This window comes from Duganella sp. HH101, from assembly GCF_001758795.1.
In the GTDB taxonomy this organism is placed as follows: Bacteria; Pseudomonadota; Gammaproteobacteria; order Burkholderiales; family Burkholderiaceae_D; genus Rugamonas; species Rugamonas rivuli.
Genome location: NZ_LRON01000017.1, coordinates 57068 through 114056 on the forward strand (window position 1 = coordinate 57068; position 56989 = coordinate 114056).

A 56989-nucleotide genomic window follows, 5' to 3' on the forward strand; every position below is an offset into this window, starting at 1 on the left:
TCGACCTGGGCCTGCACGTGCATCTGCAGTTCGCCGGCGGCCAGCGCGGCGGCCAGGTCGCGCTCCAGCGTCAGGCGCCGTTCGACTTCGGCCTGCATCGCCGTCTCGAAGAAGGCGATGCCGTTGCGGCCCTCGGCCTTGGCGCGGTACATCGCGGTGTCGGCTTCGCGCAGCAGGTCCTGCGCGCTCTGGCCCTCGGCGGCGTCGCCGCTCTTGGGCAGCATGGTGACGCCGATGCTGGCGGTGGAGTTGTAGCTCTGGCCCTCGATCTCGACGTCGCGGCCGATGGCGACGCGGATCTTCTCGGCCACCGTCAGCGCCGCGTGGGTGGCGGCGTGCAGGTCGTGCGCCAGGTGGCCGAGCAGCACCACGAATTCGTCGCCGCCGATGCGCGCTACGGTGTCGGCCTTGCGCATCAGCTGCGACAGGCGGGCGGCGGCGTTGCACAGCAGGGCGTCGCCGGTGGCGTGGCCGCGCGCGTCGTTGATGGTCTTGAAGCGGTCCAGGTCGATGAACATCACCGCGCTGTAGGTGGCGCCGCGCTCGGAGCTGGCCAGCAGCTTGTCGATGCGGTCCATCAGCAGGCGGCGGTTGGGCAGGCCGGTCAGCACGTCGAAGAAGGCCAGGCGGTGGATATCGTCCTGCGATTTCTTGCGCTCGGTGATGTCGCGCTCGACCGCCACCCAGTGCGTGTTGACGCCGCCCTCGCCGGCGAACGGCACCAGCTCGGTCTCCACCCAGTAGGGCTCGCCGGACTTGGTGTAGTTCAGCAGCTCGGCGCGTACCGCCTCGCTGCGCGCCATGGCGCGCTCGATGTGGGCCAGCACCGCCGTTTCCGTGTCCGGCCCCTGCAGCAGGCGCAGGCTGCGGCCCAGCACTTCGCCGCGCCGGTAGCCGGTGCGGCGCTCGAACGCTTCGTTGACGAAGATGATGCGCTGCGCCGCCTCGCCGCCGCCTTCCTGGTCGACCTCGGCGATCAGCACCATGTCGTTCAGGCGCGACACGGCGGCCGAGGTCAGGCGCAGCTCGGCGTTCAGCGCCGACAGTTCGGCCTGGTGGCTCTGCAGCTCGCTGAAGGAGCGCGCCAGGTGCTGCAGCAGCACGGCGCAGGACAGCGTCAGCACCGCCGTCATGAACATGAAGTTGATGGTGACGATGGCGGCCTTGAGGAAGCCGTAGTCCGGCATGCCTTCGATGTACAGCTTGGAGTTCTGTTCGAAGCCGACCACCATCACCGCCAGTCCGGCCAGGCCCAGCGTCCACAGCGCCGGCCGCAGTCCCAGCAGCAGCGCCGCCAGCACCGGGACGGCCATCAGGTAGATCTGGCTGACCGGCCCGACCTTGAGCAGCAGGCCGATGCCGACGATGAAGGCGACCGCCAGGAAGTTGAGCACGCGGATGGTGTAGGGCAGGCGCCGCAGGCGCCAGATGCCCGCCAGCCACAGCAGCGCGACGATGTCGATGACGACGATGGACCACAGGCCTTCGCTGGCGGCCAGCAGCACGCTGGGCACGGCGGTTGCCGATCCGAGCAGGAACACGACCAGCAGCAGCTTCGCAAAGATTTGCGCGCGCCAGTGCGCGATGTCGTTCGGCACAGCCACTGTTCCTGCCTCCGGAATGCGTTGCGGGTTGTGGTGCTTATTCGGTCCTTTGATAGTACCCGCAATCTCTCATCGTGTCAGCAAGGCAAGTTAGTCCCTGGCGTTGACGCTGCCGATGCCGGCCACGGACTTGTTGACGGTCTTGGGATGGCCGTAGTAGTCCAGCTCGCCCATGCCCTTGGCGACGGCGTTGAGCAGGTCGGTGGCGTGCACGCTGACATGGCCGACGCCTTCGAAGTTGACGTCGACGCGCTCGGCCACTAGCGACTTGGTATCGACTTCGCCGACGCCCTTGGCGTTGACGCGCAGGTACTTGACTTTGCCGTTGGCGACCAGGTGGCCGGCGCCCAGGTAGCCGATGTCGAGGCGGTCGGTGTTGACCTTGTTGAGGATGGTTTCGCCGGCGCCTTCGACCTTGACGCGGCTCAGCGACGGCACCGTAATGGTGATGCGCGGGTCGCTCTTGGAAGATTTGAAGGTCTTGTCCGGCATGGTGATGCGCAGTTCGTTGTCGACCACCTCGGTCTTGAGCGCGGCGACGAAGCTGTCCTCGCCGCTGACCACCACCGATTGCGTCTTGCCCACCTCCACCGTCATGGCGAACGCGCCCTTGGCGCTGATGGCGACGAAGGAGGGCAGGGGGCGGGTCGACTCGGCGGCCTGGGCGGCGGCGCTCAGGGCGAACAGGGCGGGGATCAGGACGGCGGCAGCGGTACGGCGCATGGTAAGACCTCGGTAAGGGATGAAATTTAACGTTGTTAATTTTAACAATGTTAATCTTACTGAAGCTGGCCGCCGCTGCCGACAAGTTTGCGACAAACTGCAAAAAAACGGCATTGTGTTGCGCTAAGGCTACGATCAACGGTAGCCCGTTGAAGGGAAAATGAAAGCAAAGCTGCGTATCATCGGCGGACGCCCCCTCCTTGCGGGCGTGATTCGAACGACAACAAAGTATCAACCGCGAGACATGTCATGACTTCCTCTACCACCCACCAACCCCGGCAGTCGCGCTTCAGCACGGTGTTCCGCGTCGTCAGCGGCAACTTCATGGAGATGTTCGACTTCTTCCTGTTCGGCTTTTACGCCAACGCCATCGCCCGGGCCTTCTTCCCCAGCGGCGATGAAGTCGCCTCGCTGATGATGACCTTCATGACCTTCGGCGCCGGCTTCCTGATGCGCCCGCTCGGCGCCATCATCCTGGGCGCCTATGTCGACCGCGTCGGCCGCCGCCAGGGCCTGATCGTCACGCTGGCGCTGATGGCGCTGGGCACCTTGCTGATCGCCTGCGTGCCGGGCTACGCCAGCATCGGCTACCTGGCGCCGGCGCTGGTGCTGACCGGCCGCCTGCTGCAAGGCTTCTCGGCCGGCGTCGAGCTGGGCGGGGTGTCGGTCTACCTGTCGGAGATGGCGCCGCCGGGCCGCAAGGGTTTCTATGTCAGCTGGCAGTCGGCCAGCCAGCAGGTGGCGGTGGTGGCTGCCGCCGCGCTGGGCTTCGCGCTCAACCAGTGGCTGACGCCGGCCGAGGTGGGCGCGTGGGGCTGGCGCATCCCGTTCTTCGTCGGCTGCCTGATCGTGCCGGTGCTGTTCGTGATCCGCCGCTCGCTGCAGGAGACCGAGGAATTCAAGGCGCGCAAGCACCGCCCTGAGCTGAAGGAAATCTTCCGCTCCATGCTCAACAACTGGGCGCTGGTGATCGCCGGCATGATGCTGGTGGCGATGACCACCGTATCGTTCTACCTGATCACCGTCTATACGCCGACCTTCGGCAAGAACGTGCTGCACCTGTCCACCGCCGACGCGCTGATGGTGACGCTGTGCGTGGGCGTGTCGAACTTCCTGTGGCTGCCGGCGATGGGGGCGCTGTCGGACCGCGTCGGCCGCCGTCCGCTGCTGATCTGCTTTACCGTGCTGGCCATCTTCACCGCCTACCCGGCGCTGCACTGGCTGGTGCAGTCGCCCAGCTTCGGCCGCATGCTGGGCGTGGAGCTGTGGCTGTCCTTCCTGTACGCCAGCTACAACGGCGCGATGGTGGTGGCGCTGACCGAGGTGATGCCGGTGGAGGTGCGCACGGTGGGCTTCTCGCTGGCCTACAGCCTGGCGACGGCGGTGTTCGGCGGCTTCACGCCGGCCATCGCCACCGGCCTGATCGAATACACCGGCGACAAGAGCGCGCCCGGCTGGTGGATGACGTTTGCCGCCGTGTGCGGGCTGTGTGCGACGCTGATCCTGTATGGCCGTCAGCAGCGCCAGCAGCAGCGTTCGGCCGGGGCCGGCGCCGCGGCGTAGCGCAAATGAGAACGCCATGTGGCGTTGCGACGGTCTTGAACGTCGCAAGCGCACATGGCGTTTTTTTCGGGGGGGACTTGCGGCCGGCTTACTTGTTGCTCAGGCATTCCTTCATGAAGGTCTTGCGCTCGTCGCCTTTTTTGCCGGTGGCGTCGGCATTACATTTCTTCATCTTGTCCTGCTGCGTCACTTTCGGCGCCGGCGCCGCGGCATCCGCGCTCAGGCACTGTTTCATGAAGGCCTTGCGTTCATCGCCTTTTTTGCCGGTGGCGTCGGCGTTACAGGTTTTCATCTTGCTTTGCTGGGCCGTCGGCTCGGCGGCGTTGGCGGCAACGGCCATCGCACCGCTCAGGGACAGGATCAGACTGGCAACGAACAGTTTTTTCATTTTCAATTCCTCGAAGGTCGAATGACGGTAGGCGCGGCGGATGCTCTTGCCGCAAGGGCACTATAACCGAGTTGGCATCCGCCGGTCCATCCTATTGCGCCTCCTCCACGAACACCACGGTGCTGCGCGCGGCGATGCTGAACTTGCCGCCGGCGCTGACGTAGCCGCCCAGGCGCGCGCCCTTGCCGCCGTCGGCGTTCAACAGCACCTTGTGCAGCGCCAGCTTGCGGCCGGCCAGCTCCGGCACCGCGATGGTGCGTGCCACCTTGTCGACATTGAACAGCACCACCACCGCCTTGTAGCGCGCGCCGTCGTAGCGGCTGGGGTGCTGGCCGTCGATGCTCATGACGATCAGTCCCGGCACCTGCTGCGGCCCGGTGTTATGGAAGCGCAGCCGTTCCGACACGTCCTGCGCCGTGCGCAGGCGGAACAGGCTGCTGTCCCGGCGGATCGCCAGCAAGTCGTTGACGGCGTTGCGCGCGCCGACGATGGCGGCGCTGTCCGGCTTGAGCAGCGGGTTGGCCAGCAGCGGCGCCATCAGCGGCCAGTTGTCCTGGTTGACGCCCGCCATCGGCAGGCCGACGCCGAAGTTGTTTGACTGGTAGCTGTAGTCGAGCTTGTTGAACCAGTCGCCGGCGTCGTAGCTGTCGCGGTCCATCGACTTCGAACGCAGGATTTCCTGGCCGGCGTGCAGGAAGGGCACGCCCTGCGACAGGATGTTGATCGCCGCGCCCAGGTTCTGCACCTTCACGCGGTCGGCCATGCTGGTGGCCAGCGGCAGCTTGTAGGCGTTGAGGTCGTACAGCGTCTGGTTGTCGTGCGCTTCGACGTAGTTGATGGTCTCGGCCGGGCTGGCGGCAAAGCCCGCCTGCTGGCCGAAGTAGTCGATCTGCGCGTTGCTGCGCAGGGCGCCGGTGCGGTCGACAAAGCTGTAGTCGCGCAGCGTGCCGGACAGGCCCACCTTGACCAGGTCGCCCAGGCGCAGCAAGTCGTCCTTGCTCTGCGTCGATTGCGCGTTCGGATCGGTGTAGGCGCCGTTGATGAAACCCTGCTGGCTGATCAGGCTGGAACCGCTGTCGCAGCAGCCGCCGCCGCGCACACTGTCGCGGATGCGGTCGTTGAACGAGCCGATGCCGCTGCCGTACATATTGGCCTGGCGCGCCTGCACGAAGCGGACATCGTTGCCGACGGCGCCGAAGTTCCAGGCTTCGCCGTACAGGTAGATGTCGCGTCCGGCCGCGCTGTTGACGGCGCTCTGCAATTGTTTCATCACCGCCAGCGGCGTGAAGCCCATGATGTCGAAGCGGAAGCTGTCGACCTTGTAGTCGCGCGCCCAGGTGCTGACGGAATCGATCATCAGCTTGGCCATCATGGCGTTCTCGGACGCGGTGTCGGCGCAGCAGCTGTCGTTGGTGATGCCGCCGCCGGCGTTGAGGCGGTAGTAGTAGGCGGGCACGATCTTGTCGAGCACCGACAGCGGGCCCTGCTGCGAAGCGCTGGTGTGGTTGTAGACCACGTCCATCGTCACCCGCAGGCCTTGCTTGTGCAAGCCCTGCACCATGGCGCGGAACTCGCGCACGCGCACCGCGCCGTCGTTGGCGTCGGTCGCATAGCTGCCTTCCGGCGCCGTGTAGTGCACCGGATCGTAGCCCCAGTTGAAGCAGTCGCCGCCGCGCGTCGCCTCCACCGCCGCCTGCTGGGCGCTGGAATCGGCGGCGGCGTTGGGAATGGCAGGCGTGCTGCAGCCGGCCTCGTTGACGCTGGCGTAGTCGAACGATGGCAGCAGGTGGATGTGGGTCAGGCCGGATTGCTGCATCAGGCGCAGGTGGCGCATGCCGTTGCTGTCCTGGTCGGTGAACGCCAGGTATTTGCCGCGGTGCGCGGCCGGCACGGTGGCGTCGCCGGCGCTGAAGTCGCGGATGTGCAGCTCGTACAGCGCGATGTCGGTCGGGCTGTCCAGGCGCGGCAGCGGATGGTGGTCCCAGCCGTCCGGCTTGAGGGCGGCGCTGTCGAGGTTGGCGACGAAGCTGCGCTGGCTGTTGGCGTTCAGGCTGAACGAGTAGGGGTCGGTCACGCTGTTGTCGACCAGCGTGTTGCCGGCCCAGCGCGACAGCACCTGCACCTTGTAGGTGTAGTAGTAGCGGTTGACCCAGCTGGCGTCGGGCGCGGTGTAGCTCCACACGCCGCTGGCGGCGTCGCGGTTCATGGCGCGCGTCAGCGTGCTGGCGCTATTGGCGTCCGGATAGAGCTGGAGGCTGACCGACTTGGCGGTCGGCGCCCACACGCGGAAGGTCGGCACGCCGTTGCGGTCGTAGCTCAGGCCCAGCGTGGCGCTGGCGGCGGCCGGGGCGAACACGCTGTCGAGCATGCCGCTCATTTGCAGCGACGTCACTTGCAGCAGCTTGCCGTTGGCGTCGAAGCGGGCGACGGCGAACTGGCCGCTGGCCTTGGCGGCGATGCCGGCCGCGTCGGCGTCGGCCATGGTCAGCGCGGTGGCGCCGGCCAGGTGCGGATATTTTTGCTGCAGCGGCGCCGGCAGCGCACCGGTGTTCAGCGCGATGCTGCCGTCGGCGCCGGTGACGCCGGCCGCGCTGGAGCCCAGGCCGCCGTTGGCCGCGTAGTACAGGCGGTAGCTGCCGTCGGCGGCGGCGCCCGGCCAGGCCAGCGTGGCGGCCGACAGCCAGTGCGCGCTGGCGTTGTTGAGGTTGCCGTAGCTGATGGTGGGCGGCGCGCTGTAGACGGTGCAGTCGCCTTCCAGCATCCAGACTTCCTGGCCGTTGGCGGCGATGTCGGGCGCGAAGTTGGCGGACTGGTCGTTGCCGCAGTTCTTGTTGCCGCTGCCGTCAGTCACCAGGAACCAGATCGCCGATTTGGCGGTGTTGACGGGGATGTCGACGTAGCCGCCGAACTCGTCGCTCTGGGTCATCATGAAGCGGCCGCTGATCCAGCCCGGGCTGGGGTTGACCGGGCCGTCCCACGAGTACACGCCCCACTGGCCGGCGTCGCCGGCGGCGCGGTGGAAGTGCATGCGGATATTGGCCGGGGCGGGCGGCGCCGCCACCAGTCCCGATACCATCTTGCCGCCCAGTAGCTTGTTGCCCGGGGCGGCGCCGCCGTCGCTGCCGCCGCAGGCGGCCAGCAGGGCGAGCATGCCCATGGCCGTAGCGGTTTTCAAATGCGAAACTAAACTACAGTGAAATTTCATGCTGTCTCCGTGTTTTATGACTCCAGTCATCTGGGAACTGGATGGTTCTGTAATATTACTACTTAAAAAATATGGAAATGATAAATATTTCAATCGAGTGTTGCTGCTGATGGACAGGCGAAAAAAAACGCCACCCGAAGGTGGCGTCGCGCGTGACGTGGCGGGCTGGCGCTACACGCTGTACGGGATGTCGCCGAAGCCGTTGCCGATGACCTGGACCAGCGCCGCCTGGTTTTCCGGGCTTACGCTGAAGTTGGCCAGCACATTGGCGCGCGCCACGCCGATCTGCACGTCGTGCAGCCAGTAGGCATGGCCTGCGGCGTCGGGGGCGCGGCGCAGCACGTTGTTGTACAGCTGGGTGACGAAGTCAGCATCGCTGAGGTTGGCGCCGTAGCGTCGGACGAACTCTTCGCTGCCTATGATGAAGCCGGCGGTCGCTTGCAGGCCCAGTCCCTTGTCCATATTGGAAATCCAGTAGCCCAGGCCGGACTCGTCCGGTGCGCGGTTAAAGGCGGGCCTGGTACAGCCGGATGGCCTTGTAGCTGAAGCTGTTGTCGTAGCTCGCGACATACTTGCCCTTGGCGTCGTACAGCTCGAATACATAGGTGTACTGCGGATTGAGTCCGCCGATGTCGCCGGCTTGCAGGTCGAACTGATAGGTCGTGCCTTGCTTGAGCGCGACCTTGAGCATGTCGACATCGCCGGCGTAGCTGAGCGCGCCCTTGGCCAGGCTGCCGATGGCCACGCTGCCGGCGGATTTCTGGTCGTTGCCGTAATCGTCCGCGCCCAGCGAGACGGCCGACAGCGTGTAGCCGACCAGCTGATAGTTGCCGTCTTCGCTGACGTTCAGGTAGATGTCGCCGGTGGCGGTGGCCGTGTACAGCTTGTAGCCATCGACCGATCCCGGCGCGAGCATGCCCAGCGGCCAGGACTGCGCATCGGTGATGGCCAGATTCGGCCATTGCGACGGCAGGCCATCGTGCTTCAGGCTGCTTTTGCTGATCGGAGGAAGCAGGCAGCATGCCATGGATGATTTATAATAAACATTATTAAAAAATTACAATTTGAGAGAATTAAGCTATCTTTTTTCGGCTCACCTAACACTGGCGGGGCTCCGGACAACGGTCCGGGATGTCGTATGCATAGCTCGCCGGCGCCATCGAGCACACCCAATGGCGTCAACTTGCAAAAGTTAAGGGATTTGGTCGTGAATATTTCGCAATCGATGGGCGGACAGACCTACTTTGATAAACAGGAGCAAGGAGTCTTTATTGTCAGAGAGGCGAACGGTGATCTTCGAGTGGGAAATATTGCGGTGGGCACCGCGTTCGGGGTCAACGCTGAGATATCAACCAACGCGGGTGAAAAGATCGTTGCCATGATTCATACCCACCCGCCGTCCGCCGGTAGCGATACGAGACTACCTTCGAATATCTTCAATCATGCTGACGGCGGTCCTGGAGATGTCGCAGATGCTGCCCGGATGATGGCAGGCGGTGCGGTCGACCCTGGTGTGCTCTATTATATTGTGGACCGTTCCGGTACCTATGAATATACCTGGTCTGGCCCTGAAATTCGGCTGATTGGCTCGGATATCGCCCATGACTCTGTGCGATGTGGTTAACTGACGCTGACAATATTGAAGCATGTAAGGCTGGCCTAAGGTCGTTTATGAATATACTTTCCACATTGATGTTATCAGCGGCAGTCTTCGGCTCTGCACACGCGGCGGAGCAAAAGAGCCAAACCACTATTTCGAATAGCAGCGATCCTGCGCGGCCGGTACGCGCGGATGTTCAATACGAGGTCAAATGTCCGCAGCGCTTCTATCGGCTTACCGTCAATTACGGGCTGCAAGAAGTCGCTTTCAGTGTGGATAATGTCAGTGTCAGCGAGGAACTGGCGACAAGCACGCTTGGTGCCTTGCTGCGATCAAAAGAGTTGCTGGGACATCTAGGCTTTTCGTGTGGAGGCAGGGGGGTGAATATCACTTTCTTGGGATTTAACATTAACGGCCTGAGCGCTCCGCAACCGGTTGAATATCAGGGCGTCATAGGTTCTGACGGGCAGGTGCTGATGAATACCGGGTTGCAACCCACAACGGTTCGGTATATCCAGCAAATGTGGGCGGACGACCTAAGCAAACGGTGATGCTGCAACCCATAGTACAGTCCACTGCTTATCGCCCGGTCGACTGGAGTGTGCAAAGCCCATCTTCAAAAAAACTGTGGATGGCATGTCAAGCCGCGCTGGAGAAGGCGCTAAAACGCCCGATGCCCAGTTATGCCAGGCTGGCGACCTTCACATTTCCATCTGCATGCGCGCCAACAGCCCGTCCAGAGATCGCAGCGTTCGTTAAAGCTCGCGCACGATCCAGCTATTCTGCGTTCCAAGAACGCGCTGCGCTCGACACTTGGAGCGCAGCCGCGCCACGGCGCGCGGCGTCGGGAAATGTTCATCAACTCGCCCAGCAAATCTTCCAGTTGCTAATGGGGAGGTCCGAGGCCCCGAGGACTGTCCCGCTGTCGATCGTGTATCTGCCCTGGTTAAGGCTGGCGCCACTTCAAAGCGGTGACGCGCTGCTGTGGTACACGCCCAATGAGGACGAGCCATGGTTGTTCCGCGCGCTGCAGGCCTTCCTTGTTTTGATCACGGCGCATCCCTTTTCCGATGGAAACGGGAGGGTGGCGCGTATCGTATTCAACGCCTACGCACGCGACGCGTGCGGAGGAAGCTATCTGCCGCTTGCCGACGTGCTGCGTGGGTCTGAAGGGATCTATGAGGAGATGCTGGCTTTGGCGGCGGTGGACGGCCGATATGATGAGTTGCTTCGGTACGTATTGAAACTCTTCGCTGCCTATGCCGAGTACATCTGTGAAGAGGAATTCGCGGTCGAAGAAGTCGACGAATTCCATGCAGCTGTAGAACTTGCTTCAGCCGAGGGTGGGGGGAATACGCCATTTTTTGTATCCAACGCTCGCCCCTATATCATTTCTTACCGCTGGTTGTTCCAGAGTCTGCGCGAACCGCGCAACCGGCGACTTGCCAGCGCGCTGGCCGAAATAGTCAGCGATCTCCGCCCTGTAGCGGAAATCCGCTACGCGATAGTATCCCTTGCGCATCTCCAGCACCAGCCGGTAGGCGTTGACTTACCGTTGCTACTAGTGGTGAAGACCGCTGACGTTGATGGCCTGCTGATCAAGTCAAGGGCGGTGAAAACGCGCCACATGGACACAGTCACATTGCGAATTGCATTGGAAACCGACGATGCGATTGCCAATACTGGGCTGGTTCTCGGCTTTTGTCTGGCTTCCTTTAATTCCGTTAACCGTGACGTGACGATTATTCGCGACATCGGCGATGAAAATCAAGTCGATCACGCGGCCTTGGCCGATTCCGCGCGGCCACAGTAGCGCTCCACATAGGCCTGGTGGCTCGGCAGCTGCACCACGATGCGGTCGACCCGCGACTTGATGCCGCCGAGGAAGTGCCTGAGCTCCTCGTCGCCCATCAGGTCGGCGCTCTGGTGGTGCGAGCGCGGCATGATGCCCTGGCCCAGCATCACCTGTATCCACGAGTTCTCGGCGAACAGCTCGTTCGGCACGCGGAACACGCGGCCCGTTTCGCGGAACAGGGCTATGCGGTGCTGCAGCGAGGCGGGGATGCTCATCTCGCGCGCCTCGACCCAGAACGGCGAGTCGGTGCGATTGTTGACGTGGTAGTGCAGGATGACGAAATCGCGGATGTGCTCGATCTCGCTGTTGCACTGGTTGTTGTACTCGTCGATGTCGGCCTGGCTGATGCCGTCGGTCGGGAAGGTCTGCATCAGCCGCACCACCGAGCGCTGGATCAGGTGGATGCTGGTCGATTCGATCGGCTCCAGGAAGCCGCTGGACAAGCCGATCGCCACCACATTGCCCTTCCACGTGTGCTTGCGCTGGCAAGGCTTGAACTTGATGACGCGCGGCGCGATCAGCGCCTTGCCTTCCACATTGCCCATCAGCTGCCTCATCGCCGCGTCCTCGTCGAGGTGGCGGCTCGAAAACACGATGCCGTTGCCGACCCGGTGCTGCAGCGGGATGCGCCACTGCCAGCCGGCCTGGTGGGCCATCGAGCGCGTCAGCGGCACGGCGTCGCCCACCGACTCGGTCTGCACGGCGATGGCGCGGTCGCAGAACAGCCATTGCGACCAATCCTCCATCGGCTCCTGCATGGCGTCGCCGATCAGCAGGCCGCGGAAGCCGGTGCAATCGATGAACAGGTCGCCCTCGATTTCCTGGCCCGATTCCAGCACCACCGAACGGACGTCGCCGTTGTCCTCGTGCGTGGTGTAGCGCACGATCTTGCCTTCGATGCGCTGCACGCCGCGCGGCTCGCTCAGGCGGCGCAGGTATTTGGCGTAGCGGCTGGCGTCCAGGTGGTAGGCGTAGTTCATGCCGTTGTCCGGCAGGTGGGCGAAGCGGTTTTCCAGCGAGGCCTTCAGCTCCAGGCAGTAGTCGCCGTAGTCGCCGGCCAGGCCGCGCTCGACGCCCTTGTGCCAGAAATGCTGGAAGCCGGCGGTCCAGTGGTCGGTGCCGGTGACGCCGAAGGAGTGAATGTAGTCTTGCCTGACGTTGCGCCAGCTTTCGAAGCTGATGCCCAGCTTGAAGGTGGCCTGCGTCTCGGCCATGAATTCCTGCTCGTTGATTTCCAGCAGATGGTGGAAATTCATCAGCGTCGGTATCGTCGCTTCGCCGACGCCGACCGTGCCGATCTCGTCGGATTCGATCAGCTTGATGTCGAGCCGTTTGCCGAGCACCTTGGCGATGCCGGCCGCCGCCATCCAGCCGGCGGTGCCGCCGCCGGCGATGACGACGCGGCGTACCGGCCGGCGGTTGTTGGGATCTCGGGTGCCTGGGTTCATCGTCGTCTCCTTAGCGGTTTATTTTTTTCAGCAGGTGGGCGCGCAGTGCGCGCGCGGCATCGTCGTTGAGCGGCGCCAGCACATGGCGGGCGTGCTCGGGGATATGCGCCGACGTGGTTTCGTCGGCTTCGAAGATGTAGTGGCGGAAGATCTCCTGCCACGCCTTGCGCTGCGCCGCCGGCAGCTCGCGCATGGTCAGGAAGGCCAGCATCAGCGTGCTGGTCGGCGTGTCCATGTAGTCGGGCGACTGCCGCCACCAGTAGTTGACCAGCACGTTGAACGGATCCAGCGCTTCGATGTGATGCCACCACATGCTGGGGATGAAGATGGCGTCGCCCGGGCCCAGCTCGGCGCTTTGCGCGTGCGCCAGCGCCTCGGCGAATTTCGGATATTTGTCGAAGTCCGGATGGAGCAAGTCCACCAGGCTGATGGCCTGGCCGGCCGGCGTGAAGTCCAGCGGGCCGACGTACAGGTTCTTCAGCTGCTCCGGCGGGAACAGCGTGAAGCGGCGTCGGCCGGCCGCCACCACGGCCAGGTTGTCCGGCACGTCGTAGTGGGCGGCGATGCGGGTGCGGTTGCCGATCCAGATGCTGGCCAGCGCGTCGCGGCCGCCCAGCTTGATGTCGTTGTGTTCGCGGAAGCCGGGCAAACAGGTTTCCACCGTGGTCGAACCGACGTAGACGGTGGCTGGCTTGCTTTGATGGCGCTTGGCTTCAATCTCGTCCAGCACGGCGGTCAGCCTGGCGTGCACCGGATAGAAATTGAAGCCGTCCATGTCGGCGTTGTAGAAGAAGCGGCCGCCCGCTTCGGGCGGGCCCAGCATGGCGCCGACCGTGGCGTCGCGGTAGTGGCGGCGCAGGTAGGCGTCGCCGCCGCGCTCGTCGGCCAGCGCGGCGCGCACCATCGGCCAGCTGGCGGCCAGGCCGCGCAACACCAGCGGCTCGGTGGCGGTCAGTATGTCATCGCCCAGGTCGTTCACGCCCAGGCCGCCGATCTCGCGTATGGCTTCAGGCATGGGCGGCGTTCTTGCGGTCGATCAGCAGGCGGAAGTTCGACAGCGAGGCCAGCACCATGTAGATGCTTTGCAGGTGGCCGGCCCGGTGCAGCGCTGCCACGGCGTCCGCGTCCAGCGCCGCCAGCTTGTCCTCGTTGATGGTGTGGAAGCCGGCCAGGCGGTTCTGCGAGCCGTCGTTCAGTTCGACATCGAGCACGAAGCTTTCCAGCAGCGCGTGCTGCAGCAGCGCCGCCAGCAGGGCCGGCGTTTCTTGCAGGCCGCGATGGATGGCCAGCAGCATGGAACTGCTGCGCTCCAGGAAGTCGCTGTTGCCGCCATGCGGCAGGAACACGGCCTCGCCGTCGCTGCGGCTGATGCGCGGGCTGTCGAGGTCGATGTGCACCATCAGCTCGCTGCCGCTGCCGCCGATCAGGAAGGGCAGGCGCTCGACCATCATCGGCAGGTAGGCCGCGTCCCAGCGCTCGCCGTCCAGGAACAGGTTTTCCTCTTCATGGAAGCCGAACAGCGCGACCGGCTCGAAGCCCAGGCCGTCCGTGGTCTGGCGGAAGACGATGGGGTAGCACGCTTGCACGTCGCGGAATTCGGCGGGGAAGGTGACGGCCGCCATCTGGCGGTCGCCGTACCGGGCGCCGCGCCGGGTGATGACGCGCAAGTCCTTGTGTTCTACATTGTTCAGCAGGGCGATGTTAGGCATGGTGTCTTTGTGTGATGTGGTTGATCAGTGCGCGGTTGTCCGGCAGCGCGCCCAGCATCTTGCGGGTCAGCGCGGCCGCTTCGCGGAAGTAGTGGTCGGCCTGCGCGGCTTGCTGCGGCTGGGGATGCGTGTATTCACTGCGGAAGCCCATGCCGTACAGCACGTACTGGTAGCTGGCCGAAGGGAATACCTCTTCGATGCGGTTGAAGTCGTTGCGCGAGGGCGCGCGGTGGCGCCACAGCGTCAGCAAGTCGTTCAGGCGTTCGGGCACGGCGGCCGTGTTGTCGCGCCAGTAGTCGCTGTCGCGGCGGCGGCTCAGCACGTAGTGCAGCTTGAGGAAGTCGATCACCCGTTCCCAGCGGTAGGTGAAGGCGTCGTTGAAGCGGCGGGCGACGATGTCCATCGCTGCGCGCGTGGCCGGCAGTTCGTCGCTGACCATGGCGGCCGACATTTCCACCAGCGCCAGGGCCGACGCTTCCAGCGGTTCGATGAAGCCGGCGGACAGGCCGATGGCCACGCAGTTGCGGTGCCAGAAGCGCGCGCGGTAGCCTGGGTTGAAGCTGAGCTTGCGCGGCGAGGGGATGTCCTGCGGGCCGCCGGTGGCGCTGATGTAGCGGCGCAGCTCGGCCTCGGCCTGGTCGTCGCCGATGTGCGCGCCCGAGTACACATGGCCGACGCCGCGCCGGGTCGGCAGGCCGATGTCCCAGATCCAGCCGGCGCTTTGCGCGGTGGATGAGGTCTGCGAGGCGATCGGATGGTCGGCGGCGGGGTAGGGTATCTGCACCGCCAGCGCCGAGTCGTTGTACAGCACATGCTTTTGCGAGATGAAGGGCACCTCGTAGTGTTTGCCCAGCAGCAGGGATTGCATGCCGGTGCAGTCGATGAACAGCTCGGCTTCGAGCGCGCCGTGGGCCTGCGTTCGCAGCGCGGCGATGTCGCCGTTGTCGTGGCTGGTGATGCCGACGACGTTGTCCGGAACGTGGTGCACGCCCAGCTTTTCCAGGCAGTGCTTGCGCAGGAAGACGCCGAACTTTCCGGCATCGAGGTGGTAGCCGTAGTTGGCCACCGACGCAAACTCCGGCGTGCTCGCTTGCTTGGGGGCGCGGCCGTTGACGCACAGGTGGGGCTGAAAGCTGACCAGGTCGGCGAACGGGGTGTCGGGATGTTGCGCCTGCCATTGCTGCGGCAGGTTCACTTCGCCATAGCCTTGCGGCAGCACGAAGGGATGGAAGTAGTAGTCGCGGTCGCTGCCGAGGGGATGATCGCCTCGCCAATGGTTGAAGCGCGAGCCCTGCTTGAAGGCGGCGTCGCACTCGCGGAAGAAGTCGGCTTCGGACACGCCGATGCGGCGCAGCGTGTCGCGCATGCTGGGCCAGGTGCCTTCGCCGACGCCGATGGGGGCGATGTCGGGCGACTCGATCAGGGTGATGTGCAGCGGCGTGCCCTGGTGGTCGGCCGCGATCAGGCCGGCCGTCAGCCAGCCGGCCGAACCGCCACCCACAATCACGATGCGTCGGATCATGTTACTCGCCTTGAGGTGTTGAGATTGCTGGAAGTCTAACCGAAAAGGGGCCGCTGCCAGGCAGCGGCCCCGGGTGCGTCAACTACCGGTTAGAACTTGTAGCGGGCGCCGATCATGTAGCGCGGACCCTGCTGCGTCACCGACTCCAGCTGCTGCTTGGTGCGGCTGTGCGTACGGGTGATCGAGTTGCCCACGTTGATGCCCTCGAACTGGAAGCTCAGCTTGTCGTTGTAGTTGTAGCCTACGCTGACATCGACCTGGCCGTACGCTTCCACGTACTGCGGGTTCGGGCCGGAGCCGTCGAAGGTCGACGACAGGAACTCGCCGCGCCAGTTGTAGGCCACGCGGGCGGTGAACTTCTTGTCCTCGTAGATGCCGACCACGTTCGACGAGTTCGACAGGCCGACCAGCGCGAACTGCTCGCCGAGCTTGGCGTTGTCGTACTTCAGGCCCGAGTGCACATAGGTGTAGTTGGTCGAGACGCCGAAGCCGCTGTTGCCGAACATATGCTGCAAGTTCACCTCCAGACCGTTCAGGCTGGCAGCCTTCTGGTTGGAATAGGAGTTGATCTTGAAGTTGGCGATCGGATCGCTCGGCTGGCCGACGATGACGCCGGTGGCATGGCCGTTGGCGTCCGGTCCGCGCGTCACGCCCGGTGCGCCGTCGTGGTTCTTGAAGATGTAGTCGCGGATGCAGGTGGTGTCGCTGGTGGCGCAGCCGCTGGCCAGCGCTTCGTTCCAGAACTTGCCGCCGGCGGGCGTGTGCAGGTTGAACGGCGTGGCGTCGATCTGCGACTGGCCGGCATAGTTTTCCAGGTTCTTGCGGAAGTAGCCCAGCGAGAAGAAGTTCTGCTTGCCGTAGTACCACTCGTAGGCCAGGTCCAGATTCTTGGACTTGACCGGCTTCAGCGCAGGATTGCCCTGGTTGCCGGTGCCGCCGAAGGTGCGGGTCAGGCGGTCGAGCGTGGTGCCGCCCTGGATCTGGTCGTAGCGCGGACGGCCGATGGTTTCGCCCAGGCTGAAGCGGATCTTCTGGTCCGGCGTGATTTCGATGTCGGAGTCAAAGCTCGGCAGCAGGTTGTGGTACTTGCCGGTCAGCGTGGTGAAGGTCGGATCGCCGAAGGTGATCGGCAACTCGTTCTGCGATACCCAGCTGATGTTGACGGCGGCCGGCACCAGCGCGGTCGAGACGACGTCGGTGGTTTCATAGCGCAGGCCCAGCGCGGTGCGGATCGGCAGCTTGGTGTCCCAGTCGGTGTTGAACTGGATGAAGGCCGACTTCGATTTCTCTTCGGTGCGGGCGTCGTTGTCGAAGGTGGTCTTCGGCAGGTACAGCGCCGGCAGGCCGGACGCGGTGGCCGCCAGCTGGCGCACCTGGGCGAAGTTGAAGGTGTAGAACTGGTTGAACAGGTTGGAGTTGCCGCTGCCGCCGACATGGTCGAAGTACTGGCGCACCGATTCCTGATGGAACACGCTGGCTGGATAGTCGGACGGCTTGGTGGCGCCGCCCCAGGTGTCGCGCTGCTGGTTGGAGAAGGCCGAACGGTTCTTCACTTCCGACGCGGCGGCGCCGAATTTCAGCTCGGACGCTTCCAGCACTTTCCATGCGCCCTTGATCTGGGTCTGGTCGACCTCGCCCTTCATGTAGCCGTTGGTGAACACCGAACCGGTCACTTGCTGCGGCGCCTTGGCGAAGTCGGCGCCGGAAATGCTCAGCACCGGGAAGTCATGGCTGAAGTCCACCGTGGTGTTGCCGCGGCTGAAGCTGGCCGTGCCCAGCGTGTTGCTCGAACCGAAGGGGCTGTCCGCCTTCGATTCGGCCGTCGAGTGGTGGGTGTCGAGCTCGAAGCGCAGATCCTTGGTCGGCTTCCACACCGCGTTGAAGCCCAGCGATTTGTTCTGCGTCTTCGTGGCGAAGTCGGCCGCGCCCATGGCGATGTCGGAGGTGCCGCCCGGCAGGAGTTCCTGATAGACCAGCGGGCTGGAGACGGGGCCGCCGGTCCAGGTGCTGTTCGACGGGCCGAGGTTGAACCAGGCCGACAGGTCGTTGCGCTTGGTCTGGATCTTGTTCTCGGAGTAGGTGTAGTCCAGCGTCGTCACCAGCGTGTCGACCGGCTTGTACTGCAAGGTCAGCTGGGCGTTGGTGCGCTGGCGTTTGACGCCGTTGAAGTTGTAGTTCAGGTTTTGCGGCACCGAGAACAGGTCTTTCGGGCCCGGGGCGTTGGCGGTGGCGCCTTTCAGCGCCTCGGCGCCGCCGCCCGGATCGCTGCCCAGGAAGGGACCGCGCCAGCCGTTGGAGACGGCGGCGGTGTTGTAGCCCAGATTGCGTTCCTGGTAGCTGCCGGTCAGCGCCACGCCGAACTTGTTGTTGTCGAAGGTGTTCGAGTACAGGCCGGAGATTTCCGGCGTGGTCGATTTGCTGGCCTTGACGTCGCCCGGCAGGTTGCCGTTGGTGCTGTCGTACACGCCCTTGGCGCCGATGCTGGCATGCATGCCCGGCCGGTCGAACGGCCGCGCGGTCATCACATTGACGGTGGCGCCGATGCCGCCGGTGGCCGTTTCGGCGCGGCTGGTCTTGTACACCTGCAGCTGGGAGATCGCTTCCGACGCCAGGTTGGCGAAGTCGAAGGCGCGGCCGTTGAGGTCGCCCAGGTTGGAGGTCGGCATCTGGCGGCCGTTCAGCAGCACCAGGTTGAAGTCGGGGCCGACGCCGCGCACGGTGATCTTCGAGCCTTCGCCGATCGAGCGGTCGATCGAGACGCCGGAGATGCGCTGCAGCGATTCGGCCAGGTTGGTGTCGGGGAACTTGCCGATGTCTTCGGCAACGATGCCGTCGACGATGCCGTCGGAATTGCGTTTCAGGTTCATCGAGGAAAGCAGACTCTGGCGAAGACCGGTGACGACCACGCTCTGGACTGCGGGCGCTTCGGCTGCCTTGACGGGGGCTTCCTGCGCCAGTGCCTGCCCGGCCGCCGCCGCGCAAGCGCTGGCCACCGCCAGGCTGATGAGTTTCTGTCGTGCCTTTGGATAATGCATGTTATCTCCTGTGTTTTTATGAACAGCTCGCTGCCACTTCCACGGATGGACATGGAAACGTTTCCATAGCAATCCGTCGAATAGTATGATTGACGAAATAGTTTGTCAATCGAAGTCCGCCGGCAGGGCCGCCTGCGCCCGTGCCAGCCATTAAAACTGCGCCATCGGTGTTGCAAAAAAATCGCCGGGGCCGCTGCTGTGGTGGTGGGCGTCCCGTCTGCCGTTTCCGCCTCCCCGGTTTGGAAAGGTTTCCATTTCGTGTGGCAAATATAGCACCGAACGAAATTCAAAGTCAATTTGCAATGCCGCATAAGCCACACCCGGTTTTCGTTGACAGAGGAAAGCAAGCCGCGCATCATGGATGGTAACGTTTCCAAAAAGAGACACTTTGCATGCTTGCTCGACCTTTGATTCGATCCTTGACGACGCTGGGCGCGGTCTGGCTGGGCTGCTTCCAGCCGGCGGCCGCCGCCCCCGCGTCCGGCTGGCCGCACGGGGCGAGGGCGGCCGTCAGCCTGGCCTACGACGACGCCCTCGATTCCCAGCTCGACCACGCCATCCCGGTGCTGGACAAGTACGGCCTGAAGGGCAGTTTCTATTTGCAGTTGTCGAGCCCGGTGGTCGGGCGGCGGCTGGCGGCCTGGCGCCGCGCGGCCAGGCGCGGCCACGAGCTGGGCAACCACAGCCTGTTCCACCAATGCTCGCTGGCGGCGCCCGGCCATGACTGGGTGCAGCCGCACCGCAACCTCGACACCACCAGCGCCGCGCAGATGCAGGACCAGGTGCTGGCCGCCAACGCCATGCTGTACGCCATCGACGGCCGGCGCGAGCGCACCTACACCGTGCCCTGCGGCGACCGGCTGGCCGGCGGCGCGGGCGGCGCGGGCGGCGTCGACTATCTGCCGCTGATCGCGCCGGCCTTCGTGGCGATCAAGGCCGGCGGCGGCGACGGCGTGACGGCGCCGATGGCCGCGCTCGATCCGTACGCGGTGGCGGTGCTGGCGCCGCAAGGCCTCAGCGGGCAGCAACTGATCGCCATCGTCGAACGGGCGGCGCAGCAGGGCGGCATGGTCAACCTCACCTTCCACGGCGTCGGCGGCGATTACCTGGGCACATCGCCGGCCGCGCACGAGGAGCTGGTCCGCTACCTGGCCGCGCACCGCCGGATCTACTGGACCGACACTTTCATCAACATCATGACCTACGTGAAAAAGCACAAGCCGTGGCCACCATCAAAGACGTAGCCCGCCTCGCGGGCGTAGGACTGGGAACCGCTTCGCGCGTCGTCAGCGGCAAGGGTTCGGTATCGCCGGCCACGCTGGCGCGGGTCAAGGCGGCCATCGACGAGCTGGGCTTCCGCCCCTCGCACGCGGCGCGCACGCTGCTGTCGGGATCGAGCCAGATGATAGGCGTGTACATCCCGGTGCTGAGCGGCACCTTCTATACGCCCATCCTGCAAATCATCGACAACGAATTGCGCACCGCCGGCCTGCACATGGTGGTGGCTTTCGGCGCCGGCCTGGGCGGCGCGCGCCAGCAGGCGATCGAGGGCATCGAGTTCCTGATCGAGCGCGGCTGCGACGGCCTGATCCTGATGACCAATGTGCTGCAGGAAGAAGACATCGCCGCGCTGCGGCCGCAGTACAACCACATGGTGGTGCTGAACCACAGCTTCGACAGCATCGCCGGCCAGTGCTTCACGGTCGACCACACGCTGGGCGGGCGGATGGCGGCGCGCACCTTGCTCGACCACGGCCACCGGCAGATCGCCGTGGTGGCCGGCCCGGCCAGCCTGCCGGACAACGTGGTGCGGGTCAACGCCTTCCTCGACGAGCTGCACGCCAACGGCGTCGACATCGCCAAGCTGTGGGTGACGGAGCGCGACTTTTCGCCGGCCGGCGGCTGGTCGGCGGCCAAGGAGCTGATGGATTCGAAGCAGCCGTGCAGCGCGCTGTTCTGCGCCAACGACGAGATGGCGGTGGGCGCGCTGTCCTACTTCCAGGAGGCCGGCATCCGCGTGCCGCACGAGCTGTCGGTGATCGGCTACGACGATACGCCCAGCGCGGAATTCTCGGCGCCGCGCCTGACCACGGTGCACATGCCGTGGCGCGAGATGACGCAGAACGGCATCAACGCGCTGCTCAACAGCTGCTACGGCCTGCAGCGCCCCGTCACGCGCGGCTATCCGGTGACGATGACCTTGCGCGCTTCGCTGGCCTCCCATCCCGCCGCCAAGCCGGCCCGCCGCAGCGGCAAAAACTGAGCTTTGCCCCGCCGTGGTGCGGGGCACTTTCGTGGTGCAACTTCCCCTGTTTTGGTGCGGATTGGCGTCCTTATGCCGGCACGGTCGCGGGAAATCGTTTTTCATAGTTGTTAATTTGCCGCATGAACCTGGTTTAAGGCCCAAGTTTGCCGGAAACAATGGACGCTCAACAATGATGTCTATACATTCATCCATAGCAACAATCATTACCGAGTACCCGCAGCATCGACAACAGATACCTAATAACATCACGAAATTAAAAGAGATCGCACATGAAGAAGAATTTTCCATTCGCAGCGTTGTTGTTGTCCGCCAGCCCCTACGTTCTGGCCCAGGCCCAGGCGACCGCCGTCGCTCAAACCGCCGCCGTGCAGCCTGCCGCGGCGGCCGATGCGACACCGGACGATATCCAGAAAGTGGTGATTGTTTCCACCGGCAGCCGTGGCGCCCAGCGCACCATGGTCGACACCCCGGTGCCTATCGACATCATCGGTGCGCGCGACCTGGGCAAGACCGGCCAGGCCACGCTCGATAAATCCCTGCAGTTCCGCGTGCCGTCCTTCAACACCGTGCAGACCCCGGTGAACGACGCCACCTCGCTGCTCGATCCCTACGAGATCCGCAACATGGGCCCGAGCCGCGTGCTGATCCTGGTGAACGGCAAGCGCAAGAATTCCAGCGCGCTGATCTACACCCAGACCTCGCCGGGCCGTGGTGAAAGCGGCGCCGACATTTCGGCGATTCCGGTCGACGCCATCAAGCGCATCGAAGTGCTGCGCGACGGCGCCTCGGCGCAGTACGGTTCCGACGCGATCGCCGGCGTCGTCAACATCATCCTGAAGGACAATGCGGAAGGCGGCTCGGCCACCTTGCGCACCGGCATGACCCACCAGAGCGACGGCAAGATGGGCGGCGTGTCGCTCAACCAGGGCCTGCCGCTGGGCGGCGACCGCGGTTTCTTCAACTACACGGTCGACGTCTCCAAGGTCAACCTGTCCAACCGTCCCGGCGTGGTCGACGGCCGCGGCGACGCCAGCGACTTCGAAGCCGATCTGAAAACCCAGGTGCTGCCATTCCTGGCCAAGTTCCCCGACGCCGGCAACATCAACGGTTCGCCGGCCACCCGCGCCGCCAAGGCCGAGTTCAACACCCGCTACGATCTCAGCGACACCACCAGCCTGTACGCCAACGGTGCCTACGTCAACAAGAAGGTCAGCTCCTTCGCCAACTACCGCACGCCATACTGGCGCCCGACCGACTATGGCCTGCTGCATGCGCCGCAGTACACCTATGTCGGCTATGTGCCGACCTTCGGCGGCACGCTGGACGACTACAACGCCACCGGCGGCACCAAGTTCGTCGTCGGCGACTGGAACGCCGACGTCAGCCTGACATACGGCGGCAACAAGCAGGGCTATGCGGTCGGCAACTCGGTCAACCGCGGCATGCAGGAAGACTACCTGGCCCACGTCATCAGCACGCCGTCGCCGACCAGCTTTGACGCCGGCGGCGTCAAGTTCAGCCACTGGGTGCTGAACGGCGATATTTCCAAGCAACTGAGCAAGGACGTCAATTTCTACGCCGGCACCGAGCTGCGCCACGAGAACTATGAAACCCTGGCCGGCGATGCGGCGTCCTACTATGGCAGCGGCGCCGACTCGTATGCCGGCAATGCCCCGGCCAACTCGTTCGGCTCGTCGCGCTCGAACTACGGCGCCTACGCCGGCGCCACCTGGGATATCAGCCCGGCGTTCCTGATCGACGCCACCGGCCGCTACGAGAAGTACACCGACTTCGGCAGCGCCTTCGTGTGGAAGACGTCGACCCGCTACAAGATCAACGAGCAGTTCACCTTGCGCGCATCGGCCTCGACCGGTTTCCGCGCGCCTTCGCTGGCGCAGATCTATACGCAGAAGGCGCAGTACTCCTTCGTGCCGGGCAAGGGCATTCTGGTGTCGGGCCTGGTCAACAACGTATCGGGTGCGGCCGCCGCGCTGCAGGTGCCCAAGCTGAAGGCCGAGAAGTCGAACAACATCACGCTGGGCCTGGGCTTCAAGCCGGACAACAACACCAGCATCACGCTCGACTACTACAACATCAAGGTCAAGGACCGCATCGTCCTGAGCACCGAGATCAAGCCGACCGGCGTCGCCACCAACCCGCTGGACGTGCAGCTGAGCGCCGCCAACATCGTTTCGGCCAGCTTCTTCGTCAACGCCCTGACCAGCCGCACCGAAGGTCTCGACTATGTCGCTTCGCGCAAGAACATTCCTTTCGCGGACGGCAAGGTGACGCTCAACCTGTCGGGCAATCTGTCGCTGAAGAACGAACGTGAAGGCGCCGTCAACAACCCGGCGCTGATCGCCAACGCCAACCAGTCGGTGCTGAACGCCACCACCGAGGCGCTGATGTTCACCTCGCGTCCGAAGTACAAGACCATCATCGGCGCCGACTGGGACTACAAGCAGCTGAACCTGTCGCTGAACAACACCGTGTTCGGTCCTACCCACTTCCGCAACGCCGGCATGGATGAAAACCTGGAAGTGGCGTTCAAGACCAAGATGGTGACGGACTTCGCGATCACCTACGCGCTGACGCCGAGCACCACGCTGTCGTTCAACATCAACAATATGTTCAACACCACGCCGAGCTGGCACTTCAACGCCCGCAACGCCAAGGGCCAGGCCATCCTGGACAGCAAAGTGGTGGACCCGGCGACCGGCATGACGCCGTACGACGCGCAGACCAACCTGGTGACGTTCAACGGCCGCTATTCGATGGTGACGTACGACGGTTCGCAGTTCAGCCAGCTGGGCCGCACCTTCGCCGCTTCGCTGAACTATCGCTTCTAAGCGCGGCGCCGCAGCTATAATGGGGTCCGCCGTTCCCGCAAGGGGCGGCGGACCTTTTTTATGGAGTGGTACACATGGTTTCGTTACAAGATCAATTGCTGAAGGCCGGCCTGGTTGCCAAGAACAAGGTCAAGGTGGCCAATCAGGAGAAGAGCAAGCAGAAGAAGGAAGAGCGCCGCTCCGGCACGCAGTCCGTGGACGAGGCCAAGCTGGCCGCGCAGGAGGCGCAGCGCAAGCTGGCCGAGCGCAACCGCGAACTGAACGCGCAGCGCGACGCCGCCGCGCAGCAGAAAGCCATCGTCGCGCAGATCGCGCAGATGGTGCAGCAGAACCGCCAGGACAAGGGCCGCAACGGCGACATCGCCTACCACTACACGCACGGCAGCAAGATCGAGCGCATGTTCGTGACGGCGGCGGTGCGCGAGCACCTGGTGGCCGGCCGCCTGGTGATCGTGGTGCTGAACGGCGTGGCCGAACTGGTGCCGCGCGTGATCGCCGACAAGATCGCCGAGCGCGATGCGGCGATGGTGGTGCGCGTCAACAAGAGCGCCACCACCGTGGAAGAGGACGATCCTTACGCCGCCTTCCAGATCCCCGACGACCTGATGTGGTGATCGGCCGGCCAGCCTGCCCTTGAGCAGGTTCAGGCCCGGCGCCAGCAGGCCGTCGGCCGCACGCTGCTTACAAAGCCGCTTACAGCGCCGCTTCCAGGATGCGGCGGCTGCGCGCCAGGTCGATGTCGCGGTGCTCGCCCAGGCTGGTCATGCCGTGCGTGGACAGCTGCTCCAGCACCGCCTCCACCGCCGGCTGGCCCAGGTGGTAGGCCGACAGCCGGGTTGGAATGCCCAGGCCCTCGAAGAAGGCGCGGGTGCGGGCGATGGTGGCGTCGATGCGTTGCACCTCGCTGCCGTCGCGGATGCCCCAGACGCGGGCGCCGTACTGCAGCAGCTTGGCGCGCTTGGTCTCGCGCTGCACCTCCAGCAGCGACGGCAGCACCAGCGCCAGCGTGCGCGCATGGTCGATGTCGTACAGCGCGGTCAGCTCGTGGCCTATCATGTGGGTGGCCCAGTCCTGCGGCACGCCGGCGCCGATCAGGCCGTTCAGCGCCAGCGTGGCGCTCCACATCAGCGTGGCGCGGGTGTCGTAGTCGTCCGGTTCGGCCAGCGCCTGCGGGGCGATTTCCACCAGCGTCTGCAGCAGGCCCTCGGCAAAGCGGTCCTGCACCGGCGCCTGCGCCGGGTAGGTCAGGTATTGCTCGACGATGTGGACGAAGGCGTCGACCAGGCCGTTGGCCACCTGCTTGGCCGGCAGCGTGAAAGTCTTGGCCGGATCGAGCACGGAGAATTGCGGGAACAGCAGCGGGCTGCGGAACGGCAGCTTGGACTGGGTGGCCTTGTGCGTGACCACCGCGCCGTTGTTCATCTCCGAGCCGGTGGCCGGCAGCGTCAGCACGGCGCCGAACGGCAGGGCGCGGCGCACCTTGGCGCCGCCGCTCTGGGCGATCTCCCACGGCTCGCCGTCGTACAGCGCGGCGGCGGCGACGAACTTGGTGCCGTCGATGACCGAGCCGCCGCCCACCGCCAGCAGGTAGTCGATGTCGTCGCGGCGCACCTGATCGACCGCGCGCATCAGGGTTTCGTAGCTGGGGTTGGGCTCGATGCCGCCGAACTCCTTGACCGCGCGTGCGCCCAGGGCGCTGCGCACCTCGGCCAGGGTGCCGGTCTTTTCCGCGCTGGCGCCGCCGTACAGGATCAGCACGCGGGCGCTTTCCGGCACCAGCCGGGACAGCTGGGCGATGGTGTCGGCGCCGAAGACGATCTTGGTCGGGTTGTGGAATTCAAAGTTTTTCATGCGGGCTCCTGATATTAGACTGGTCGTCTAGTTAATGTCGTCAAAATAAGGCGCGGGCGACAGGCCCGCGCCCGGGATGGGGTGTCAGTGGCGCGGCCGCGTATCCGGCGGCAGGCCCAGCATGGCGACCGTGGCCCGCCACGCGGCGCGCAGCGCGCTCGGCTCGCGCCGCAGCTTGGTCAGCATGGCGGCGCCCAGCCACATCTGGTACAGCGCCAGCGCCGTGTGGGCGGCGTCGGCGGTGGGCGGCAGCGAACCCTCGGCCACGGCCTGGACGATGCCGTCGGCCAGGCGGGCGACGATGCGGTTCGTGCCGTCCAGCAGGGCGGCGCGCATGGCTTCCGACATGTCCGCCACTTCGCTGCCCAGCTTGACCACCAGGCAGCTGCAATCGCTGTAGCCGGCCGTGCTGTCTTCCCAGCTGGCCCAGTAGTCCAGCAGCGACTGCGCGGCGTTCTGGCCTTGCTGGCCCAGCAGGCGTTCGATCTGCGCCAGGTATTGCTCGACATGGTCTTCCAGCAGCGCCACGCCGAACAGCTCCTTGGATTTGAAGTAGTGGTAGAAGGAGCCCTTGGGCACGCCGGCGGCCGTCAGGATCTCGTTCAAGCCCACGCCGGCAAAGCCTTTGCCGAGGATGATGGTCTTGCCCGTGTCCAGGATGTGCTGGCGGACGTTGTGGTGTTCTGTGGTCATGGTGGCGCCATGATAGCACAATTAGACCAGTCGTCTAGTTCGCGAATTAAACTAGAAAAATTCTTCTAGATCATTTGTTCTACTTGATCTACACTGGCGTTCGCTAACCACTGAATGAAAGGCTGGTCCCCATGCATCGTTTCATCAAGAGCGTCGTCCTGTTTGCCGTGGCTGTACTGGGAGGGGCCGCCGCCGCGGCCGATCTGGCCGGCATCGACCGATATGTGCAGGGGGAAATGCAGCAGCGCCGGATACCGGGCATGCAGCTGGCGGTGGTCCAGGCCGGCAAGATCGTGCTGCTGAAATCGTACGGCACGGCGGAGCTGCCGAACGCGGTCCCGGTCGGCCATGGCAGCGTGTTCTCCATCAACTCCGCGACCAAGACTTTCACCGGCGTGGCCGCCATGCAGCTGGCGGACGCCGGCAAGCTGGACGTTGCCGCGCCGGTGTCGCGTTATCTGGCCGACCTGCCGGCGCCGTGGCGCGGCGTGACGATCGCGCAGCTGCTCGACCACACCTCCGGCATCCCCAACATCATCAGCGACGAGACCTCGGCCCTGCTCGTTCCCGGCGATGTCGAGGCGGCGTGGCGCATGGTGCAAACCTTGCCGATGGAGTCCAAGCCCGGCGAGCGCTTCAGCTACAACCAGACCAATTATCTGCTGCTGGGCAAAGTCATCGACCAGTTGAGCGGGCAGCCGTTCGCGCAGTTCATGCAGCGGCGCCAGTTCGACGCGGTGGGCATGCCCCACACCGGCTTCGGCGATGCGCGCGACGTGATACCGCACAAGGCGCCGTCCTACCGGATGGACCAGGACGGCAAGACGCTGCGGCCCATCATCGATGATTTCCCGGAGCAGATGCGCACCGGCGCCGGCCTCAATTCCAGCGCGGAAGACCTGGCGCGCTGGATCATCGCGCTGCAAAGCGGCAAGCTGGTGTCGAAGGCTGGCCTGGCGCGGCTGTGGACGCGCGGCCAGTACAACGACGGCGCTCCAGGGCGCTGGGCGCTGGGCTGGCCGGCGATCGGCCAGGGGGAATATCGGGCGGTGGCCGGGATAGGCGGGGCGCGCTCGGCGTTTTATGTCTACCCGGACCAGGACCTGGCCGTGGTCATCCTGACCAATCTGTCCGGCGCTGCGCCGGAGCAGATGATAGACACCGTGGCCGGCTATTTCCTGCCCGGCTTGCAGCGCGCCCGCGCGGGCGGTTAGCGTCGACCCAAGGCCACCCGCAGGTGGCCTTGGGGTTTAGCCGCGTGCCGGTTGGCGGCGCCGCGCGATGACGCCCAGCAGGCCCAGGCCGGCCAGCAGCATGGCGTAGGTGTCGGCCTCAGGCACCGAGCGCACGACCAACTGGTCGGCATAGCCGTGGGCGCCCGGCAGGCCGGCCCATGGGCCGAAAGGCTGGCCGTTGCCGTCCTGCCAGTCGCAATGGCTGAAGGAATTGCTGAAGTAGGCGGTGGCGCAGGCGGCCGAGCCGGTCAGGTTGGCATTGGCGGCGGCGAAGTAGGCGCCGGTCAGCGGGTCGGTGCCGCCCAGCGGCACGTTGGCGCCGGTGAACATGAAGTCGGTGGCTTTGGGCGCGTTCAGCAGTTCCGCCGCGGTCGGCAGGCGCCAGCCGAATTGCGACTGGAAGGACAGGTCCAGGCCGTCGGCGGCGGGCAGCGGGAAGGCCCACGCCCAATCCAGATTGTTGACGGTGATGTAGGCGTTGCTGGCCACGGGGGCATCGACCAGGGCGGCGTTGGCGCTGCCGGCGGCGGCGCAAAAAGCGAGTGCAAGGCTGAGACGTTTAGCGAAGATCATAGGTTCCCTTGTAGTTGGTTTTTATTCGAAATACCGAGACTGGAACGGCAGGCTACCCCGGCGACTTGCACAAAACAATTGAAATAATTGAATGCAAGTTGTGTTTACGCCAGTTGTGCAGATTTAGCGGGATAGGGAGCGGATTTCGCCAAGCGCAAGGGCGGCGATCGGCACGATTTGCTGGACTAAATGGCAACATTTGCATATCTTGCCGATGCAGGGGATTGCCAAGCTTTGGCCCTGCTCCATCCCTGTCATGCAGCTCCGCCCCGCCAGCCCGCCCGGGTGGCTGCCGCCATGGGCTGCTGCCGTGCTGGTGTGGAATCTGCTGGCGGTGCTGGGCGCGCTGGCCAGCTATGGCGATGCGCGCCATGCCGTCGTCCCGGCGGCGTTTGCAGCGACGCTGCTGCGTTTCGTGGTGGTGCATCTGCCCTTGAGCGCGGTCAGCCTGGTGCTGGCCGTCGGCTTTCATCGCGCCGGATTCAGGCGCCAGCAGCTGTCGCAACTGCTGCTGGCTTACGGGGCGGTGCTGCTGGTCTTCCTGCCCTTGCTGAGCATCTGGCACAGCGCGATCAACAATCTTTTCAGCGGCAGGCCGCTGGCCGCGCTGCCGGTCTTGCTGCGCCAGCAGACCGTGCTCAGCTGGTGGTTCGATGCGCTGGTGCTGACGCTGGCGTTCGGCGCGCATCTGGCGTACGGCGCCTGGCGGCACGGGCAGGCGCAGGTGCTGGCCTGGCAATTGGCCCGGCAGGGCAATCTGGCTTTGCGGCTGCGTCTGCTGCAGGGACAGCTGGAGCCGTATTTTTTGTCGAGCGCGCTGGCCGGCATCGGCCAACTGAACCGCGAGGGCTTGCGCGAGCAGGCGACACGGGCGCTGGCCCGCCTCAGCGGCCTGTTGCGCTATGCCTTGCGCGCCAGCCGTTCGGACTGGCAGAGCGTCGCCGATGAGATCGAGTTCCTGCGCGACTATGTCGACTTGCAGCGTTTGTGTCGCGGCGCCGGCCTGGCGGTCCAATGGCAGTTGGGCGACGCCGACTGGGCCGATTACCGCTGTCCGCCGCTGCTGCTGTTTCCGATGCTGGAGCGGGCGCTGGCAACGCAACCGCAGCGGCTGGCCGTGCGCATAGTCACGGAGCCAGTAGATGGCGGCCAGCGGGTGCTGGCCGAGGTTAGCTACGCCGGCGGTACGCACAGCGCCGGCAACGATGCGCTTTCCGCACTGGCCGAACGCCTGAGCATGCTGTACGGCGACGCCGCCACGCTGGTCTCGCAGACCGACGGCGACACCTTCCATATCCGACTGTCCTATCCGGTGTCGCTGCATGACGATTGAGCTCGCCATCGCCCCGCCAGCAATCCGCCCGGCGGCTGCGCAGGCCGCACAGGCCGGATCGGCTGCGCGCGTGCTGCGCGGCTGGCGGCCATGCCTGCTGATCCTGCTGGGCTGGCAAGTGCTGGCGCTGCTGGAAGCCCTGGCCACCACCGCCGACGCCAGCCACAACGGGCGCACGCTGGCACTGGCCCCTTTGCTGGCAGGCCTGGCGCTGCAATACCTGCCGCTGGTGCTCAACAGCTGGGTGCTGGCGCTGCTGTTCCACCGCCGGCAGGACAGCATGCTGCGGCCATCCCGCTTGCTGCTGGCGTTTTTTGTATCGATGGCGGTTTTCCTGCCACTGCTCACCGGCGTCGACCTGCTGATCGTGCTGCTGCGCGACGGCCGGCCGTGGCGCGATTTCCCCGCCATGCTGACCCAGCTCGGCCACATGACCTGGTGGTACAACATCTTCGTCGTCAGCCTGGCCTTCCTGGCGCAGGCCGCATACAGCGCGTGGCGGCGCGGCCGGCAGCAGGCGTGGTCGGCGCAGCGCGCGCACACGGAAAACCTGCAGCTGCGCCTGGGCCTGCTGCAAGGGCAGCTCAAGCCGCACTTCCTGTTCAACGCGCTCAACAGCATCAGCGCGCTGGTGCGCACCGCCGATGCCGCGCTGGCCGACCGCGCCCTGCAACGCCTGGGCGAACTGCTGCACTACGCGCAGGCGGCGGGCCAGGGCCGGCCGGCCAGCGTGGACGACGAACTCGGCTTCCTGCGCACCTATCTCGCACTGCAAAGCCTGCGCTACGGCGACCGCATGCACGTGGACTGGACCGTCGAAGCGCGCGACTGGCGCCGCTACCCCTGTCCGCCGCTGCTGTTCCAGCCGCTGGCGGAAAACGCCGTGCACCACGGCGTCGAACCGCATCAACTTGAATGCCGCATCGATATCGCGCTGGCCTGTGCCGATGGCATGGTCTGCCTGCGCATCACCAACCCGGTGCTGGCGGGCGCGCGCGCCGGCCATGGACTGGGCCTGACCATGACGCGCGAACGACTCGCCATCCTGTACGGGCAGCGCGCCGACCTCCACATAGACGCCGATGAACACCACTACACTATCGAACTGCGTTTCCCCGCCGACGGTCAGCAAGCGGCCTAGGACGGTCCTGATCGTCGACGACGAGCTGCCGGCGGTGGCCAACCTGGAATGGCTGCTGGCCCGGCGGCCGCACTGGCGCATGCTGCCGTCGTGCCGTTCGAGCGAACAGGCGCGCATGCAGCTGAAGGCCACGCCGGCCGACCTGGTGCTGCTCGACATCCAGATGCCCGGGCAGTCGGGCCTGGAGTTCGCGCGCGAATTGTGCCGGCAGCCGTCCGCGCCGATGATCGTCTTCACCACCGCCTACGACGAGCATGCGCTGAGCGCCTTCGACATCTTCGCGCTGGACTATGTGCTCAAGCCCTTCGACGACGAACGCTTCGACCGCATGCTCAGGCGCGCGGCGCAGATGCTGGAACTGAACCAGCAGGCCGAGCTGAACGGCGCCGTGCACGACTACCTGCGCGACCGCGCGGCCGACGAGGCGGCGCAGGCCGCGCCGCTGCTGGAGCAACTGGTGGTGCGCACCGCCAGCGGGCTGGAGCGCGTTTCGGTGGACGACATCGAGTGGATAGGCGCGGCCGGCAATTACGTCGAACTGCACCTGGCCGGGCGCGTGGTCCTGCACCGCACCACCATCACGGCGATCGCCGCGCGGCTGCCGGCGCAGGACTTCGTCCGCGTGCACCGTACCGCCGTGGTGCGCAAGTGCGCCATCGTCGGCCTGCGCAGCGACAGCGACGGCGCCCCTGCGGTGCGGCTGGCGCAGGGCGATACGGTGCGCGTCAGCGCCAGTTACCTCAAGCAGGTGCAGACCTTGTTCGCCTGAACGCGGGCGGCGGCCGGTTCATCCCAAATCCTGCCCGATTGATCACATAGGCATAGCCGGCGGTTTTACCTTCGTGGCAAGCTTCGCAGACCTTACGGCTTACCACAGGAGGAACACCAAGATGAACAAGATAGTTATCGCCATGCTGGCGCGCATCGCCTGCATGGTTTTCGCTTGCGTCGCGCTGAACGCGTCCGCGCAGACGGCGGCGCAGGACGTCGACAGGTCGCTGGAAAGCAGCGTCAAGATCGTCCGCGTCCACAATCTCGATTTCCCCGTACTCGACGTCGGCAAAGGGCCTGTCGTCTTGCTGTTGCACGGCTTTCCTGACTCGCACCGGGTATGGCGCAAGCAGGTGGCCCCATTGGTTCGCGCCGGCTACCGCGTGATCGCGCCGGACCTGCGCGGTTACGGCGATGCGCCGACCTTCCCGAACGTCGCCGACTACAGCATCAACAAGGTGCTGGGCGATGTGGTCGGCCTGCTCGATGTGCTGAAAATCCAGCAGGCGCGCGTGGTCGGCCACGACTGGGGCGCGGCCGTGGCCTGGTACCTGGCGGCGTTCTTCCCCGACCGGGTGGAGCGCTTGATGGTGATGTCGGTGGGAGCGCCGTGGACGCCCGAGTTCAGCAGCATCGAGCAGCGCGAGAAGTCCTGGTACGGCTTGTTCTTCCAGTTCGAAGGCGTGGCCGAAGCGCAGCTGCGCAAGAACGATTGGGCGCTGTTGCGCGGCCTGGCCCGCAACGAGGGCGATATCGACGCGGCCATCGTGCACTTCTCGCGGCCGGGTGCGCTGACGGCGGCGCTCAACTGGTACCGCGCCAATTCGAAGCCGCAGATGCCGGCGCCGGACGGCACGCCGCCGCAGCCGCTGCCGAAGGTGCGCGCCGACGTCACCGGCGTCTGGAGCGAGCAGGACCACTATCTGACCGAGGAACAGATGCAGGCCTCGGGCAGCGAGGTGCTGGGCAAATGGCGCTACCAGCGGCTGGACCGGGCGGGCCACTGGATGATGCTGGAGCAGCCGCGCCAGGTCAGCGAGCTGATACTGGACTTCCTGGCGCGCTGAACGGACCAAGGCCCGCCGGCATCGGCGGGCCTTGGGGGCGGGCAGGGCGATCAGCCGCGGCGCACCAGCTTCATGCCGTTGGCGCGGCCGCCGTAGGCCACCATGCCGGTGATCTTGCCGCTGCCGTCGCGTTCGAGACGAACCACGAGGCCGCCCGTGCCGTAGGCGTCGGCGAACACCGGCGCCAGCGGCTGTTCGTCGAAGCGCGGAATCGACATCCACAGCTTGCCGTCCTTGAGCTTCAGGGTGATGGTCACGTTCAGCTCGGCGCTGTCGTAGGCGCCCGCCACCAGGGCCAGCTGGTCCGGCGTGACGGCGGCGGCGGTGACGCGTTCGAAGCGGGCCGCCGGCTCGCCCGGACGCTCGATCACCAGCGTGCGCTCGGTGATGGTGGCCGGTTTGGCCGTGCGTTTCGGATCGCGCACGAAGCGGCCTTCGCCGACCGGCAGCAGCTCCTGCTTGATGCCGGGGCCGGTGTACCACAGCTTGCCGTCCTGGGCTTCGACCCGGCGCAGCATGCCTTCGCGCACATTCCAGTAGACGCCGGCGTAGCGGGCCGGATCGGCCAGCGCCACTGCCTGCGGCTCGGCCGCGGCGGCCGCGGCGGCGGGGTAGTCGCCGGCCGCGTAGAAGTCGGCGACCTTGCGCGCCAGGCTGGCCGGATCGAGGTCGGGGCGGTTGCACAGCACGGCCACACCCAGCTTCAGCTTGGGCAGGCGCATCAGCTCGGCCTTGTAGCCGACGAAGGCGCCGCCGTGGTAGACGATGTCCATGCCCTTGTAGCGGTCGACCATCAGGCCGCGCGCATAGCTCAGCGGGGTGCCGTCGTTGAGCTGGCCCGTGGCCTGCAACTGCTCGACCATCCAGGCGCCGCCCACCTTGGGCTGGTAGAAATTGGCGTCCCACTTGGCCAGGTCGGCCACGGTGGACTGGACGGCGCCGTCGCCGGTGTGTTCCCAGGTCGACATCAGCTGCGCGAAGCTGGACGGGCCGGTTGGAACGTAGGCGCTGGCGCGGTGCGGCACCACGGTTTCATGGTCGTCGAGGACGCGGGTGTCCTGCATGCCCAGCGGTTCGAAGATGCGGGTGCGGCTGAACTCGGCGAGGCTTTTGCCGCTGGTTTTTTCGACGATCCGGGCCAGCAGCAGGTAGCCGGTGTTGCTGTACGAGTAGGCGCTGCCGGGCTGGAAGTTCAAGCCCTGCTGGCGCGCGATGGCGGCCAGCGCGTCGGCGTTGGTGCTGACGTCGCCGCGCGCCACGCCGCCCAGGTTCATCAGGATCAGGTAGTCGCGCAGGCCGCTGGTATGGCGCAGCAGGTGGTCGACCGTGATCTTGACGCCATAGTCCGGCAGCTGGGGAAGATGGCGGCGGATGTCGTCGTCGAGCTTGAGCTTGCCGTCCTGGACCAGCAGCAGGATGGCGGCGGCCGTGAATTGCTTGGAGGCCGAGCCGATGTCGAACACGGTGCGGTGGGCGTCGATGGCGACTTCATGTTCCAGGCTGGCGGCGCCGTAGCCTTTTTCCATCAGCAGCTTGCCGTCGCGCCAGGCGGACACGGCGCACCCGGGGGCATCCGCCTTGGCGTAGGGGGCGAACAGGGCGTCGGCCTGCTCGACCGGGGTGGCGGCGCCGGCGGTGGCGCTCAGGATCAGCGTGGACAGAAGCAGGGACAAACGGGTCGGGTTGCGCATCGAAATCTCCTTGTTGTGATTAGGTGTTGTAGTGAAGTATAACACCATAGCTGTTAAAAAAGTAAGCCAACGTTGCGATTCATTTGGCGGGTGGCCAGCAGCAGGCCATCCTGCATCCGGACATGGTGACTATTCGATAGTTTCCTCGCCGGATAAAGCGCCCATACTTGACGCTTTGGCTGCCAGATGATGCATCGAGGTGATACCCATGATGTCCAGCGATCTATCGGAGCGCGTCGTTGGCGTGCCGGCCCCGGAGCCGCCGCGCGCGCCGTTGATGTCGCTGGCGATCCTCTTTGTCGTGCTGGTGTGCGCTTCCCTGATCGGCATGCAGGCCTGGCTCACCGTGCATGCGCGGACCGTGCAAATCGCCGAATCGGAAGCGGCGTCCGCCAACCTGGCGGAGGCCGTGGCCCAGCACGCCTACGACACGATCAAGGAAGCCGACACGGTGCTGGTTGGCCTGGTCGAGCGGCTCGAACACGATGGCAGGTCGGCGCCCGAGCTCGACCGCATCCATGAGCTGCTGGTGCGCCGCGTCGCGGAATTGCCACAGCTTCACGGGATTTTTGTCTTCAACGCGGACGGCAGCTGGCTGGTCAACGCGCAACCGGTGTTACTGCGTAACCAAAACAATACCGATCGCGAGTACTTCAACTACCACCGCGATCACGCCTACCGGGGCATGCATATCGGCCCCCCGGTGCGCAGCAAATCCACCGGGGACTGGGTGGTCACGGTGTCGCGCCGCGTCGACGGGCCGGACGGCGCCTTTGCCGGCGTGGTGCTGGCGACCATCGGCATGGAGTACTTCCAGAGATATTTCCAGCGCTTCAAGATCGGCGAGGAGGGCGCGATCTTCCTGGCGCTCGACAGCGGCATCGTGCTGGTGCGCCGGCCTTTCAGCGAAAAGTCGCTGGGCCGGGATATCTCCAGGCTGCCGCTGTTCCGTGACTACCTGCCGAAGGCGCCGGTCGGCACCGTCACGTTCACCTCGGCGCAGGACGGCGTGACGCGGATTAACAGCTACCGCCGCCTGGAACAGTATCCGCTGGTGGTCTCGGCCGCGTTGTCCAAGGCCGAGGTGCTGGCGCCGTGGCGTGCCGACGCCTATCTGTTCGGCGGCGGCGCGGTGGTGCTGGTGGTGGCGATCGCGCTGCTGGGCCTGCGGCTGGTGCGCCAGATCAAACTGAGGACGCTGGCCGAAGCCGAACTGGTGCGCGCCCGCAATGCGCTGGAGACGCTGAACCAGGCGCTGGAACGGCTGGCCATGCAGGATGGCTTGACCGGGCTGGCCAACCGCCGCCAGTTCGACGCCTCGCTGAAGAACGAGTTCAGCCGGGCCATGCGCAATGGCAGTTCGCTGGCGCTGATCATGATCGACGTCGACTGCTTCAAGCAGTACAACGATCTCTACGGCCATGCCGCCGGCGACGAGTGCCTGCAGGCGATCGGCAAGATCGTCGCCGACAGCAAGCACAGGCCGGGCGATGTGGCCGCGCGCTATGGCGGCGAGGAGCTGGCCGTGCTGCTGCCGGGGACGGATGTGGCGGGAGCCATGGCGGTGGCCGGGAATATCCGTGCCGCCGTCGAACAACTGGCGCTGCACCATGGCGGAGGTGTGAGCGCCCGGGTGACGGTCAGCGCCGGCGTCGAGGCCTTCGCGCCGGTGCGCTTCGAGACCGAGCCGGTCGACCTGGTCAAGGCGGCGGATCAGGCGCTGTACCGTGCCAAGTCGCAGGGGCGCAACCGGGTGTGCTCGCGCAGCGACGATGACGGGCGCCACGCGGCGTGGCCGCAGGGGCTGGAAAACGCGGTATGATCTGGCGGCCGATGCATGCGCCATGCGTCCCCAACCCGAGAGCGCCAGCCCGACCATGTTTCCGACCCAATCCGCTCATCTCCTGCTGGTCCTTGCGCTGGCCGCGACCGGCGTGGCCCAGGCCGGCACGATACGCGTACTGCAGGCTAATCTGTTTTCCTGGTCGACGATGGACCCGGCCAAGCAGCCGCCGCCCATCGTCAAGTTGTCGCAGTATGTGAACCAGCACCGCCATGATTTCGTCACCACGCAGGAGAATGAATACCGCCTGCTGGACAGCCGCTACCAGCTCAGCGCCGACTACAAGCTCGCCGGCGAACTGCAGGACGCCTCGATCTTCTACGACAGCACGCGCTGGGAACCGGCCGCCGCGCCCTGGGCCAGGATCGCGGTCAGTCCGGACGGCGGCGGCGAGCGGCTGGCGGTGTTCAGCCAGTTCCGCAACAAGGCCAGCGGCGAGGCGGTGGTGATCGCCACCACGCATTTGTGCATCGCCTGGGGCGGGCATGCCGATTGCACCGGCGGCCAGTATGCCGCCCATGTCGCCGATACGCAGCACATCGGCCGCTACCTGAATGCCTACGCGCCGGCCGGCGTGCCGCTGATCGTGACGGGCGACTTCAACAACTTCGAACGTAATCCGGAGCAGTCGGCGGCGATCGAGCAGGCGTTTGCGGCCTATGGCCTGGCGGCGGTCAAGGCCGGCAAGGAGTTCATCGGCCCGACGTTTGAAAAATCGACCATCGATTTCGTCTTTGCGCGCCAGCTGACGGTGCAAAGCGCCTCGCTGTACGACGCCGCAGCCGGCAATCCGTCCGATCACGCGGCGATCGACGTCACTTTTGTCAGCAACGGCGGCGCCGGCCCGAAATCGCCGGGTATCGCCAGATAGCGCCGCGAAAACTGCGCTGAACCGGCCGTGGATCGGGCCGACGGTATATCATGGCGGCCGTTTCCACGATAGGACCAGGCATGATCATAGCGACTCACAGCGGCAAGTTTCACGCGGACGACGCGTGGGCGGTCGCCGTACTGAAGGTGTTGTTCCCCGATGCGGACATTATCCGCACGCGCGACCCGGCGGCCATCGAGGCGGCCGACTTCGCCGTCGATGTCGGCGGCATCTGGGATCCGGCCAGCGGCCGTTTCGACCATCATCAAAAAGGCTTCGACGGCGCGCGGCAGAGCGGCGTGCCGTATGCCAGCGCCGGCCTGGTCTGGCGCGAGTATGGCGCGCGCTGCGTCGCGGCGCTGGCCCTGGCGCATGGCGGACACCGGCTGTCGGACGACAAGGCGCGGGAAATGGCCTACGGCATAGACGCGGACGTGGTGCAGTACCTCGACCTGTCCGACGTCGGGGCGGCGAAGAGCGCGCCGGGCGGCTATGGGCTGTCGGCCGTGATCTCGGGCTACAACACCAACTGGCTCGACGAGCAAAGGCTGGGCTACGGCGAGGCGGCCGATGCCTACCGCATGGAGCAGTTCCGCCGCGCGATGGCGGTGCTGACCGATGTCATGCTCAATGCCGTCAGATACCGGCTCGGCACCTTGCTGGCGCTGGAGCAGGTCCGGCAGGGGGAGGTGCTCGAAGGCGGCAGAGTCCTGTTCCTGAAGAATGGCGCGCTGCCGTGGGGCCAGGTGGTACGCAAGGAAATGCCGAAGGTGCTGTTCGTCATCAGCCACAACGTCGCCGAGCAACGCCACATGTTGCACACCGTCTCGGTCAGTCCCGACAGTTTCGACGCGCGGGCCGACTTGCCCGAGGCGTGGGCGGGGCTGCGCGACGCCGAGCTGGCCGCCGTCACCGGCGTGCCGGACGCGGGCTTCTGCCACAACGGCAGGTTTATCGCGTCAGCCAAGTCGTACGAAGGCATACGCGCGATGGCGGCGCTGGCGCTGAAGGATGTCGACGAAGGCGGCGCGGGCTAGATGCTCTTCGCGGTTGATGAACAAGGGTTCAAATTGAGTGTAAGGTGAAGTTGCATTACATTGGCGGAAAAATCGGCGCTGTTGTCGGCTTGCTGGCGGGCCGGACAGGGAAGCCGGCCACTTTGGAAGACATCAATGACGCGCCAGCCCAGGCTTGGGCTGGCCTAAAGTGAGGTTGGCCGTCGATACGATTGCTGCGAGCCTTACTTGCGGCTCAAGGGCAATCTGCGCGACAGTTGTAAGTGCGCTGCAAAAACAGAAAACGCCACCCGAAGGTGGCGTTTTTGAATTCTTGGTGGCCCGGGGCGGAATCGAACCACCGACACAAGGATTTTCAATCCTCTGCTCTACCAACTGAGCTACCAGGCCAAGGGCCGCAATTATAGCAGAGCCCCCCCGGGGTTTGGCAAGGGCCCGGCCGCACTTTTATTGACAGTAACAATATCAGGGTATAAATTTAGTCGCTTTGGCATGACCTCGATAGGGACACTATGAAGCGGGCGACTTGGTTGGTGGCGGGATGGGCGGTGGCGGGCGCGGTGCACTGCGCGGATCTGACCCCGGTGCAAAAGCAGATGCGCGAGATTTACCAGGAGCTGGTGGAAACCAACACCACCAATTCCACCGGCTCGTGCACGGTGGCGGCCAACAAGATGGCCAGGCGCCTGAAAGCCGCCGGCTACAAGGACGCCGACCTGCACCTGATCGTGCCGCCCGGCGGCCCGACCAAGGGCAACCTGGTGGCGCGCATCAAGGGCGACGGCAGCAAGAAGCCGCTGCTGTTGCTGGCCCACATAGACGTGGTCGAAGCCAACCGCGCCGACTGGGTGCGCGATCCGTTCAAGCTGATCGAGGAAGACGGCATGTTCTACGCGCGCGGCGCGTCCGACGACAAGGCCATGGCCGCCTCCTTCGTCGCCAATATGATCCGCTACAAAAAAGAAAAGCTGGCGCCCAAGCGCGACGTCGTCATGGCGCTGACCTGTGACGAGGAAATGGTGCCCAGCAAATTCGACGGCGCCGAGTACCTGTTCAACCACCACCGCGCCCTGATCGACGCCGAGATCGCGCTCAACGAAGGCGGCAGCGGCCTGCTGGACAAGGATGGCAAGCCGGTACGCCACGGCATCCAGGCCGGCGAAAAAATCTACCAGAGCTTCCAGCTGGAAGTGACCAACCCGGGCGGCCACAGCTCCGCGCCGTATCGCGACAACGCCATCTACCACCTGGCCGAGGGCCTGTCGCGCCTGGGCCAGTTCTCCTTCCCGTTCAAGCTGTCGCCGGTCACGCGCGCCTACTACGAGCGCATGGCGGCGGTGGAGAAGGGCCAGGTGGCCGCCGACATGAAGGCCATCCTCAGCGATCCGCCCGACGCCGCCGCGCTGGAGCGCCTGTACGCGGTCAGCCCGGTGCACAACTCCACCGTGCGCACCACCTGCGTGGCGACCAAGGTCGACGCCGGCCACGCCGACAACGCGCTGCCGCAGCGCGCGCGGGCCACGGTCAATTGCCGCATCCTGCCGGACGAGCAGGTCGATGAAGTGCAGGCGACGCTGCAGCGCGTGGTGGCCGACGACAAGATCAAGATCACCCGCATCGGCGAAGGCCTGAGCGCGCCGATGCCGCCGCTGACGCCGGCGCTGATGAAGGCGGTGGAAGAGATCAGCAACGATATGTGGCCGGGCGTGCCGGTGATCCCGACCATGTCGACCGGCGGCACCGATGGCCGCTTCCTCAACAGCGGCGGCATCTGGACCTATGGGATCAGCGGCATGTTCGCCGGCCCGGAGGGCAGCGGCGCGCATGGCTTGAATGAGCACATCCGCGTCAAGTCGCTGTACGACGGCCAGGAATACCTGTACCGCCTCGGCAAGCGACTCGCCACGGAGTAGCGCAGCTTAAAGCCGGGACTTACTCCGGCACGATGATGCGCCAGCGCCAGGGCTTGAGCACGGCCTGGCCCTCATCGCCGGCCAGCTTGTACTTCTGCAGCGTGGCGGTCGGGTTGACGATCACGCGCACGGTGTTCTTGCCCTGCTGGCGCTTGAAGGCGAACAGCTGCTCGTTGCCGACGTCGAGCAGCTGCACCGCGCCGCCGCTGGCGCCGTTCCACAGCGCCGGGTTTTCCTTCTTCAGCTGATTCAGGCCGGCGTAGAAGCCTTCCAGCTCGTAGCTCTTCCAGTCGATCGGGTCTTTTTCGAAGAACTCCAGCTTCTTCTCCAGCCGCGCTTCCTGGCCGTTGTAGACCAGCGGGATGCCGGGCAGGGTATAGCTCAGCACCGCCATCGCGCCGTAGGCCGGGCCGTACAAGTCCTTGTCCGTGCCCTGCCAGGAGTTGAGGTCGTGGTTGTTGGTGAACTGCAGGCGGTAGGCGTCGCGCGGATAGGCTTTCGGCGGGTTGGCCAGCCAGGCTTTCAGTTCAGCCGCGCCGGCCTGGCCCTTGGCGATTTTTTTCATGATCCCGCTCAGCGGCCAGTCGTAGCTGGCGTCGAAGGCCTTGTCGTGCAGCGCCGGCTCGTCCCACTCGGCCAGCATGAACACCGGCTTGATCTTGTCGAGCTGCGCGCGCGCCTGGTTCCAGAACTCGGTCGGCACCAGGCCGGCGGCGTCGCAGCGGAAGCCGTCGATGCCGGCCTCGCGCACCCAGAACGCCATCGCGTCCGTCATGCCCTTCCACAGTTCCTTGTTGCCGTAATCGAGGCCGATGACGTCGGTCCATTCCTCCATCTCGCCCGCTTCGTTCTTGAAGGTGACGGAATAGATCTCGCCCTTGTCGTTCTTCTTGTACCAGTCCGGATGCTGGGTGGCCCACGGATGGTCCCAGGCCGTGTGGTTGCCCACCCAGTCCAGGATCACGTGCATGCCCAGCGCGTGCGCCTGCTTCACCAGCTTGCGCAGGTCGTCCATGCTGCCGTAGTCGGGATTGACGGCGCTGTAGTCCTGCACCGCGTAGTAGCTGCCCAGCGTGCCCTTGTGGTTCTTCTTCCCGATCGGATGCACCGGCATCAGCCACACGATGTCCACGCCCATCTGCTTCAGGCGCGGCAGGGTGGCGGCGAAGGCGTTCAGCGTGCCCTCCTTGCTGTACTGGCGCAGGTTCACTTCGTAGATGTTGGAACTGCGGGTCCACGCCGGGTGCTTGACGGCGCCGGTGTCGGCGTGGGCCGCGAGCGGTGCAAACAGTGACGCGGACAACGCGGCCAGCGGCAGCAAGGTGGCAAGCTTTTTCATGGGTCTCCTTTATTGTTTCAGCGTGCGTTCGAACAGCTGATAGATGCGGCGGTATTCATCGTACCAGCTCTCCGGGTGCACGAAGCCGTGGCGCTCCAGCGGATACGGCGCCAGCTCCCAGTTGTCTTTCTTCAGTTCGATGAAGCGCTGGGCCATGCGCACCGAGTCCTGGAAGAACACGTTATCGTCGATCATGCCATGGGCGATCAGCAGATTGCCCTGCAGCTTGTCGGCGTATTCGATCGGCGACGAGATCTTGTATGCGTCCGGGTCCAGCTCCGGCGTGTTCAGGATGTTGGCGGTGTACTCGTGGTTGTAGGTGGTCCAATCGGTGACGGGACGCAGCGCGGCGCCGGACTTGAACTGCTCCGGTGCGCGCAGCAGCGCCATGAAGGTCATGAAGCCGCCGTAGCTGCCGCCGTAGATGCCGACGTTCTTCGCATCACCCTGATGATTGGCCACCATCCAGTTCAAGCCGTCGATGTAGTCTTCCAGCTCAGGATGGCCCATCTGGCGGTAGATCGCGGTGCGCCAGTTGCGGCCGTAGCCGAGCGAGGCGCGGTAGTCCATGTCCAGCACGATGTAGCCTTTTTCCACCAGCAGGTTGTGGAACATCTGCTCGCGGAAGTAGACCGGATAACGCTTGCTGACGTTTTGCAGGTAGCCGGCGCCGTGCACGAACATCACCACCGGATATTTCTTGCCCGGTTCCAGCGTGGCCGGGCGATACAGCTTGGCCCATACCGGATCGGCGCCATGGGTGGACGGCACGGCGACGATTTGCGGCGCGATCCACTCGCGCGCCTTGAAGGCGGCGCTGCGGGTGTCGGTCAGCGGGGTGGCGGCGCCGCCGCTGCTGGCGACGGTGGCGATCTGGGTCGGCATGTACGAAGTCGAGTAGCGCACCAGCAGCTTGCGGCCGTCCGGCGACAGCGCGAAGCTCTCCACGCCGCCCAGCGATGTCAGCTCGCGCACGGCGCCGTCCTTGGCCGACGTCGAGCACACCTCGTAGCTGCCCGGCAGCTTGGGATTGCACAGGAAGTAGGCGGTGCTGCCGTCGGCGTTCCATTCGATGTCGCTGGCTTCCCACTTGCCGGAGCTCAGGGCGCGCGTGTTGCCGTCGGCCGTACGCAGGTAGATGTGGGCGTAGCCGCTTTCCTCCGACTGGTACCACAGCGTGCGGTTGTCCGGCTGCCAGCCGAAGTCGTTGCCGCGGTTGTTGACCCAGGCGGCGTCGCTCAGGCGGTGCAGCGGGTTCAGCTTGGCGGCGGCCAGGTCGACGCCGGCGATCCAGCGGTCCTTGTTGTCGATCGCCTGCACCATCACGGCTGCTTGCGCGCCGTTGTCGGTCCAGCGTATCGATTCTTCGCGGCTTTCGAAGCGCACGCCCCGGTTGCCTTTGAGCGCGTCGAGCTTGTGCGCGGCGCGCAGCTCGGCCAGCGGATCGACGCCGATGCCGGGCAGGGCGTCGAACGACAGCTCGGTCACTTTGCGGGTAGCCAGTTCGACCAGTTTCAGTTGCTGCGCCTGCGGGCCGGTGTCGCTGACGCGTTTGCGCTCGTCGTCGCTTTCCTCGTAGCCCGATTCGGTCACGTATTTCGGCATCTTGCCGACGCGGCGCTTGTCGCCGTCCTTGGCGCTGGCGATCACCAGCAGGTAGCGGCCGTCCGGCGACAGCGAGCTGGCGTCGATGCTGAGCTTTTCGCCGAGGTAGATGGGCAGCGGCGCGCGGGTGGCGTCGGCGCTGCGTTCGGCGTTGCGGCGGTCGCGGGTGGCGTCCTTTTCTTCCTTCAGCCGCGCCAGCGTGGACAGCAGGCGCAGTTGCAGGTCGCGGCGGCTGTCGGCGTCCGGCGCGGCGTCCGGGTCCTTGGCGGTGCGCAGCAGCGCGACCGGCGACACCAGGCGCTCGGCGCGGCTCCAGCTGAACCAGTCGCTGCCGACGCGGAACTGCACGTGGGCGCCGTCGGCCGAGTATTGCGGATCGGCGGCGGCCGTGGTGCCGCGCACGATCTGCGTCAGCGCGCCGGTCTTCAGGTCGCGTTCGAACAGGTCGCCGTTGCGCAGCAGGATGGCGCGCGTGTGGTCGCGGTTGTAGATCGGCGCGGCGGTGTCGAGGTTGGCCAGCTGCTTGTCGTCGACCTGCTTGGCCGCGGTGGGCAGGCCTGCGGCGATCTGGAAGGTGTCGCGCAGCGGCGAACCGGCGCGCTTTTGTTTGTAGTAGATCTGGCGGCTGTCCCAGCCCCACCATGCCGCTTCAACCGGATTGCCGATCCAGTCGGGGTTGGCCATCGCCTGGTCCAGCGTGATCGGGGTGGGTGCTGCGCCGGCGGTGACGGCGAACGAGCCGGCCATGGCGGCGGCGAAAAAAGGCAAGACAAAACGCATCGGTAGTTTCGCTTTGAGGTTGGGTGAACAGGAGCGCAGAAACGCGGGGCGCACAGCGCGTTTCGGATTCTAGCCCAAGCTCTGGCGAACTGTAATGCTTATATCTTCAGTTGCGTCTTCAGTTGCGCGCCATCTTGTCGGTGCGGCCATGGCGGGCGTCGGGGCCGCCGTGGCGCGGCGACAGCCGCAAGGCCAGCAGCAGAATGGCGCCGGCCGCCAGGTACATGGCGATCAGCACGGCCAGCATGGCGGCGTTGCCGCCCCAGGCCTGGGTGCGCGCGCCCAGCGCGGGACCGAAGGCGCCCCCCAGCATGCCGCAGCTGACCACCAGCGCGATGCCGGCCGCCGCGCGCCGGCGCGACAGCAGGTCGGTGACGATGGCCACCAGCAGCGGCGCCGCCGAGGCGATGCCCAGCGACGCCAGCGCCAGCCCGGCCAGCGACCACGCCAGGCCGTCGTTGGCGGCGATCGCCAGCGCCAGGCCGCCGGCCGCCAGCACCATGCAGGCGAGGAAGTGGCCGCGCCGTTCGCGCCGGCGGTCGGAATCATAGCCGATGGCGATCATGCCGATCACGCCCGCCAGGTTGGGCAGGGCGGCCAGCAGGCCAGGCTGCATATGGCTTGCTTCGCTCCAGCGCTGCACCAGCGCCGGCGCCCAGGAGGCCAGCGCGTAGCTGGCGCCGGTCAGCAGCAGGTTGGCGGCGGCCAGCAGGCACAGGGCGCGGTCGCGCAGCAGCGCGACGATGACGGCGGCGTCCGACGGCGGTGCGGCGTCGTCCGGCGCCGCATGGTGGGCCGGCGCCCCCGCCTGCAGCAGCGCTTCGTCGCGTTCCAGGTTCTGCTCCACCATCAGCTGTTCGAACGGCGACAGCCAGCGGGCGTCGTCGGGGCGGTTGTCCAGGTACAGCCAGGCGATCGCGCCCAGCAGCACGGCCGGCAAGCCTTGCGTCAGCAGCAGCCATTGCCAGCCTTGCAGGCCGCCGTCGCCGTGCAGGTAGCGCAGCGTGGCGTCGCACAGCGGCGCGGCGGCGACGTTGGCCAGCAGCGCGGCCGAGGCGAACACGGCGAACACGCGCGCGCGGCGCGGCGCCGGGTACCACCAGGTCAGGTAGAGGATGGCGCCGGGGAAGAAGCCCGCCTCCAGCGCGCCCAGCACGAAGCGCAGCAGGTAGAACATGGCGGGCGTGCGGACGAAGGCGGCGGCGGCCGAGGCCAGGCCCCAGCCCAGCATCAGCCATAGCAGCGTCTTGCGGGCGCCGGCTTTTTCCAGCAGCAGGTTGGCGGGCAGTTCGAACAGGCAGTAACCGATGAAGAACAGGGCGGCGCCCCAGGCGTAGACCGGGTCGCCGAAGGACAGGCTGTCCTGCATCTGCCGTTGCGCGTAGCCGAGGTTGATGCGGTCCAGGCAGGCGACCGCGTAGCACAGCATCAGCAGCGGCAGCAGCCGCCAGCTGATCTTGCGGTAAATGGCGTCCATGCCGGCGGCGCCGCGGAGGTGCAGGACGGTGGCGGAATGGGTCTGCATGCAGACGATATTATCCGCACGATATTGCTTAGGCAAGCTTTAGCAGAGTGCGGCGGAACTCAAAACAACAGTGCGCGGCGCCTGCGTGCGGCGCGCTTGCGCCAGATCAGCGCGGGCGCGGCGTCAGGCCGCGGCCGCGCCGGCGTCCATGTCGTAGATGCGGGTGCGGCGCGGGCGCAGCTCCGGCTGGGTGGCGGCGCCGTTGTCTTCCTGCGCCAGGAACTGGCTGCCGATCTCGAACCATTCCTCGCTGGAGATCACCTTCTGCGCCAGCGGCAGCAGTTCCTGCTCTTCCTTGTCGAGCCGCTTGAGCAGGTTCTGGCAATACAGGTCCACCGTGCGGCACAGGAACTTGCCCTGCGAGGCGCTGCGGCGCATGGCGCGGCGCAGGCATTTGTGCACCGCGTTCAACATGGCGCCGCCGAGCCGGCTCAGCGATTCGAGGTCGTTCAGCAGCGCGCCGCAGTTGGCGTCCGCCGCGCGCACGGCCGGCATCAGGCAAGCCTCGACCTTGCGCTGGTGGCGCGTTTCGGCAAAGGTGGTCAGCTCCTTGAGCTGGGATTCGATGAATACAGGATCGATCTCCTGCGGGCGGCGCGCGATCGACTGCACATACTGGAGCAGGCGCGCGATGAAGTGGCGTTCTTTTTTTTGTTCGATAGAAAGTGTCAATAAGACATAGGTGGCAGTAAGCATGGCGTTTCCCGTGTTTCGTCTGACTTCGGCTGCGCGGCGAACGTTGGAGGGTGGACGCGCCCGAGGCGTAGACCGCTACCTTAGCGCCGTGCCGGGCTCATTCAACGTCGATTTACAATTGTTCACAACTGGTCGTGTGGCAATAACAAACATCGCGAAGATTACCGGCGGGGAAAACGAATGTACACACGTCAAGCCGGTCGTGATCGTGCGTACTCTTCCTGACTGAGTGGGAAATTATGCACCTATTTTGCGCATGAAAATACGCGATTTCTTGCGTTGATCGAAAATATTTTGTATCAGCCGCGGCGATGTTTTGCCGCGGCGTATTTGCTGCACTGCGTTGCTGCACTGCGGCGGAGATCAGGCGGCGCGCGGTTCGCCCAGGTAGGCGCTGCGCGGGATGGTGAAGCCCTGCTTGACCTGGCGCGACGTGTCGTCGGTCAGCACCTCATCCTCGCCCGCCTCCAGCGCGGTGACGATGGCGCGGGCGATGTCGGCCGGCGCCGATTTCGGCGCGTCGACGCCGCCGGTCATGTCGGTGTCCATATAGCCCATGTGGGCCGCCAGCACCTGCGTGTTCTGTGCGCGCAGGTCGGCGCGCAGGCCGTTGGTCAGCGCCCAGGCGGCGGCCTTGGAAATGCTGTACGTGCCGCTGCCGGGGATGGTGATCCAGCTCAGCGCCGACAGGATGTTGACGATGGCGCCGCCGCCGTTGCGCTGGAGCGTGGGGGCGAAGGCCAGGCTGAGCGCCATCGGGCCGTAGAAGTTGGTGTCCATCTCGGCGCGCACCGAGGCCAGCGCTTCCGGCCCGGCCACGCTGCTGCCGCTGAAGATGCCGGCGTTGTTGATCAGGATGGTCAGGTCGGGGATGGCTTGCACGGCGGCGGCGATGTGCGCCGCGTCGGTGACGTCCATCCGGATCGGCGTGACGCCGGCCAGCGTGACGGCGGCCGGATTGCGGGCGCCCGCATACACCTTGCGCGCGCCGGCGGCGAGGGCGGCTTGCGCCAGGGCTTTGCCAAGGCCGCGGTTGGCGCCAGTGATCAATACGACGGCATCTTTGAAGTTCATGGTGATTCCTTTCAGTGGGTGAAGTAGCGGACAGCGTAAAGTAAAACAATATGACCGGTCATCTTAAAAAATGCCGAAAAAAAAGCATCACAGCAAAATCTGGTTCAGCACCATGTCGGCGTAGCGGTCCAGCGGCGCCCGGCTGTGGGCGGCCTTGGCGTGCAGCACCGCGCCCTGCCAGGCGTCGATGATGAAATGGGCCAGTTCCAGCGCCGGCTGCGGCGCATGGGTGCTGCCGTCGCGCTGGGCTTCGGCGATCACCACCGCCAGGCGGGCGGCCCAGGCGTCGAAATTGTGGCTGAGCGCATCGCGCATGGCCGGAATCTGGTTCGACAGCTCGCTGCTGAAGTTGCCCAGCATGCAGCCGCAGTTGTAGTCGGTGGCGGTGTTGGCGCCGATCAGCAAATCGAAATACTGCCGCATCCTGGCCTTGGGCGCCAGGCTGGTATCGTCCAGCACGGCGCAGTAGGTAGCGGCGGCCTCGGCGTAACGTTGCAATACCTCCAGCCCCAGCGCTTCCTTGCTGGTGAAGTGGTTGTAGAAGGAGCCCTTCGGCACGCCGGCCGCATCCGTGATGTCCTGGACGCTGGTGGCATTGAACCCCTTGCTATGAAGCAGGTTCAAGCTGGCGGTGACGATGTGCTCTTTGACGTTAGGTTTAGCCATGTGCTAAATATGACCGGTCGTCTTAAAAAAGTCAAGAATTTTTTCGGTTGTCACTATAAGATGTCAATACACCAATCATAATTTCTTGTTAAGGGTTTTGCTTATGTTCGCGAAAAAAATCGGGTTCTCCCTGTTCGGTGGCATGTTGGCCGTGGCGCTGGCCGGCTGCGCCGGCACCGGCGACAACGCCGCCCCCGTGCCGCAGCAGGCGTCGGCCGCGCAAACCTGCAAGGGGTCGGAGCCGACCACCGGCAGTTCGATCCGCCGCCGCGATTGCGGCCCGTCGCAGGTGCAAACCGTCGAGGCCGATAATCTGCGCGAGTACAAGCGCGAAGCCGGCACCAAGTAAGCCCATCGTCACGGTGATCGCCGCGCGCGGCTGACGATTTCTGCACAGGCAAGTATCGGCAAGTAACAAGCCGGACAGAGTTTTGCTTGCTGCACTGCGATCTTGGTATCATGCCGGCAGCCGGCTACCCGCCGGTATTTTCTTATAACGTCGGAGATCACCGAATGAGACTACCACTGCTGCTGTTGGGAACCGCTGTCGCGGCTTCCAGCGCCATCGCCGCGCCGCGCGGCTTCACCGTTGAAGACATGGTCAGGATGGAGCGCGTCGGCAGCCCAGTGCTGTCGCCGGACGCCACCCGCGTGGTCTACACGGTGCGCTCCACCAATATCGACAAGAACCGCGGCAATACCCAGCTGTGGATGCTGGACCTGCGCGCGCCCAAGGCCGCGCCGGTGCGCCTGACCCAGGCCGACGCCAGCAGCAGCGATCCCGAATGGGCACCCAGCGGCGACGCCGTGTACTTCCTGTCGGCCCGCTCCGGCTCGCAACAGGTGTGGCGCCTGCCGCTGGCCGGCGGCGAGGCGGCGCGCGTGACCGACCTGGCGCTGGACGTGGAAAACTTCCGCCTGTCGCCGCAGGGCGACCGCCTGGCGCTGAGCCTGGCCGTGTTCCGCGACTGCGCGGACATCGCCTGCAGCAAGGCCCGCCTCGATGCGCAGGGCAAGAACAAGGCCAGCGGCAAGGTCTACGACAAGCTGTTCGTGCGCCACTGGGATACCTGGGCCGACGGCCGCACCAATGTGCTGTACGCCGCGCCGATCGACGCCAGCGGCAAGGTCAGCGCGCAGCCGGTCAGCCTGTCCGGCATGCTCGACGGCGACGTGCCGTCCAAGCCGTTCGGCGACCACGACGAATACCACTTCAGCCCCGACGGCAAGACCGTGGTGTTCTCGGCCCGCATCGCCGGCCGCACCGAGGCCTGGTCGACCAACTTCGACGTCTACACCGTGCCGGCCGAAGGCGGCCAGCCGAACAACCTGACGGCCGACAACGCCGCCTGGGACACCAAGGCGATCTACTCGCCGGACGGCAAGACCCTGGCCTACCTGGCGATGGACAAGCCGACCTTCGAGGCCGACCGCTTCCACCTGGTGCTGATCGATGTCGCCACCGGCAAGAAGCGCACCGTCGCCGACAGCTGGGACCGCTCGATCGCCGACTACCGCTGGACCCCGGACAGCAAGACCCTGCTGGCCACCGCCGACGACATCGGCCAGCACCGCCTGTTCGCCATCGACGCCGCCAGCGGCAAGGTGTCGCCATTGACCGGCAACGGCTACGTCAGCGGCTTCGATGTCGCGCGCGACACCGTCGTCATGGCGCAGGCCAACTTGGCGTCCGGCGCGCAGCTGTACAAATTCAAGCTCGGCGGCACTGCGGACAAGGCCGCGCAACTGACCACGCTCAACGCGCAGGCGCTGGCCGACGTCAAGTTCGGCGAGTACGAGCAATTCTCCTTCACCGGCGCCAACGGCGAGACCGTCTACGGCCACGTGATGAAGCCATGGAACGCGCAGCCGGGCGTCAAGTATCCGATCGCCTTCCTGGTGCACGGCGGCCCGCAGGGCAGCTTCGGCAACTCGTGGAGCTACCGCTGGAATCCGCAGGTGTACGCCGGCGCCGGCTACGCCACCGTGTTCATCGACTTCCACGGCTCGACCGGCTACGGCCAGAAGTTCACCGACTCGATCAGCGGCGACTGGGGCGGCAAGCCGCTGGAAGACTTGCAAAAAGGCCTGGCCGCGGCGGTGCAGAAATTCCCGTGGCTGGACCGCGAGCGCAGCTGCGCGCTGGGCGCGTCCTACGGCGGCTTCATGATGAACTGGATCGAGGGTAACTGGTCCGACGGCTTCAAGTGCATCGTCAACCACGACGGCGTGTTCGACACGCGCGGCATGGCTTACGCCACCGAGGAAATCTGGTTCACCGAATGGGAAAACGGCGGCGCCTACTACGACGTGCCGGAGTTGCACGAGAAGTTCAACCCGGCGCTGAAGGTGAAGAACTGGAAGACGCCGATGCTGGTGGTGCAGGGCGACCTGGACTTCCGCATCCCGACCTCGCAGGGTCTGGGCACCTTCACCGCGCTGCAGCGGCGCGGCATCCCGAGCAAGCTGCTGATGTTCCCGGACGAAAACCACTGGGTGCTGAAGCCGGCCAACTCGGTGCTGTGGCACCACACGGTGATCGACTGGCTCGACACCTACCTGAAAAAATAAGCAAGCGACTAGTTTAACTACGCAACGCCCGCAGCCTCTGCGGGCGTTGCCACATTCCAGGAACACCCATGAAAAAATGCATCATCGTCGCCGCCATCGCGCTGGCCTATGGCGCCGCGCAAGCCGCCGCCCCCGCCGCCGCGCCGCGCGCTGAAAACGCCTTCCTGTCGCAAGCCGACGCCGCCGCCCGCTCGGCGCGCGTGGCCAACGTCGACTACACACTGGACTTCACGCTGACCGGCAAGGAAACCTTCTCCGGCACCACCACGCTGAACTTCGACCTGAGCGACGCCGGCGCGCCGCTGACCATCGACCTCGACAAGGCCACCATCGCCAGCATGACCGTCAACGGCAAGGCCGTGACGCCGCAATACAACCAGTGGTTCATCACCATCGCCGCCGCCGACCTGAAGGCGGGCCGCAACAGCGTCACCATCAGCTACCAGCGCCTGCACAGCACCAACGGCGAAGGCTTGCACCGCATGGTCGATCCGGTCGACAACCGCGTCTACACCTACTCGCACTTCGAGCCGGCCGCCGCGCACCAGATGTTCCCGGTGTTCGACCAGCCCGACCTGAAGGGCACTTATGAAATCACCGTCACCGCGCCGGCCGACTGGGTGGTGTCGTCGACCAAGCGCGAGACCGGCATCCAGGACATCGGCGCCACCCGCCGCTGGACCTTCCCGCGCACCAAGAAGCTGAGCTCCTACAACTTCGCCATGCACGCCGGCCCGTACAAGGTGTGGGAAGACCGCAGCGGCCCGTATCCGATGCGCCTGTTCGCGCGCCAGTCGGTGGCGTCGCAGGTGTCGCCGCAGGACTGGTTCAGCTACACCCGCCGCGGCCTGGTGTTCTTCGACCAGTACTTCGGCGTGCCTTACCAGTTCGAGAAATACGACCAGCTGCTGGTGCCGGACTTCCTGTACGGCGCGATGGAAAACGCCGCCGCCATCACCTTCGCCGAGCGCGGCTTCCTGTACAAGGACGAGATGACCTCGGCGCAGAAGCAAAGCCTGGCCGGCGTCATCATGCACGAGATGGCGCACCAGTGGTTCGGCGACCTGGTGACGATGAAATGGTGGAACGGCCTGTGGCTCAACGAAAGCTTCGCCTCCTTCATGGGCACGCTGGCGACCGCCGAGTCGACCGAGTTCAGCAACGCGTGGCAGGGCTTCTACTCGGGCGCCAAGCAGAGCGCCTATGTGCAGGACCAGCGCGTGACCACGCACGCGATCGAAACGCCGGTGCCGTCCACCGCCAACGCCTTCGACAACATCGACGCCATCACCTATTCCAAGGGCGCGTCGACGCTGAAGCAGCTGCGCCATCTGCTGGGCGAGGAAGTGTTCCGCCAGGGCGTGCACAACTACCTGGTCAAGTACTCCTACCAGAACGCCAGGCTGGACGACTTCATCGGCGCCCTCGGCGAGGCCGCGCACCGCGACCTGAGCGGCTGGACCAGGCAGTGGTTGTACGAGCCGGGCGTCAACACCATCGCGGCGGAATACAGCTGCGCCGGCGGCAAGATCAGCGCCTTCACTCTGCGCCAGAGCGCGCCGGGCAAGGCGATGCCGACGCTGCGCGAACAGCGCGTGCAGGTCGGCCTGTTCAACCTGGGCGCCGATGGCCTGGCGCTGAGCAAGAACCTGGCCGTCACCTATCAGGGGGCCAACACCGCCGTGCCTGAACTGAAGGGCGCGGCTTGTCCGGATCTGGTCTATCCGAACTATCAGGATTGGGGCTATGCGCAGGTGCAGCTGGATAAAAAATCCTTCGCCACCGCGCAGGCCAGCCTGGGCAAGGTGGAAGATCCGCTGCTGCGCTCGATGCTGTGGCAAAGCCTGTGGGACGGTGTGCGTTCCGCCAAGCTGCCGCTCAACGAGTTCCTGAATACCGCGCTGGTCAACGCGCCGGGCGAGAAGGATTACACCTTGCTGGGCGATGTCACTGGCAAGGTGCGTTCCGCCAAGGCTTACCTCGACGAGATGGGCCCGTCTGCCGCCGCTTACAAGGCCAAGGTCGTGCCGCAGCTGGAGCAGATGGCGTTTGCCGCCACCAACGCCGCCAGCGGCGACAAGAACTTCCAGCGCCGCTGGTTCTCGACCTATCTGGACCTGGCCAGCAGCCCGGCAGCGCTGGCGCAGCTGGCCGACATCCTCGGCGGCAAGCTGGTGGTGCCAGGCCTGAATGTGAGCCAGGATGTGCGTTGGGACATCATCAACCGCCTGAACCGCTTTGCCTATCCGGGCGCGGCGGCCTTGCTGGCGGCCGAGCAGGAACGCGACAAGTCCGACAGCGGCCAGGCCGCCGCGCTGGGCGCCACCGTGATCCAGCCGGACGCCAAGGTCAAGGCCGAGTGGCTGGCCAATATCAATGATCTGCAAACCAAGTTGCCGTTCTCGAAGATCCGCCGGGCGATGGAAAACCTCTACCCGGCCGAGCAGGGCGCGTTGAACGAGCTGACCGCAAGCCAGCGTCTGGCCCAGCTGGGGCAGATCGACAAGGCGGCCGGTCCGGTCTTCATGCGTTCTTACGCCAATATGATGATACCGGCCGCTTGCACGCCGGCCAGCGTCCAGCGTTTGCAAGGGGCGGTTGGCAAGTTGAAGGACTTGTCGGCCGGCACGCGGCGCGCGCTGCTGGTCACGCATCAGGAAGATGAGCGTTGCGTGGCCATCAAGAAGGCGATGAAGGTCAAGTAAAATACGTCAGCAGGAAAGCAACCCGCGCGCCGCAAGGCCCGCGGGTTTTTTCATGGCGTTTTTACAATCGGTCGCTCAGGCGTGCCTTGCGCGCCATGCCGTCCGGGCCGAACAGGATGACGAAGTCGGCGTAGCGCGGCGCGCCGTCCTTGGCCTGCGCCAGCGATGGATAGCGGTAGCGCCAGGCCTGATAGCCGCTGTCGAAACGTACTACGCTGGCCGGGCCCAGCGCGGCCTGCATCTGCTGCATGCTGCGGTGGTCGTCGGCCACGGCGGTGTCGGCGGGGCCGGGCGGATCGTCCTGGTAGTGCAATTCCAGCAGCGTATCGTCGGACCAGCTGCGGTCCCACAGCGGCGCGTAGAAGCTGCGGTCCAGCAGCACCTGGCAATCGCAGAACGGCAGGGTGGCCGGGGTCTGCGTGCCGCCCGCGTACAGCATGTCGAACGGCAGCGCCTCGCTGCGCGCGCCGTCGTGCAGCGTGACGGCGAACAGGGGGCGTTCGCTGAAGAACAGGTAATTGCCCTGCGGCGTGCCGCAGACGCGGTCGGGATCGGTGAACAGTTCGCCCAGCCAGGCGAACAACTGGGCGTTGTTGGACAGCAGCCCGGCCTGCACGCCGACCTTGCATTCGAGCCGCAGATCGCCGAGCCGGCGCATATTGGCCGGCACGCCGGGACTGCGCACACGGGCACGCCAGGTGAGCGTGCTGGTCTTGCTGCTGGCGATCAGCGCCGCGTCTTCCTTCAGCGCCTGGGCGTTGCGTTCCAGCGCGAAGGTATGGTCGGGCGCCACCGCGACCGGCAGCGACAGCGTGTCGCCGGCCACGCGCAGCGTGATGCCGTCGAGCTGCGTGGAAGGCAGGCGCGGCAGCAGTTCGAAGCGCAGCGCGGCCTGTGGCGCCAGCGCATGTTCGCGCTTGAAGCGGTCCATGCCGGCGACCATCTTGCGATAGGACTTGTCGACCGGGTCGCGCGTGGATGCGACGGTCACGCGGGGCGGGGCGGCATCCTGTGCATGGGCCGCGCCGGCCGGAGCCGCTAGCGCCGCTAGCGCTACGAGCGCCACGAGCGCCACGAGCACTACTAGCCCCACTAGCGCTGCTGGCGCGGCGGCCATCAGCCGGCATAGGAATGGATGGCGCATCGCCGCTCCCTCCGCTGAAAACCCCATGGTAGAGCGTTGCGCGGCACGGCGGCGCACTGCTGGCAGGGGCGTGGGCGGGCTGTTATCGGCCCGTGACCGGCGCCGCCTCCATGCGTGCCTCGCTGGCGCGCTCCATCGCGGGCGGTGGCGGGGTGGCCGTGGCCGGCTGGTGTTCGATCCAGCGCAGCAGCTCGCGGCCGAACACCCGGGTGCGGGCGGTGTCGAGCTGGCGTTTCTTGTAGGCGTCGTGGCTGGCCGGACCGGTCAGGCTGCGCTGGTAGCTGGCTTCGTCCATCAGCTGGATTTCGTACTCGAAGAAAAAGCCGACGTCGTAATCCTGCTCCGGTCCCGCATCGAGCTGCTGCACGTGGATCATTTTGCGCACCGTCACCTGGATGCTGTTGAAGCCGCTGCCGCTGTGCGGATTGTCGCAGCGGGTCTGCGGCTGCGCCAGCTCGGCCAGTTCGGCGTCCATGGTTTGCAGCAGTTCGGCCGGGTAATCGTCGCTGTGCTCCAGCCGGGCGCGGTACTTGTTGAAGATCTGCTTGGCCGCCTCCAGGTCCAGCAAGGTGTTGCGGGTGCGTTCGGCGTCGACATTCGTCACCGACAGCAGGTGGGCGCGCTGCAGCGTGCGCAGCGCCAGCAGGCATTCGAAGCGGGTGGCGAACACCAGCCGCACGCCCAGGTGGTCGAAGATGTCGGCGGCCAGGTAGGCGGCTTTTTGCAGCAGCTTGAGCAGGATGCTGTTGCGGCCCTTGTTGTCCTTGCGGTCGTAGTGCAGCATCGGCAGGCAGACTTCGCCGTCGGTCAGGTAGTGGCGGTCGCCGTCGTGGCGTATCACCTCGTCCAGCGTGCCGAACACCTGTGCGCGGATGGCGTGGAAGTGGCGCAGCTTGAGGTTGTTGTCGATGTAAAAAATCCCGTGCATCACCTTGAGCACCGCGCACGACCACATGCGCCGCACATCGACGTGCTGGCCGCGCAGCGAGGCGTAGACCAGCAGCAGCAGGGGATCGTCGGGGTGGGTGACTTCGCGCGGGATCAGCGCCGCCTGTTCCGGCGTCAGGAAGCTGTGGACGATGAAGTCGACCGCCTCGCGATGGGCGCGCCGTATCAGCGCCGGCGCGGCCGGCTGGTCGAGGTCGAAACCGTACTCGCGCACGAATTGGCGGGCGTCGTGCAGGTTGCGCAACGCCAGCGCGCCCAAGTCGATCGCCGAGACGCCATTGGCAATCGCGTTGAGATAACTCCAGTTGAGCGAGAACTTGCCCCCGCTCTTGAGCGAGGCTTTGAGTGCGGACATGGCATCAGGCAGAGGCTGCGATGATTCAGTATCGCAGCCAGTTCGGGCAGCGTCAATGCTGCACCGCCGCACCCGCGACACGCCCTCGGTGCTCTGCTTTCAGTCCGGCTACGCGCACCGATGTTTGTCATTACAATAAGATGATCTTATTTGAATCGAGGGAGTCCGCATGTCATTTCTGATTGTCCTGGCTGCGCTGGTGTTCTTGATGCTGGCCGCGTATCGCGGCTACAGCGTGATCCTGTTCGCGCCGGTGGCGGCGCTGGGGGCGGTGCTGCTGACCGACCCGGGCGCGGTGGCGCCGGTGTTCAGCGGCATCTTCATGGAGAAGATGGTCGGCTTCGTCAAGCTGTACTTCCCGGTGTTCCTGCTCGGCGCCGTGTTCGGCAAGCTGATCGAGCTGTCCGGCTTTTCCGAATCCATCGTGGTGGCGGCCATCAAGTACATCGGCCGCTCGCGCGCCAACGCCGTCATCGTCGCCGTCTGCGCCTTGCTCACCTACGGCGGCGTGTCGCTGTTCGTGGTGGTGTTCGCGGTCTACCCGTTCGCCGCCGAACTCTACCGCCAGAGCAATATCCCCAAGCGCCTGATGCCTGGCGCGATCGCGCTGGGCGCGTTCTCGTTCACCATGGATTCGCTGCCCGGCACGCCGCAAATCCAGAACATCATCCCCACCACCTTCTTCAAGACCACCGGCTGGGCCGCGCCGTGGCTGGGCGTGATCGGCTCGCTGTTCATCATCGTGGTCGGCCTCAGCTTCCTCGAATGGCGGCGCCGCTCGGCCATGGCCGCCGGCGAAGGCTACGGCGCCACCGGCGCCAAGGACGCCGCCCATGCCGCCAGCACCGGCCTGCCGCATCCGCTGCTGTCGGTGGCGCCGCTGCTGCTGGTGGGCGTGGCCAACTTCGTGCTGACCAAGCAGATCCCCGGCTGGTATGGCGAGACCTATGCGCTGACCGCCGACGCCTTGCCCGGCCTGCACGCGGCGGTGACGGTGCCGGTCAAGACCGTCATCGGCATCTGGGCGGTGGAGGGCGCGCTGTTGCTGGGCATATTGCTGGTGGTGGCGACCGCCTTCGGCCGCATCCGCGCCACCTTCGCCGACGGCACCAAGGCGGCGGTCGGCGGCGCGCTGCTGGCGGCGATGAACACCGCGTCGGAGTACGGCTTCGGCGGCGTGATCGCTTCGCTGCCGGGCTTCCTGGTGGTCAGCGACGCCTTGCGCAGCGTGCCCAATCCGCTGGTCAACGCGGCGGTGTCGGTCAGCTCGCTGGCCGGCATCACCGGCTCGGCCTCGGGCGGCATGAGCATCGCGCTGGCGGCCATGGCCGACAGCTTCATCCAGGGCGCGCAGGCGGCCCACATCCCGCTGGAGGTGCTGCACCGCGTGGTGGCGATGGCCAGCGGCGGCATGGACACGCTGCCGCACAACGGCGCCGTCATCACGCTGCTGGCCGTCACCGGCCTGACGCACCGCGAGTCGTACAAGGAGATTTTTGCGATCACGCTGATCAAGACGACGGCGGTGTTTTTCGTCATCGCCGTCTACTACTTGACCGGGCTGGTGTGACGGTGTGGCGGCCTAGCCGCCTAGCCGCCTAGCCGCCGGTGCCGTCCAGCATGCCGTGCACGCTGTAGCTCATCATGGCGAGGAAGGCCACCAGCCCGAGGTAGAGCACGCCGTAGTTGATGCGGGTGTCGCGCGCCACCTCGTAGTACTGCCCGGGCTTGTCGGGATCGCCCCAGATCGCCGCCTTGATCTGCGGGTAGGCCAGCACGGCCACCAGGATCAGCATCGGGCTGGGGCTGTAGAAGA

General features: G+C 65.5%; 45 protein-coding genes and 1 tRNA gene (2 of these 46 cut by a window edge). 21 read left to right on the plus strand and 25 right to left on the minus strand.

The window, feature by feature from the left end; all coding sequences use genetic code 11:
• A protein-coding gene (locus DUGA2_RS23400; RefSeq protein ID WP_307171094.1) for a bifunctional diguanylate cyclase/phosphodiesterase crosses the window boundary here: on the minus strand, window positions 1-1598 show its 5' portion. It extends 700 nt beyond the left edge of the window; 1598 of the gene's 2298 nt are visible here — the first part of the coding sequence; the start codon lies at window positions 1596-1598; its stop codon lies off the left edge, out of view.
• Between the two features lie 96 nt (window positions 1599-1694).
• The gene (locus DUGA2_RS23405) at window positions 1695-2327 is read right to left on the minus strand and encodes a GIN domain-containing protein (protein ID WP_070271819.1); all 633 of its coding nucleotides are present in this window, start codon (window positions 2325-2327) and stop codon (window positions 1695-1697) included.
• A gap of 249 nt (window positions 2328-2576) precedes the next feature.
• Here DUGA2_RS23405 and DUGA2_RS23410 point away from each other — a divergent pair, with 249 nt between their 5' ends.
• Window positions 2577-3890 carry an MFS transporter gene (locus tag DUGA2_RS23410; RefSeq protein ID WP_070271820.1) on the plus strand — a complete coding sequence of 438 codons (1314 nt, stop codon included), beginning with the start codon at window positions 2577-2579 and terminating at the stop codon, window positions 3888-3890.
• A gap of 88 nt (window positions 3891-3978) precedes the next feature.
• Here the strand turns inward: DUGA2_RS23410 and DUGA2_RS23415 are convergent, their stop codons facing one another.
• The 4 genes from DUGA2_RS23415 to DUGA2_RS34090 all read right to left on the minus strand — a co-directional run bounded on the left by DUGA2_RS23415 (window position 3979) and on the right by DUGA2_RS34090 (window position 8510).
• Window positions 3979-4278 carry a PsiF family protein gene (locus DUGA2_RS23415; RefSeq protein WP_070271821.1) on the minus strand — a complete coding sequence of 100 codons (300 nt, stop codon included), beginning with the start codon at window positions 4276-4278 and terminating at the stop codon, window positions 3979-3981.
• 91 nt (window positions 4279-4369) lie between these two features.
• Complete coding sequence (gene pulA / locus DUGA2_RS23420) at window positions 4370-7435, minus strand: pullulanase-type alpha-1,6-glucosidase (protein WP_229214759.1); 3066 nt, start codon at window positions 7433-7435, stop codon at window positions 4370-4372.
• 219 nt (window positions 7436-7654) lie between these two features.
• Complete coding sequence (locus DUGA2_RS34085; protein WP_070271823.1) at window positions 7655-7945, minus strand: DUF4214 domain-containing protein; 291 nt, start codon at window positions 7943-7945, stop codon at window positions 7655-7657.
• Between the two features lie 43 nt (window positions 7946-7988).
• Window positions 7989-8510 carry a hypothetical protein gene (locus tag DUGA2_RS34090; RefSeq protein ID WP_070271824.1) on the minus strand — a complete coding sequence of 174 codons (522 nt, stop codon included), beginning with the start codon at window positions 8508-8510 and terminating at the stop codon, window positions 7989-7991.
• Between the two features lie 180 nt (window positions 8511-8690).
• Here DUGA2_RS34090 and DUGA2_RS33735 point away from each other — a divergent pair, with 180 nt between their 5' ends.
• The 3 genes from DUGA2_RS33735 to DUGA2_RS23440 are packed head-to-tail and all read left to right on the plus strand — an operon-like array spanning window position 8691 to window position 10896.
• A complete protein-coding gene (locus tag DUGA2_RS33735; protein WP_141753359.1) occupies window positions 8691-9107 on the plus strand; it encodes a hypothetical protein in 417 nt (138 codons plus the stop codon).
• 47 nt (window positions 9108-9154) lie between these two features.
• Window positions 9155-9634, plus strand: a complete 480-nt coding sequence (locus DUGA2_RS23435) for a hypothetical protein (protein ID WP_070271825.1) — start codon at window positions 9155-9157, stop codon at window positions 9632-9634.
• Window positions 9634-10896: a Fic family protein gene (locus tag DUGA2_RS23440; protein ID WP_083296433.1), complete on the plus strand. Its 1263-nt coding sequence runs from the start codon at window positions 9634-9636 to the stop codon at window positions 10894-10896. Before DUGA2_RS23435 ends, DUGA2_RS23440 begins: the two co-directional genes overlap by 1 nt.
• Here DUGA2_RS23440 and DUGA2_RS23445 read toward each other — a convergent pair.
• The 5 genes from DUGA2_RS23445 to DUGA2_RS23465 form a co-directional block, all read right to left on the minus strand.
• A complete protein-coding gene (locus tag DUGA2_RS23445; RefSeq protein ID WP_070271827.1) occupies window positions 10860-12386 on the minus strand; it encodes a tryptophan halogenase family protein in 1527 nt (508 codons plus the stop codon). The two genes, DUGA2_RS23440 and DUGA2_RS23445, sit on opposite strands and share 37 nt — an antisense overlap.
• A 10-nt stretch (window positions 12387-12396) precedes the next feature.
• Window positions 12397-13401, minus strand: a complete 1005-nt coding sequence (locus tag DUGA2_RS23450) for a cupin-like domain-containing protein (RefSeq protein WP_070271828.1) — start codon at window positions 13399-13401, stop codon at window positions 12397-12399.
• On the minus strand, window positions 13394-14095 hold the full coding sequence (locus DUGA2_RS23455) for a SapC family protein (RefSeq protein WP_070271829.1): 702 nt from the start codon (window positions 14093-14095) through the stop codon (window positions 13394-13396). The genes DUGA2_RS23450 and DUGA2_RS23455 overlap by 8 nt, the downstream gene beginning before the upstream one ends.
• Window positions 14088-15617, minus strand: coding sequence for a tryptophan halogenase family protein (locus tag DUGA2_RS23460; RefSeq protein WP_070271830.1), 1530 nt, complete (start codon window positions 15615-15617; stop codon window positions 14088-14090). The genes DUGA2_RS23455 and DUGA2_RS23460 overlap by 8 nt, the downstream gene beginning before the upstream one ends.
• 89 nt (window positions 15618-15706) lie before the next feature.
• A complete protein-coding gene (locus tag DUGA2_RS23465) occupies window positions 15707-18652 on the minus strand; it encodes a TonB-dependent receptor (RefSeq protein WP_070271831.1) in 2946 nt (981 codons plus the stop codon).
• Between the two features lie 419 nt (window positions 18653-19071).
• On the opposite strand from DUGA2_RS23465, the gene DUGA2_RS23470 reads away from it, so the two are divergent.
• From DUGA2_RS23470 to DUGA2_RS23485, 4 genes are all read left to right on the plus strand, one after another.
• A complete protein-coding gene (locus DUGA2_RS23470; RefSeq protein ID WP_229214760.1) occupies window positions 19072-19896 on the plus strand; it encodes a polysaccharide deacetylase family protein in 825 nt (274 codons plus the stop codon).
• Window positions 19875-20915, plus strand: coding sequence for a LacI family DNA-binding transcriptional regulator (locus DUGA2_RS23475; protein WP_070271833.1), 1041 nt, complete (start codon window positions 19875-19877; stop codon window positions 20913-20915). Before DUGA2_RS23470 ends, DUGA2_RS23475 begins: the two co-directional genes overlap by 22 nt.
• 272 nt (window positions 20916-21187) lie before the next feature.
• Entirely contained in the window at window positions 21188-23767 is a 2580-nt protein-coding gene (locus tag DUGA2_RS23480) for a TonB-dependent siderophore receptor (protein ID WP_070271834.1), read from the plus strand.
• Between the two features lie 74 nt (window positions 23768-23841).
• Window positions 23842-24381, plus strand: a complete 540-nt coding sequence (locus DUGA2_RS23485; protein ID WP_070271835.1) for a DUF2058 domain-containing protein — start codon at window positions 23842-23844, stop codon at window positions 24379-24381.
• Window positions 24382-24460: 79 nt separating this feature from the next.
• Here DUGA2_RS23485 and DUGA2_RS23490 read toward each other — a convergent pair whose 3' ends face one another.
• Both DUGA2_RS23490 and DUGA2_RS23495 read right to left on the minus strand, forming a co-directional pair.
• The gene (locus DUGA2_RS23490) at window positions 24461-25618 is read right to left on the minus strand and encodes an iron-containing alcohol dehydrogenase (RefSeq protein ID WP_070271836.1); all 1158 of its coding nucleotides are present in this window, start codon (window positions 25616-25618) and stop codon (window positions 24461-24463) included.
• Window positions 25619-25702: 84 nt separating this feature from the next.
• Complete coding sequence (locus tag DUGA2_RS23495; protein WP_070271837.1) at window positions 25703-26311, minus strand: TetR/AcrR family transcriptional regulator; 609 nt, start codon at window positions 26309-26311, stop codon at window positions 25703-25705.
• A 131-nt stretch (window positions 26312-26442) separates the two neighbouring features.
• On the opposite strand from DUGA2_RS23495, the gene DUGA2_RS23500 reads away from it, so the two are divergent.
• Window positions 26443-27525, plus strand: a complete 1083-nt coding sequence (locus DUGA2_RS23500) for a serine hydrolase (protein ID WP_083296434.1) — start codon at window positions 26443-26445, stop codon at window positions 27523-27525.
• Between the two features lie 36 nt (window positions 27526-27561).
• Here DUGA2_RS23500 and DUGA2_RS23505 read toward each other — a convergent pair whose 3' ends face one another.
• Window positions 27562-28119 carry a PEP-CTERM sorting domain-containing protein gene (locus tag DUGA2_RS23505; protein ID WP_070271839.1) on the minus strand — a complete coding sequence of 186 codons (558 nt, stop codon included), beginning with the start codon at window positions 28117-28119 and terminating at the stop codon, window positions 27562-27564.
• 256 nt (window positions 28120-28375) lie between these two features.
• Here DUGA2_RS23505 and DUGA2_RS23510 point away from each other — a divergent pair, with 256 nt between their 5' ends.
• From DUGA2_RS23510 to DUGA2_RS23525, 4 genes are all read left to right on the plus strand, one after another.
• On the plus strand, window positions 28376-29452 hold the full coding sequence (locus DUGA2_RS23510; protein ID WP_141753360.1) for a histidine kinase: 1077 nt from the start codon (window positions 28376-28378) through the stop codon (window positions 29450-29452).
• On the plus strand, window positions 29442-30593 hold the full coding sequence (locus tag DUGA2_RS23515; protein WP_070271840.1) for a sensor histidine kinase: 1152 nt from the start codon (window positions 29442-29444) through the stop codon (window positions 30591-30593). Before DUGA2_RS23510 ends, DUGA2_RS23515 begins: the two co-directional genes overlap by 11 nt.
• Window positions 30535-31362, plus strand: coding sequence for a LytTR family DNA-binding domain-containing protein (locus DUGA2_RS23520; protein ID WP_070271841.1), 828 nt, complete (start codon window positions 30535-30537; stop codon window positions 31360-31362). Before DUGA2_RS23515 ends, DUGA2_RS23520 begins: the two co-directional genes overlap by 59 nt.
• Before the next feature lie 121 nt (window positions 31363-31483).
• Window positions 31484-32431: an alpha/beta fold hydrolase gene (locus DUGA2_RS23525; protein WP_083296435.1), complete on the plus strand. Its 948-nt coding sequence runs from the start codon at window positions 31484-31486 to the stop codon at window positions 32429-32431.
• 50 nt (window positions 32432-32481) lie between these two features.
• On the opposite strand, the gene DUGA2_RS23530 is transcribed toward DUGA2_RS23525, so the two are convergent.
• Window positions 32482-34122, minus strand: a complete 1641-nt coding sequence (locus tag DUGA2_RS23530) for a serine hydrolase (protein WP_070271842.1) — start codon at window positions 34120-34122, stop codon at window positions 32482-32484.
• A gap of 208 nt (window positions 34123-34330) precedes the next feature.
• Here DUGA2_RS23530 and DUGA2_RS23535 point away from each other — a divergent pair, with 208 nt between their 5' ends.
• The 3 genes from DUGA2_RS23535 to DUGA2_RS23545 all read left to right on the plus strand — a co-directional run bounded on the left by DUGA2_RS23535 (window position 34331) and on the right by DUGA2_RS23545 (window position 37873).
• Entirely contained in the window at window positions 34331-35944 is a 1614-nt protein-coding gene (locus DUGA2_RS23535; protein ID WP_070271843.1) for a sensor domain-containing diguanylate cyclase, read from the plus strand.
• 22 nt (window positions 35945-35966) lie between these two features.
• Window positions 35967-36836, plus strand: a complete 870-nt coding sequence (locus tag DUGA2_RS23540; RefSeq protein WP_168167818.1) for an endonuclease/exonuclease/phosphatase family protein — start codon at window positions 35967-35969, stop codon at window positions 36834-36836.
• An 80-nt stretch (window positions 36837-36916) separates the two neighbouring features.
• Window positions 36917-37873, plus strand: a complete 957-nt coding sequence (locus tag DUGA2_RS23545) for an MYG1 family protein (RefSeq protein WP_070271844.1) — start codon at window positions 36917-36919, stop codon at window positions 37871-37873.
• Window positions 37874-38166: 293 nt separating this feature from the next.
• On the opposite strand, the gene DUGA2_RS23550 is transcribed toward DUGA2_RS23545, so the two are convergent.
• A tRNA-Phe gene (locus DUGA2_RS23550) sits at window positions 38167-38242 on the minus strand.
• Window positions 38243-38364: 122 nt separating this feature from the next.
• Between DUGA2_RS23550 and DUGA2_RS23555 the strand changes: the two genes are divergently transcribed.
• The gene (locus DUGA2_RS23555; protein WP_070271845.1) at window positions 38365-39765 is read left to right on the plus strand and encodes a M20/M25/M40 family metallo-hydrolase; all 1401 of its coding nucleotides are present in this window, start codon (window positions 38365-38367) and stop codon (window positions 39763-39765) included.
• A 19-nt stretch (window positions 39766-39784) separates the two neighbouring features.
• Here the strand turns inward: DUGA2_RS23555 and DUGA2_RS23560 are convergent, their stop codons facing one another.
• The 6 genes from DUGA2_RS23560 to DUGA2_RS23585 form a co-directional block, all read right to left on the minus strand.
• Window positions 39785-41104 carry an alpha-amylase family glycosyl hydrolase gene (locus tag DUGA2_RS23560; protein ID WP_070271846.1) on the minus strand — a complete coding sequence of 440 codons (1320 nt, stop codon included), beginning with the start codon at window positions 41102-41104 and terminating at the stop codon, window positions 39785-39787.
• Between the two features lie 9 nt (window positions 41105-41113).
• A complete protein-coding gene (locus DUGA2_RS23565; protein WP_083296440.1) occupies window positions 41114-43456 on the minus strand; it encodes a S9 family peptidase in 2343 nt (780 codons plus the stop codon).
• 151 nt (window positions 43457-43607) lie between these two features.
• Window positions 43608-45014 carry an MFS transporter gene (locus DUGA2_RS23570; protein WP_070271848.1) on the minus strand — a complete coding sequence of 469 codons (1407 nt, stop codon included), beginning with the start codon at window positions 45012-45014 and terminating at the stop codon, window positions 43608-43610.
• A 123-nt stretch (window positions 45015-45137) separates the two neighbouring features.
• A complete protein-coding gene (locus DUGA2_RS23575; protein ID WP_070271849.1) occupies window positions 45138-45710 on the minus strand; it encodes a hypothetical protein in 573 nt (190 codons plus the stop codon).
• Between the two features lie 363 nt (window positions 45711-46073).
• Window positions 46074-46784 carry an SDR family oxidoreductase gene (locus tag DUGA2_RS23580; RefSeq protein ID WP_070271850.1) on the minus strand — a complete coding sequence of 237 codons (711 nt, stop codon included), beginning with the start codon at window positions 46782-46784 and terminating at the stop codon, window positions 46074-46076.
• A gap of 87 nt (window positions 46785-46871) precedes the next feature.
• Window positions 46872-47450, minus strand: a complete 579-nt coding sequence (locus DUGA2_RS23585) for a TetR/AcrR family transcriptional regulator (protein WP_070271852.1) — start codon at window positions 47448-47450, stop codon at window positions 46872-46874.
• A 103-nt stretch (window positions 47451-47553) separates the two neighbouring features.
• On the opposite strand from DUGA2_RS23585, the gene DUGA2_RS23590 reads away from it, so the two are divergent.
• The 3 genes from DUGA2_RS23590 to pepN all read left to right on the plus strand — a co-directional run bounded on the left by DUGA2_RS23590 (window position 47554) and on the right by pepN (window position 52726).
• A complete protein-coding gene (locus DUGA2_RS23590) occupies window positions 47554-47799 on the plus strand; it encodes a hypothetical protein (protein WP_070271853.1) in 246 nt (81 codons plus the stop codon).
• A gap of 164 nt (window positions 47800-47963) precedes the next feature.
• Entirely contained in the window at window positions 47964-50021 is a 2058-nt protein-coding gene (locus DUGA2_RS23595) for a S9 family peptidase (RefSeq protein WP_070271855.1), read from the plus strand.
• Window positions 50022-50089: 68 nt separating this feature from the next.
• The gene (pepN, locus tag DUGA2_RS23600) at window positions 50090-52726 is read left to right on the plus strand and encodes an aminopeptidase N (RefSeq protein ID WP_070271856.1); all 2637 of its coding nucleotides are present in this window, start codon (window positions 50090-50092) and stop codon (window positions 52724-52726) included.
• A 61-nt stretch (window positions 52727-52787) separates the two neighbouring features.
• Here the strand turns inward: pepN and DUGA2_RS23605 are convergent, their stop codons facing one another.
• Window positions 52788-53717 carry a hypothetical protein gene (locus DUGA2_RS23605; RefSeq protein ID WP_229214761.1) on the minus strand — a complete coding sequence of 310 codons (930 nt, stop codon included), beginning with the start codon at window positions 53715-53717 and terminating at the stop codon, window positions 52788-52790.
• Window positions 53718-53952: 235 nt separating this feature from the next.
• A complete protein-coding gene (locus tag DUGA2_RS23610) occupies window positions 53953-55173 on the minus strand; it encodes a TIGR04552 family protein (protein WP_070271858.1) in 1221 nt (406 codons plus the stop codon).
• A 169-nt stretch (window positions 55174-55342) separates the two neighbouring features.
• Here DUGA2_RS23610 and DUGA2_RS23615 point away from each other — a divergent pair, with 169 nt between their 5' ends.
• Window positions 55343-56743 carry a GntP family permease gene (locus tag DUGA2_RS23615; RefSeq protein WP_070271859.1) on the plus strand — a complete coding sequence of 467 codons (1401 nt, stop codon included), beginning with the start codon at window positions 55343-55345 and terminating at the stop codon, window positions 56741-56743.
• A gap of 28 nt (window positions 56744-56771) precedes the next feature.
• Here DUGA2_RS23615 and DUGA2_RS23620 read toward each other — a convergent pair whose 3' ends face one another.
• A protein-coding gene (locus DUGA2_RS23620; RefSeq protein WP_070271860.1) for a site-2 protease family protein crosses the window boundary here: on the minus strand, window positions 56772-56989 show its end. 496 nt of this gene lie beyond the right edge of the window; 218 of the gene's 714 nt are visible here — the last part of the coding sequence; the start codon falls outside the window, past its right edge — the gene reads right to left on this strand; its stop codon occupies window positions 56772-56774.

Excerpts from the sequence above, each read along its gene's own strand:
- DUGA2_RS23405 (WP_070271819.1), bottom strand. The coding sequence starts at position 2,327 with ATGCGCCGTACCGCTGCCGCCGTCCTGATCCCCGCCCTGTTCGCCCTG.
- DUGA2_RS23410 (WP_070271820.1), top strand. The coding sequence starts at position 2,577 with ATGACTTCCTCTACCACCCACCAACCCCGGCAGTCGCGCTTCAGCACG.
- DUGA2_RS23415 (WP_070271821.1), bottom strand. The coding sequence starts at position 4,278 with ATGAAAAAACTGTTCGTTGCCAGTCTGATCCTGTCCCTGAGCGGTGCG.
- pulA (WP_229214759.1), bottom strand. The coding sequence starts at position 7,435 with ATGGGCATGCTCGCCCTGCTGGCCGCCTGCGGCGGCAGCGACGGCGGC.
- DUGA2_RS34085 (WP_070271823.1), bottom strand. The coding sequence starts at position 7,945 with ATGGACAAGGGACTGGGCCTGCAAGCGACCGCCGGCTTCATCATAGGC.
- DUGA2_RS34090 (WP_070271824.1), bottom strand. The coding sequence starts at position 8,510 with ATGGCATGCTGCCTGCTTCCTCCGATCAGCAAAAGCAGCCTGAAGCAC.
- DUGA2_RS23435 (WP_070271825.1), top strand. The coding sequence starts at position 9,155 with ATGAATATACTTTCCACATTGATGTTATCAGCGGCAGTCTTCGGCTCT.
- DUGA2_RS23440 (WP_083296433.1), top strand. The coding sequence starts at position 9,634 with ATGCTGCAACCCATAGTACAGTCCACTGCTTATCGCCCGGTCGACTGG.
- DUGA2_RS23445 (WP_070271827.1), bottom strand. The coding sequence starts at position 12,386 with ATGAACCCAGGCACCCGAGATCCCAACAACCGCCGGCCGGTACGCCGC.
- DUGA2_RS23450 (WP_070271828.1), bottom strand. The coding sequence starts at position 13,401 with ATGCCTGAAGCCATACGCGAGATCGGCGGCCTGGGCGTGAACGACCTG.
- DUGA2_RS23455 (WP_070271829.1), bottom strand. The coding sequence starts at position 14,095 with ATGCCTAACATCGCCCTGCTGAACAATGTAGAACACAAGGACTTGCGC.
- DUGA2_RS23460 (WP_070271830.1), bottom strand. The coding sequence starts at position 15,617 with ATGATCCGACGCATCGTGATTGTGGGTGGCGGTTCGGCCGGCTGGCTG.
- DUGA2_RS23465 (WP_070271831.1), bottom strand. The coding sequence starts at position 18,652 with ATGCATTATCCAAAGGCACGACAGAAACTCATCAGCCTGGCGGTGGCC.
- DUGA2_RS23480 (WP_070271834.1), top strand. The coding sequence starts at position 21,188 with ATGAAGAAGAATTTTCCATTCGCAGCGTTGTTGTTGTCCGCCAGCCCC.
- DUGA2_RS23485 (WP_070271835.1), top strand. The coding sequence starts at position 23,842 with ATGGTTTCGTTACAAGATCAATTGCTGAAGGCCGGCCTGGTTGCCAAG.
- DUGA2_RS23490 (WP_070271836.1), bottom strand. The coding sequence starts at position 25,618 with ATGAAAAACTTTGAATTCCACAACCCGACCAAGATCGTCTTCGGCGCC.
- DUGA2_RS23495 (WP_070271837.1), bottom strand. The coding sequence starts at position 26,311 with ATGACCACAGAACACCACAACGTCCGCCAGCACATCCTGGACACGGGC.
- DUGA2_RS23500 (WP_083296434.1), top strand. The coding sequence starts at position 26,443 with ATGCATCGTTTCATCAAGAGCGTCGTCCTGTTTGCCGTGGCTGTACTG.
- DUGA2_RS23505 (WP_070271839.1), bottom strand. The coding sequence starts at position 28,119 with ATGATCTTCGCTAAACGTCTCAGCCTTGCACTCGCTTTTTGCGCCGCC.
- DUGA2_RS23510 (WP_141753360.1), top strand. The coding sequence starts at position 28,376 with ATGCAGCTCCGCCCCGCCAGCCCGCCCGGGTGGCTGCCGCCATGGGCT.
- DUGA2_RS23515 (WP_070271840.1), top strand. The coding sequence starts at position 29,442 with ATGACGATTGAGCTCGCCATCGCCCCGCCAGCAATCCGCCCGGCGGCT.
- DUGA2_RS23520 (WP_070271841.1), top strand. The coding sequence starts at position 30,535 with ATGAACACCACTACACTATCGAACTGCGTTTCCCCGCCGACGGTCAGC.
- DUGA2_RS23525 (WP_083296435.1), top strand. The coding sequence starts at position 31,484 with ATGAACAAGATAGTTATCGCCATGCTGGCGCGCATCGCCTGCATGGTT.
- DUGA2_RS23530 (WP_070271842.1), bottom strand. The coding sequence starts at position 34,122 with ATGCGCAACCCGACCCGTTTGTCCCTGCTTCTGTCCACGCTGATCCTG.
- DUGA2_RS23535 (WP_070271843.1), top strand. The coding sequence starts at position 34,331 with ATGATGTCCAGCGATCTATCGGAGCGCGTCGTTGGCGTGCCGGCCCCG.
- DUGA2_RS23540 (WP_168167818.1), top strand. The coding sequence starts at position 35,967 with ATGCGTCCCCAACCCGAGAGCGCCAGCCCGACCATGTTTCCGACCCAA.
- DUGA2_RS23545 (WP_070271844.1), top strand. The coding sequence starts at position 36,917 with ATGATCATAGCGACTCACAGCGGCAAGTTTCACGCGGACGACGCGTGG.
- DUGA2_RS23555 (WP_070271845.1), top strand. The coding sequence starts at position 38,365 with ATGAAGCGGGCGACTTGGTTGGTGGCGGGATGGGCGGTGGCGGGCGCG.
- DUGA2_RS23560 (WP_070271846.1), bottom strand. The coding sequence starts at position 41,104 with ATGAAAAAGCTTGCCACCTTGCTGCCGCTGGCCGCGTTGTCCGCGTCA.
- DUGA2_RS23565 (WP_083296440.1), bottom strand. The coding sequence starts at position 43,456 with ATGGCCGGCTCGTTCGCCGTCACCGCCGGCGCAGCACCCACCCCGATC.
- DUGA2_RS23570 (WP_070271848.1), bottom strand. The coding sequence starts at position 45,014 with ATGCAGACCCATTCCGCCACCGTCCTGCACCTCCGCGGCGCCGCCGGC.
- DUGA2_RS23575 (WP_070271849.1), bottom strand. The coding sequence starts at position 45,710 with ATGCTTACTGCCACCTATGTCTTATTGACACTTTCTATCGAACAAAAA.
- DUGA2_RS23580 (WP_070271850.1), bottom strand. The coding sequence starts at position 46,784 with ATGAACTTCAAAGATGCCGTCGTATTGATCACTGGCGCCAACCGCGGC.
- DUGA2_RS23585 (WP_070271852.1), bottom strand. The coding sequence starts at position 47,450 with ATGGCTAAACCTAACGTCAAAGAGCACATCGTCACCGCCAGCTTGAAC.
- DUGA2_RS23590 (WP_070271853.1), top strand. The coding sequence starts at position 47,554 with ATGTTCGCGAAAAAAATCGGGTTCTCCCTGTTCGGTGGCATGTTGGCC.
- DUGA2_RS23595 (WP_070271855.1), top strand. The coding sequence starts at position 47,964 with ATGAGACTACCACTGCTGCTGTTGGGAACCGCTGTCGCGGCTTCCAGC.
- pepN (WP_070271856.1), top strand. The coding sequence starts at position 50,090 with ATGAAAAAATGCATCATCGTCGCCGCCATCGCGCTGGCCTATGGCGCC.
- DUGA2_RS23610 (WP_070271858.1), bottom strand. The coding sequence starts at position 55,173 with ATGTCCGCACTCAAAGCCTCGCTCAAGAGCGGGGGCAAGTTCTCGCTC.
- DUGA2_RS23615 (WP_070271859.1), top strand. The coding sequence starts at position 55,343 with ATGTCATTTCTGATTGTCCTGGCTGCGCTGGTGTTCTTGATGCTGGCC.